Source organism: Pedococcus ginsenosidimutans (assembly GCF_039544395.1).
GTDB classification, from domain to species: Bacteria; Actinomycetota; Actinomycetes; order Actinomycetales; family Dermatophilaceae; genus Pedococcus; species Pedococcus ginsenosidimutans.
The window spans coordinates 625,816-680,551 of record NZ_BAABLO010000011.1; the positions used below are offsets into that span (position 1 = coordinate 625,816).

Consider the following 54,736-nt stretch of genomic DNA (forward strand, 5'->3'; position numbering starts at 1 on the left):
CTGCGGCCCGTCGGACTCGTCGAAGGTGATGAGCAGCAGGCCGTCCTGGGCGAAGGCGGGCGACGCCAGGATCGACGGGACGGTCGCCTTGAGCCAGGCGTCCGCGGACGCGAGGCCCCCCGGCTGGCCGTCCACGCAGGGCGAGTCGTGGCCGTCGTGGCACAGGTTGGGGGTGATGTAGGTCAGGTTGCGCGTCGTGGCGCTCGACGCGAGGTCGGCACCCAGCTGGCTGCTGTCGACCACGTGTGCGGCGCAGTACGCCGGGTCGTCGATGACGGAGTGGAAGTACATGAACGGGTTGTGCCGCGTCGCGTACTGGTCGCCGACCCTCGCCTTCTGCGTGTCGTCCGGCGCGTCGACCGCGGGGTGCCGGCACGGCTGGCCCATGTCCTCCATGTAGGCGCGCCACGTCAGCCCCGCCGTGTCGAGCTGGCCCTGGACGGTGGGCACCGCCGCGGGGTACACGCACCCGTTGCCGACGTACTGTCCCGGCGCGACGGTGCCCGCACCCCGGAAGTCGCTGAACACCTGGCAGTCGCCCTGGGTCTGGACGTTGGGGCCCTGCCCGCTCACCTGCGCGATGTAGTTCGGCAGGCTGTTGTGGGCCGTGCCGTAGTACTGGGTGAGCAGGTTGCCCTGCGCGCGGAGGGTCTGCGACAGGTACGGGGCGGCCGAGCCGGGGCCCCAGGTCTCGTCGTACCCCTTGTTCTCGAGGTTGATGACGAAGACGTGCTTCACCGGGGGCACGTAGACCGACGGCTTCGCCTGCGGTGCTGCCGAGGCTCCGAGGGCGGTCACCGTGGCAGTGACGATGCCGACGATCCCAGCCGCCACCAAGGAGGCGGCGCGGGTACGGGTGTTCAAGGGGTTCTTCATCACAGGCTCCATCCATGGGCGGTGGCGAGGTCGGCGAGGGCGCGCCAGTCCTCGAAGTCGGCGGTTCCCGCCGGCGGGCAGGGGGCGCCCACGAACGGTGGCACGGCGTAGCGCGGCACGTGCAGGTCCGGGGCTGAGGCGAAGTCGAGGACCTCGGCGAGGTTACGGGCTGCGGCGTCCCGGGGGGTCAGTGCGGGGAGCCCCCACCGCCACTCGATCATCTTGAGGACCGAGGTGTGGTCGTAGACGTCCTTGGCGACATGGCCGCGCCTCGCCAGGGGCGAGACGACCAGGCACGGCACGCGGAAGCCGCGCAGGCCCCATTCCGGGTGGGCGTCGGGTGCCGTCGTCGGGGCGACGTGGTCGTAGAAGCCGCCCCACTCGTCGTAGTTGACGACCAGGACGGTCTTGTCCCAGCCCGGACCCGAGGTGACGGCGTCGTAGACCTGGTCGAGGAAGTACTGGCCGGCGCGGATGTCGGCGTGGGGGTGGTCGTCGGCGCTGGACCCGGTGCCCTCGTCGAGGAACTTCGGGTCGACGAAGCTCACGGAGGGCAAGGTCCCGGCCCTGGCGTCGGCGAGGAACTGCGGGTACGGCTTGGAGATGTCCAGGTACCTGCTGCCCCACAGGGCCGTGAACGGCGTGTCGTAGAAGTAGTAGGTCCCCGTGACGCCGGCGTCCTGCAGCCGGTCCCAGATGGTCGGCATCGTCGCGATGTCGGTGGAGTTGTGGATGCGGTCGGTCTGCGCGGCGTGCTGGTAGAAGCGGTTCGGGTAGGTCTCGGCGAGGATGGCTGAGAAGTAGTTGTCGCACACCGTCCAGTCGCGGGCGGCCCGTCCGTAGAAGGCCAGGTCGGCGTCGGTGTAGTAGCCGATGGCGAACTCGTCGTTGTCGCCCGCCTTGAGCCACCCGTCGCACCGGCCCTCGTTGTACTCGACCCGACCGCCTTCGAACGAGTGGTCCGGGTCAGGGTGCGCACAGCCCTGGTAGTCGGTGAGGTGGTGCGTCTGGTGGGCCACGCCGTACCGGTCGACGTACGTCAGTCCCGCCTGCCGGCCCCGGGCCCCGGGCAGCCAGCCGAGGTAGTGGTCGAACGAGCGGTTCTCCATCATGACCACGACGACGTGCTCGATGCCGCTCCTGTCCGGGGCCGGCAGGGCGCTGGCGGCGGCCGCGCGGCTGCTGGTGGGCAGGCCGAGCGCGGCCGTACCCACGGCGGCACCGGCACCCGCGAGAAGGTGTCTGCGTGTGATGCTCATGCCAGGGACAACGGCAGCGCCGCGTCGACGTCACGGCGGGAACGGTCTGTTCACCGGGGGTTCACGCACGCGGTCGCCGGGCCTGTCAACGACGAAGGACCGGACGCCGAGTGCGTCCGGTCCTTCGTCGATCGGTGGAGCTGAGGGGATTCGAACCCCTGGCCTTCTCATTGCGAACGAGACGCGCTACCAACTGCGCCACAGCCCCTTGATGCGGACGAAACGATAACACCAGCAGCGGCCCCCACGGAAAACGGCCACCCGGCGAGCCTCGCCCCGGTCAGCTGACGCGGGCGCGCATCACGGTGTCGCCGGTGTCGACCTGTCGGATCTCGACGGCAGAGATCTGCGCGACGGGCAGCTTCGTGACGCCCGAGGGGTGCATGACCCGCCCCGACCGGGCGACCCAGTCCTTGACCTGGGCGTTGCTGCCGTCGCGCCCGACGACCCAGATCGCGTAGTGGATGCCGGGGAAGGCGTCGTACCGCTGGCTGGGGTCGGGCCCGACAGCGCCGCCCATCGTGCCCGTGGCCGCAGGGGCCGTGGACGTGGCGCCGGCAGCGCCGAGCTGGGCGTACTGGCACTCCACCCGGAGCTCGGTCCCGTCCCCGGTCGGCACGATGTCGACCACGGCCGTCATCGGCGAGGCCTGCACCGGGGAGAACGCCAGCCTGGTGTTGGCGAGGGCGGTGGAGCGCGGGACACCGTCGGGGGACGCGCCCCCGGCCTCGGACACGGCATACCCGCCGACGCCGCCGATGAGCAGGGCCGCAGCCGCGGCCGCCACCGGAGCCAGCCACTGGGGGCGGCGGGCAGGGAGGGGCAGCACGGGCATGAGGGAGGACGGTGGGGGCACGTCGTACTCGTCGCCCGCGGACTCGAGCGGCGCCGGGCCGGACCCCGCCTCCACCGCCATGGCCTCGGCAGGGCTGAGCTGGCCGAGCAGCCCGGGCATGCCGGCGAGCTCGGCGACCGCCCCGCGGCACCGGGCGCACCCGGCGAGGTGCTCCTCGTACTCCGCTCGCTCGGCCGCGGTGAGGGCACCCAGCACGTAGGCGGCGTCCCACTGCGCGTAGACGTCCGGCTGGCTCATGCGCGGGTCACCCCTTTCTCCTGCAGGGCCAGGCGCAGGCTGCGCAGGCCGTAGTGGAGCCTGGACTTCACGGTCCCCTCGGGGATCCTCAGCTCCGCGGCGATCTCGGCCACGGACCTCCCTTCGTAGTAGGCGGCCGCCACGACCCGCCGGTGGTCGGCGGACAGCGAGCCAAGCGCGTCGGCGATGAGCCACCGGTCCAGGACCTCGCCGGTCCGGTCACCGGTGACCGGGTCGACCCAGTCGAGCCCCGCCACCTCGTGGCGGCTGGCGGCGCTGCGCCAGCGGTCGACGACGAGGTTGCGCACCACCGTGAACAGCCATGCCCTCGCCTGGGCGTCGCTGCGGCCACCGAGCTGCGGGTCACGCCAGGCGCGCAGCAGCGACTCCTGGACGAGGTCCTCGGCCAGCTGCGGGTCGCGGGTGAGCCGGACGGCGAACCTCCACAGCTCGGGGGCATGGCGGTCGTGCAGGCCCTGCAGGGCCGCCTGCCGCTGCGCTGCCTCCACCTCGCCACCTCCGTCGACCGGTGCCGACACCTGATCCTCCCCGCCCGGGGCTCTCGGGGTAAAGGACGACACAGGCGCCCCGGTCGTTCAACGCCCGGTGAACTCGGGGCAGCGCCATCTCGTCTGAGCAGCATGGACACCTTCCTCCCCCGGGCCGCCACCACGGCGGCGGCCCTCCTCGCGGTCGCGGCGCTGGCAGGCTGTGGCTCGTCGGGCGGTACGTCCTCTGCCAGCTCGAGCTCCTCCTCCACGTCGCCCTCCTCGAGCTCGTCCAGCTCGTCCTCGTCGTCCGCGGCAGCCGACCTCGGGGTCGCGAAGAGCAGCCTCGGCGACATCGTCGTCAACAGCGCGAAGATGACGACCTACGTCTTCACCAAGGACCAGGCCGGGTCCGGCAGGAGCAGCTGCACCGGTCAGTGCGCGGCGTTGTGGCCCCCCGTCACGACGACCTCGGCCACCCCGAAGGTCGACGGCATCAAGGGCACGGTCGGCACCATCACCCTCCCCGACGGCAGCAAGCAGGTCACCCTCGACGGGCACCCCCTCTACACCTTCGCCAGCGACACCAAGCCCGGCGACGTCGCGGGGCAGGGCATCGGCAAGGTCTGGTACGCCGTGAGCCCGGACGGGTCGATGGTCACCGGCGGCACGCGCGGCGGGTACTGAGGGACGCCGCCGTGCACATCAACGGACTGCCGGCCCACGTCCTCCTGGTGCACCTCGTCGTCGTGGTGCTGCCCCTCACCGCGCTCGCCGCCGTCGCGGTGAGCGTGTGGCCGGCCGCGCAGCGCAAGCTGACCTTCCTCGTGCCCCTCGGGGCTGTGGTGGGGCTGGCCGCCGTGCCGGTGACGACGAAGGCCGGCAACGACCTCGCGGCCCACCTGGGCAACCCGGCGTTCATCAACCACCACCGCTCGCTGGGCCAGATGGTGCTGCCGTGGGCGGCCGCGCTGGCCGTCACCACGGTCGCGCAGTGGCTCCTGCTGCGTGGGGGCCCGAGCCGCGCCCTGCGGGTCACCGTCGCGGTCCTCGTCGTGGGCAGCGCGGTGGGCACCGCGGTGATCGTCGCCCTGACGGGCGACGCCGGCGCGCGGGCGGTGTGGAGCGGTCGCTGAGACCCGTACGCAGGGTCCTCGAGGTGGCGTCGCGAGGTGGCGGTCAGGCGCCGGCGACGCGGCGGGCCGGCTCCTGCTCGTACGCGGCGTACTCGGTGTCGGCGTCGCCCACGAGGTCGGCGGCGGTCGGTGCGGGCCGGGTGGCGCGTGACTTCATGGTGTAGGTCGGTCGCGGCACCGGCACCGGGTCCCAGGTGAGCGGGATGTCGTCCTCGTCGACCAGGGCGCGCGCGGGGGCGGCCACCTCGGTGGCCTGCGGCGACGCGGGCCCGGCGACCCGGGCCGCGGGTGCAGCAGCGGGGGCCGAGAGGCCGCGCTCGACCTCCTGGAAGTCGTAGAGCGCCGGGGCCGACGGCGCATCCTCGCCCGGGTTCAAGTCCCCGGTGGCGACCGCCGACGAGTCCTCGCGCGGCGCGGTCTCCTCACGGTCGACAGGGGGCCGGGGTGCGCTGCGCCGCTCGGCGGGCCGGGCGGCCGGACGGGCAACGACCGGACGCAGGGCGTCGTGGTCACGGGTGCCGCGGGCGGCACGTCGGGCGGCCTGCTCGGCAGCCACGGCCTGGCGGAGCCAGGCGACGCAGGCCGCGACCGCCGCGACCGGCACGAGCACGGCGGCCCAGGGCAGCACCCCCAGCGCGGCCAGGGGCAGGGCGATGATGACGGCCAGCAGGGAGGCGAGCAGCGTCGCACCGCGGACCTTGCGGGCCGGCCGGACGAGGGCCGGTGCGATCTCGTGGTCGCCGCCGCGCTCGGACTTGCCGGGTGCCGGGGCCGGCTCCTCCCAGCCCCAGGCCTCGCCGCGCGGAGCCTCGGCCGGCGCGGACCCGGCGTGGCGGGCCGGACGGGTCGTCGCGCCGGGCGTGGCGGTCATCGTGAAGGTCGTGGTCTCGGCGCGCTTGACCAGCACCTGCGCACGCACCGCGCGGGCCGGGCTCACGGCGTAGGAACGGGGCGCAGGGACGGAGAGGTCGGCTACGGGCAGGGCGGTGCGGCGCTCGAGGACGCGCATCGACTCGGAGAACTGGTCGACGGACCGGGCGGTGGCGAGGTGTTCGCGGCGACGCACCCAGTACTGCACGAAATAGGCAGCCCAGACGGCGATGATGACGAGGAAGACGAGACTGCTGGGCTGCACGGACACGACGTTAGGTGGCCTGCGTCGGCCCCTCGGGGACGTGCGGCGGTGTGTCGCCAATGTGACTGGTGTGGTTGCTGTGCAGTCGCTCGGTGAGGGAGTGCCCACCGAGGTCCTCGGTGGTCAGCGCGAACGTCCGGTGGTCGCGCCACTGGCCGTCGATGTGCAGGTACGCAGCCCGCACCCCTTCGTCGCGGAAGCCGAGCTTGCGCACCACCGCGAGGCTGTTGGCGTTCTCCGGGCGGATGTTCACCTCGAGCCGGTGCAGCCCCAGGGTGCCGAACGCGTGGTCGCCAGCCAGGGCAAGCGCGGTCGGCACGACCCCCCTGCCCGCCACCTCCTGGTCGACCCAGTACCCGGCCGCGGCCGACAGCAGCGATCCCCACGAGATCCCGAAGAGCACCACCTGCCCCACCAGCCGCCCCTCGGTGCGGATCGTGAACGGCACCATGCGGCCCGTCCGCGCCTCCCGGTGGTAGTGCCGGACCAGGCCGGCGAACGACACCGGACGCGGGTCGTGCTCCGGGGCGGTGGCCTCCCACGGCCCCAGCCACTCGCGGTTGAGCGACCGCACCCTGCTCCACTCGTGCCGGTCGCGACGGCGCAGCGGGTCGAGGACCACCTCGTCCCCGCCCGGCGTCGAGCCGTGCAGCTCGACCGGCCACACGACCATCAGTGGTCGCCGCCCCTGATCTGCGACAACGCGTGCCGCAGGACTGGTTCGAGCACGGCCAGGCCGTCCCGGACGCCTCCCGTCGAGCCGGGCAGGTTGACCACCAGGGTCTGTCCGGCGGTGCCGGCGAGCCCCCTGGAGAGCATGGCGGTGGGGACGCCGGCGGCAACCCCGGCCGCCCGGATGGCCTCGGCGATGCCGCTGACCTCACGGTCGAGCAGGGCGCGGGTCGCCTCGGGCGTCCCGTCGGTCGGGGAGAGCCCGGTGCCCCCGGTGGTCACCACAAGGTCCGGCCCGGAGGACAGCGCCGCCTCCAGGGCCTCGCCGACCGCCGGTCCGTCGGGCACGACCGTGGCGTCCTCGACGTCGAACCCCCACGAGCGCAGCGCATCCACGACCAGCGGACCCCCGCGGTCGGGGTACACCCCCGTCGCGGCGCGGGTGGAGCAGGTGACGACGACGGCCCGGGGGCTCTCGGCGCTCACGGCTCCTCCACCCAGTCGCCGGACCGGCCACCGGACTTCGCGGTGACGCGGACGTCGGTGATGCGGGCGTGCTTGTCGACCGCCTTGACCATGTCGATGAGGGCGAGCGCGGCGACCGCGACCGCGGTCAGGGCCTCCATCTCGATGCCGGTGCGGTCGGCGGTCCGGACGGTGGCGACCACGTCGACGCCCGCGTCGACCACCTCGAGGTCGACCTCGACGCCATGGACGGCGACCGGGTGGGCCAGCGGGATGAGCTCGGGCGTGCGCTTGACCGCCTGGATGCCGGCGATGCGGGCCACGGCGAGGGCGTCGCCCTTGGGGACGTTGCCCCCGCGCAGGGCGGCGACGGCGGCCGGGGACAACAGGACCCGTCCGGCAGCACTGGCCTGGCGCGCGGTGACGGCCTTGGCGGACACGTCGACCATGTGGGCCGAGCCGTCCGCCCGCACGTGCGTGAGCCCGGACCCCTGCGTGGCCCGGGTGGGCTCGTCGCTCACTGCCCCTCCCTCCCGAGCAGGGGGAGGCACTCCAGCGCGTCGCCGACCTCGACCCGGGTCACCTCCGGCGGGATGACCGCCAGGGCGTCGGCGGCGGCGAGGGCACCGAGCATGTGGGACCCCTGACCCCCGGCGAGCCGGGCGCGGTCGTCGTCGAGCACCACCCTCAGGAACTCCATCTTCCCGGGTATCGAGCTGAACGCCTCTGCCGCGACCGCCGGCACGTAGCCCGGCGGGAACGCCGGTTCGGGTCGGCCGGCCATGGCCCGCAGGGCCGGGGCGACGAACACGTGGAACGACACGAGGGCGCTCACCGGGTTGCCGGGCAGCGTGAAGACCGGCACCTGCTCGTCACCGAGCACCCCGAACCCCTGCGGCATCCCCGGCCGCATCGCCACCTTGTCGAACTGCACCGTCCCGACGCGGGACAGCACCTCCTTGACGGTGTCGAAGGCACCCATCGAGACACCGCCGGTGGTGATGATGGCGTCGGCGCGCACCAGCTGTCCCTCGAGGGTGTCCAGCAGCGTCCGGGCGTCGTCGGGCACCCCTCCGACGCGGTACGGCGTGGCCCCGACCGACGTGACCGCGGCGGTGAGCATGAGCGAGTTGGAGTCGACGATCTGGCCGAAGCCGGGCGTGCTGCCGACGTCGACGAGCTCGTCACCCGTGGAGAGCACGACCACGCGGGGGCGCGGGACCACCTTGACGCGGGCCACGCCGGCCGCGGCGACCAGGGCGATCTGGCCAGGGCCCAGGAGGGTGCCGCGCCGCAGGATCGTCGTCCCCTGCTCGACGTCCTCACCGACCTCGCGGACGTGCTGGCCCACGACCGAGGGCACCCGGACGGCCACCCTCACCACGCCGCCGTCGGTCACCTCGACCGGCACGACGGCGTCCGCCCCGCGGGGCATCGGGGCGCCGGTCATGATGCGCATGGTCTGCCCCTGGGCGAGGGACAGGGCGTTGGTGTTGCCGGCGGCGATGTCGTTGACGACCGGCAGGACGACCGGGTCGTCCTCGGTGGCGCCGGCGACGTCCAGGGCGCGCACGGCGTACCCGTCCATCGCGGAGTTGGTGAAGCCGGGCAGCGAGCCACGGGCCGTGACGTCCTCGGCGAGGACGCAGCCCTGGGCGTCGAGGACGCCCTGCTCGAAGGGCCGGATGACCCTGACGGTGCGCAGGATCCGGTCGAGGTGCTGCTCGACCGAGATCACTTCGACTGGGCTCCGGCCGCCTCGGCGCCCTGCGCACGGTCGGCGGCGAACTCGTCGAGCCACTCGCCGAAGTCGGCCCCCAGCTCGGCGTGGTCGAGCCCGAGGCGCACGACGGCCTTGAGGTAGTCGAGCCGGTCGCCGGTGTCGTAGCGGCGACCACCGAAGACGACTCCGTGGACGCCGCCGCCGGGCTCGCTCGAGGCGGCGAGGGTCTGCAGCGCGTCGGTCAGCTGGATCTCGCCACCGCGCCCGGGCGGGGTGTGCTCCAGCACGTCGAACACCGACGGGTCGAGCACGTAGCGGCCGATGACGGCGAGGTTGCTGGGCGCCTCGGCCGGGTCGGGCTTCTCCACGAGGCCGGTGATCCGCACGACGTCGCCCTCGCGGGACTCGACCGCGGCGCAGCCGTACAGGTGGACCGACTCGGGCGGGACCTCCATCAGGGCGATGACGCTGCCGCCCTTCTCCGCGCGAACGGCCAGCATCTCCTCGAGCAGGTGGTCGCGGGCGTCGATGAGGTCGTCGCCGAGCAGCACCGCGAACGCGTTGTCACCGACGTGCTCCTTGGCGACGTGGACGGCGTGCCCGAGGCCCTTCGGCTGGCCCTGGCGCACGAAGTGCACCTTCATGGCCGCCGACTCGCGCACCCGCTCGAGGCGGAACTGGTCACCCTTGGCCTCGAGCGCCTGCTCGAGCTCCCACTGGTGGTCGAAGTGGTCCTCCAGGGCCGCCTTGTTGCGGCCGGTGATGATGAGCACGTCGTCGAGCCCGGCGCGCACGGCCTCCTCCACGACGTACTGGATGGCCGGCTTGTCGACCACCGGCAGCATCTCCTTGGGAGTGGCCTTGGTGGCGGGCAGGAAGCGGGTCCCGAGGCCGGCGGCGGGGATCACGGCCTTGGTGACGGGTCGGGCGTTCTCGCTGCTCATGCGCCCACCCTATTCGCGACACCCCGGTCGCGGCTCGGGTTCGGTCCGCTGCACCATGGAGCGGTGACCCTCCCGCCCGTGGCCCCCGACCCCTCGACGCCGGCCGCCGCGGGCAAGACCGACCTGCGCCTGCGGCTGCGAGCGCAACGACGCGAGCGGGTGCCCGCCCGCGACCGGGCCGCCGACGCGGAGTCGATCGCCCTCGCCGGGCTCACCGCGGCGCACGAGGCGGGCGTACGGCGCGGAGGCTGGGTCGCCGCGTACGAGTCGATGCCGACCGAGCCCCCCACCGAGGCCCTGGTCGCGGCCCTGCAGGGCCGTGGCCTGCGGGTGCTGGTGCCGGTGACGCTGCCGGACTGGGACCTGGACTGGCGCGAGGCCGGCACCGAGGAGCTCCTGGGCACCGACGCGATCGGGCGCGCCACGGTGGTGTTCGTCCCCGCGCACGCGGTCGACGGGGCGGGGACGCGGATGGGGCAGGGCAAGGGCTGCTACGACCGGGCGCTCCCCCGCACCCGCGCCCTGCGTGTGGCCGTCGTGCACCCTTGGGAGGTGGTCGAGGACCCGCTGCCCCGCGAGGAGCACGACCTGCCCGTCGACGCGGTCATCGCCGCCGGCGCCGGGCTGCGGCACCTGCGGGCGGCCCGCGCCTAGTTGTTGGAGGAGCTGCCCGGCACGAGGGTGAGCTCGTCGCCGCCGGCCTCCTTGACGGCGCCGGCGCTGAACGGCCAGTCGAACAGCTCGTTCTTCGCCCACGCCTTGGACTGGTCGTTGTAGTGGTCGGCGAACGCGTGGCCGCTGTTGCCGGTCTGGTTGACCCAGCGTGACCTGTCGAAGTCGGACAGGTCGACGACCATCCGCATCGAGGGCGCCCAGTCCACCTTGAAGGCCTGCGAGCGGCTGGCGTCGTCGAGGCCCTTGCTGGCGTCCCAGCCGTTGGCGTCGACGATCGCCGAGCCGCCGGGCATCTCCATGGGGCCGCGGTTGAACAGCTGCCGCACGATGCCGGGGACGTCGTCGCTGCCGAGGACCTGGTGGGTCAGGGTCAGGGTGTGCAGCTGGCCCCACTCCCAGTCGGACGGGTCCTTGCCGAGCTCACGGGTGAGGTCGAGGCGGGCGTCGACGAGGGCCTTGCGCAGGATCTCCGACTGCCCCTCCGTGACCCCGGCGGTGCGCTTGTCGTCCCACCACGCCGAACGCGGCTTGGCCAGCAGCTGGCTCATCGCCTCCATCCACTGGTCGCCGCCGTCGGCGCGCAGGTCCTTGGGCAGCTCGTCGTCGAAGGTCAGGTCGAGCAGGGAGGACCACACGGCGTTGTAGTACGCCGCGGCGGCACCTGCGGGGCTCTTGCCCGTCGGGGTGGTGAAGTCCCAGTGCCGCAACAGGTCCTGGGCCTGCTTGGTGAAGTCGTCGTTGCCGAGGTCGACCTTGAGCAGGGCCTTGACCAGGGTCGGCGCGAACTGGCTGCGGGTGTCGCCCTGGATGTGCGACATCGCCGCCGGCGTGACCTTGGGGTTCTTCTCCAGCAGGTCGCGGATCCGCTGGCTGCGGAAGCCGTAGTCGTACTCGGTGGTGAGGAACGGGGTGCCGCTCTCGGTCACCGCCTGGTTGGCGGCGACGATGAAGCCCTTCGGCGGGTTGTAGGCGAACGGCATCTGGGCGAAGGGCACGTAGCCCTTCCAGTCCCACGCCGACACCCAGCCGGGCCGGATCCAGTAGCCGGGGGCGTTCTGCATGTAGCGGCTGCGGATCGGGATCGCGCCGGGGGCCTGGTAGCCGATGTTGCCGGCGGTGTCGGCGTAGAGCAGGTTCTGCGCCGGGACGGCGAAGTCCTTGGCCGCCTCGCGGAACTCGGCGAAGTTGGTGGCCTTGTTGAGGCCGAAGATCGCGTCGGCGGTCTGGCCGACCTGGATGCCGGTCCACTGCAGGGCGACCTCGAAGTCGCCGGGGCTCGTCTTGCCGTTGACCGGCGGCCCCTCTCCGGCCTGCTTCACGCCGTCGATCGCGTCGGACAGGATCGGGCCGTGGACGGTGGAGCGCACCGTGATGGTCTGCTCGCCGCCCCCGCCGATCTTGATGGTCTCGGTGCGCATGGTCAGCGGGACCTGCTTGCCGTCGCGCAGGTAGGTGCTGCCCCGCACCTGCTCGAGGAAGAAGTCGCTCACGTCCGGGCCGAGGTTGGTGAAGCCCCACGCGATCGACTGGTTGTGCCCGATGACCACACCCGGCAGGCCGGCGAACGAGTAGCCGGCGGTGTCGAACGGGCAGGCAGAGCCGACGGTGCGGCAGTGGAGGCCGACCTGGTACCAGATGCCGGGGATGCTGACGCCGAGGTGGGGGTCGTTGGCCAGCAACGGTTTCCCGGTGCTCGTGCGCGACCCGGAGACGACCCACGAGTTGGAGCCGATGCCGTCGCCGCGGCCCATCGTGACCGGCACGTCCGCGAGCGCCTTGGTCACGGCGGCATACGCACGCTGCGCCCCGGGACCCACCTCGGTGGCGAGGTCCGGGCCGGCCGCCCTGGCCGGCACGTGGGCTGTCGCTGCTGCCTTGCCGGGAACGGAGGCGAAGGGGATGGCGGAGCCGGCGGCGCTGGAGGTCGCGGCGGTGCCCGAGGAGGAGGCGCCGGCGGCGGGCGACCACTCGTCGCTGGACAGGATCGGCTTGTTGGTGGCGAAGGGGTAGCTCGGGAACAGCTCGTTGATCTGGCTGATCGGCATCGAGCCCGCGAGGCGTGCCCGCATGAGCTCGGAGCTGTAGTCGCCGCGGAGGTCCCAGGCCATGGCCTTGAGCCAGGCGAGCGAGTCGGCAGGCGTCCAGTCCTCGACCCGGTAGTCGGGCACCTTCTGGGCCAGGACGACGTACTCGAGCGACATCTTCGACGGGGTGCCCTGCTGGTGGATGTATGCGTTGACGCCGTCGGCGTAGGCCTGCAGGTAGCGCCGCGTCTCGGGCTTGAGCGTCGGCAGCTCCGCCTCGGCGACCCGCCGCCAGCCGAGGGTGCGGATGACGCGGTCGGTCTCGAGGCCACCCTTGCCGACCAGCTCGGAGAGCCGGCCGGAGGTGATGTGGCGGCGCAGGTCCATCTCGAAGAACCGGTCCTGGGCGTGCACGAACCCCTCGGCCCGGAACAGGTCGTCGGCGGTGTCGGCGTAGATCTGCGGGATCCCGTGGTCGCCGCGGACGACCTGCACCTTGCCCTGCAGACCCGGGAGGGTCAGCTCTCCCTCGGTGACGGGGAATGGACGCCGGACCCACGTCACCGCCAGGACCGCGACGATTCCGAGGACGACGACGAGCAGGGCCGCCACCGCGATGGCGATGCGGCGGGCAAGGATGACGCGAGACACCCTGCGAGACTATCCGCACCACCGACGGGGAAAGGACGTGACGGGCCGTGGGCACAGGCTTCACCGAACGGTCCTCCGCCCTCCTGCCCGCGACCGTGTCGGAGGCCGGTTCGTCGGCAGGATTCACCCTCCACGACCTCACGCCGGCGCTGCTGGTGGGCTCGCTCGTCCTGCTCGTCGCGGTCGCCGCGGTGCGCCTGTCGGTGAAGTCGGGGCTGCCCTCGCTGCTCATCTACCTCGGCCTCGGCCTCGCCATCGGCGAGTCCGGCCCCTTCGGCATCGAGTTCGACTCCAACGAGCTCACCCAGGTGCTCGGGTACGCCGCGCTGATCCTCATCCTCGCCGAGGGCGGGCTGGGCACGAAGTGGGAGGGCATCCGTCGCTCGGTGGCCCCGGCGGCCGTGCTGTCGACCGTCGGCGTCATCGTCTCCGTGCTCGTCGTGGCCCTCTCGGCACGCTTCGTGCTCCACCTCGACTGGAACACGGCGCTGCTCGTGGGCGCGATCCTCTCCTCGACCGACGCGGCGGCGGTGTTCTCGGTGCTGCGCCGGGTGCCGCTCCCCCGGCGCATCACCGGCATGCTCGAGGCCGAGTCGGGGTTCAACGACGCCCCCGTCGTCATTCTCGTCACCGCCCTCGCCGCCCGCAGCGCCGACCCGTCGCAGGCGGAGGGCTGGCTCACCCTCGCCCTCAAGGCGGTCGTGGAGCTCGGTGTCGGCGCCGCGGTCGGGCTGGCCGTCGGCTGGCTGGGGGGCCAGTTCATGCGGCGGGCCGCGTCGGGCTCCTCCGGCCTGTTCAGCATCGGGGTCGTGGCCCTCACGGTGCTCGCCTACGCGGTCGCGGCCAGCATCCACACCAGCGGCTTCATCGCCTGCTACCTCGCCGCCCTGGTGCTGGGCAACCTGCGGCTCCCGCACCGCCCCGCCGTGACGGGGCTGTCGACGGCGCTGGGCTGGGTGGCCCAGATCGGCCTGTTCGTCCTGCTGGGCCTGCTCGCCTCCCCGAGCAAGATGCTCGACCAGCTGGTCCCCGCGGTGGTGATCGGCCTGGTGCTCCTGCTCGTCGCGCGCCCGCTGTCGGTCGTGGCCTCGGTGGCCCCGTTCCGCCTCGGCTGGCGTGACCAGGTGTTCCTCTCGTGGGCCGGGCTGCGCGGCGCCGTCCCCGTCGTGCTCGCGACCGTGCCCCTGACGGTCGGCGCCCGCAACGTCGACTGGATCTTCGAGCTCGTCTTCGTGCTCGTCGTCATCTTCACCATCGTCCAGGGCCCGACCCTGCCCTGGGTCGCGCAGCGGCTGGGCATCGTCGAGGACCACCGCACCCTCGACCTCGCGGTGGAGGCGACGCCGCTGGAGGAGCTCGACGCCGAGCTCATCCAGGTCACCGTCGGCCCCGCGTCCAGGCTGCACGGCGTGGAGGTGTTCGAGCTGCGCCTCCCGCAGGGCGCCAACGTCACCCTCGTGGTCCGCGGCGGCCGCGGGTTCGTGCCCGAGCCCAACACCGTGGTCCGCCGCGGGGACCAGCTGCTCATCGTCGCGACCGCCGACGTGCGCGCCAAGGCCGAGAAGCGGGTGCGGGAGGTGAGCCGGTCCGGGCGACTCGCCGGGTGGGCGAACCCGGGGCGCGCCCGTGAGGCCGGGGCAGACCGTGGGGTCGCCCGCCGCGCCGCCGGTCCGGTGGACCGCGGGCAGGGCAGCAGAGCGGGCAGCGGGGTGGGCAGCGGCGTGGAGCGTGCGCTGGCCGGGGTCACCCGCAGGCTCGACCGTGGGCGGGACGGGAAGAAGTAGGGCTCGCTCGGCCTTATAGTTGGCAGTCGAGAGGTGGGAGTGCTAAGCCTCGACCGCGGTCGGCGACCGCACCCTCACCACCACACCGTCCGTCCCCGGCCCGACCGGCCGCCAGACCCTTGGAGGATCCGTGCCGACGTACTCCTACGCCTGCACCGAGTGCCAGCACCGCTTCGACGCGGTCCAGTCGTTCACCGACGACTCGCTCACCGTCTGCCCCGAGTGCGACGGACGCCTGCGCAAGGTGTTCAGCGCCGTGGGCGTCGTGTTCAAGGGTGGCGGCTTCTACCGCACCGACTCGCGCAACGGCTCCTCCGCCTCGGTGACCGCCGGCAAGAGCGACTCCGGTTCGGGCTCGTCCTCGTCCTCCGACGGCGGATCGGGTTCCTCGGAGCCCAAGACCGCCACGGCGTCGAAGTCCACCTCGCCGGCGGGCTCCGGCTCGTCGTCGAGCTCCTCGAGCTCGTCGTCGGGCTCGGCTGCCTGAGGCTCCGTCCACAGGGGCACCGCGTCCGCGGAGCCGTCCACAGCGTCTCCTGTCGCCCGGCCCGGTCCGGGCTTGCTGCGTAGGCTTGGGGCATGAACCCAGGGCACCCGCGCGCAGACCTCGGCCTCATCGGTGGCTCGGGTTTCTACGAGTTCTTCGACCAGGCCGAACGGGTCCGGGTGAGCACGCCGTTCGGCGACCCGAGCGACGACGTCCTCGTCGGTGACGTCGACGGCCGCCGGGTCGCCTTCATCGCCCGCCACGGCCAGGGACACCGGTTCCCACCACACCGCGTCAACTACCGGGCCAACCTCTGGGCGCTGCGCTCGGTGGGTGTCCGCCAGGTGCTGGCCCCGTGCGCGGTGGGGTCGCTGCGTCCCGAGCTCGGACCCGGCTCCGTCGTCGTGCCCGACCAGGTGGTCGACCGCACGTGGGGCCGCGAGCACACCGTGTACGACGTGGAGGGCCCGGTCGTGCACGCCGGGTTCGCCGACCCCTACTGCCCGCGGGGTCGTGAGGTCGCCGTCAAGGCGGTCCGTGACGCCGGCATCGAGGTGGCCGACGCAGGGACGCTGGTCGTCATCAACGGCCCGCGTTTCTCCTCCACGGCGGAGTCCCTCTGGCACCAGCAGGCCGGCTGGTCGGTCGTCGGGATGACCGCTATGCCCGAGGCGGCCATCGCCCGGGAGCTGGCCATGTGCTTCACGACCGTGGCCCTCGTGACTGACCACGACGCAGGCGTGCACGGCGGCGAGGCGGTCACTCACGAGGAGGTCCTCGCGGTCTTCGCCCGCAACGTCGACGCCCTCAAGTCGGTGCTGCGGACGGCCCTGGGCGCGATGCCCGAGCCCGAGCCCGACGACACCGCGGCGTGCCCCTGCCGGCGGGCCCTGGACGGGATCACCCTCCCGTTCGAGCTGCCGGCCTGAGCGGTGGGTGCGCGGTGAACCGGCTCGACCCGGCAGCGGCGTGGCAGTGGCTGCGCGGCCCGGGACGGCGCAAGGCGTGGCGACGGCGGGTCCTCCGACGGAGCCTGGCCGCCCTGTGCGCCGGCGCAGCCGTACTCGGCCTGGTCGGGGTGGCGCGCTCCCCCGAGCGCGGGCGCCGCGTCGCCGTGATCGTCGCCGCCCGCCCGCTCGCGGTGGGCGAGGTCGCCACACCCGACGCCGTGCGCACGGTGCTGTACCCGGCCGACCTGGTCCCCGACGACGCCGCCCACCAACCGGCGCAGGTCCTCGGCAGACCGGTCACCGCCGCCCTCAGCGCCGGCGAGCCCGTCACCACGCGCCGGGTCAGGCCCGACAGCGTGCTCGCCGGCCAGCCCATGGACCTCGTTGCCTTCCACGTGACCATCCCCGACGCACGTGCGGTGTCCATGGTGCGACCCGGTGACCGCATCGACCTGGTGGGACCGGCGGGCGTCGTGGCGCACAGTGCGCCGGTCCTCAGCGTCGACCCGGTGGTGACGACCGACTTCGGCTCGGTGCTGCAGGGGCCCGGGTCCTCGAGCGGGTACGACCTCAAGGACGTCGGGGTGGTCGTCGGAGTCGACCAGCCGACCATCCTCAGCCTCGCCGCCGTCCAGCAGGACGCCCTCGGCCGACCACAGCTCTCCCTGGTCCTGCGCTCTCGCTGAAGCAGCACGCAAGTCGCTAGCGTGGGTGCGGTCAACCTCATTCCAGGAAAGGGCCGGGATTTCCATGAAGGGTTTCAAGGACTTCATCATGCGGGGCAACCTCGTCGAGCTTGCCGTCGCGTTCATCATCGGCTCTGCGTTCGCTGCAGTGGTCACGACATTCACCAAGATCATCATCGAGCTGGTGGGCAAGGCCGGGGGCGCCAAGAACTTCGACGACTTCAAGCCCGGTGGACTGGTGTCGGTCGGGCCGTTCCTCACTGCCCTGTTCGCGTTCCTGCTCATGGCCTTCGTCGTCTACTTCTTCGTCGTCAAGCCGTACGAGCTGGCCAAGGCCCGCTTCGTCCGGGCCCCGGAGGTCGACGAAGCGCCGGACGAGAGCGTCGTCCTGCTCCGCGAGATCCGCGACGCCCTGAACCGGCCGGTCTGACCGACCCCTGCCAGACGAAAGGCGCCGGACCCGAAGGGGTCCGGCGCCTTCGACGTTCGCCCGCGCGGTCCTGCAGGGGGGCGGTCGCCGTCGTCTCAGTCACTGCCCCAGTGCGGCGGGCGCTGCTCGAACAGCCAGCGGTCGTGCGCCGAGAGGTCCTCGCGCTCACCCCAGCCGGCGTCGGTGTCGTCCTTGGTCTGCTCGGGCTTCGACGTCGCCCGGCGGCCGCGGACCCGGCGCTTGCGCGCACCCTGGTCAGGGGTGGGCGCGAAGTCCTCGGGCGCGGGGTCGAGCCCGTCGAGCGTGAGCTGGGCATCCTCCGGTGCGGCCGTGTCCTCGGCCTGGGCAGTCGGCTCCGACGGGATGGCTGAGCCATCAGTGGACGAGTCCTCAAGGGGCCGGTCCTCGATAGGCCGGTCCTCGGACGGTCGGTCCTCCGCGGGCAGGTCCTCCGCGGGTGGGGCCATGGGGGCCGGCGGCAGCGACGTGGCGGCCACGGTGACCCGCCTGGGGCGGGCCGCCTCCTCGACGGCACGGCGGGCAGCAGCGCGCTGCACCGCAGCGTGGACCCGTGACACGTCGCGAGCGGGGTCGCGGAACAGGTCGGTCGTCCAGACGCGGACGTGCTCCCAGCCGAGGCGCTCGAGCTGCTCCCCGCGCAGGCGGTCGCGATCGCGGGTGCTGCGCATGGCGGCGTACTCCGGGCCGTCGGTCTCCACCGCGACGAGCACCTGGCCCGGGCGCTCCGGGTCCTCGACGGCGAGGTCGATCGGGTGCCCCGCACCGCCGAACGCCTCGTGCACGACGAGCCCCGACTGGCGCAGGCGCCGGGCGAACTCGGCGCGGACCGGGCCGCCGGTCACGTCGGGCAGGGCGCCCGAGGCCGACGCCTCGCTAGACGCGGTGGCTTCCTCCGCGTCGGCGACGCCCTCCGGCTCGTGGTCGGCGACGCCCTCCGACTGGTGGTCGGCGACGCCCTGCGGCTCGAGGTCGGTCGCGCCCTCCACCTCGTGGTCGGCGACGGCGCCGGGGAGGGTGCCCTCGGCGGCGTACGCGAGGTAGTCGCGCAGCATCATGGCGCCACGCGCCTTGAGGCGGGTGGGGTCGAGGTCGGAAGCCAGCAGCGAGGAGACGACGGTCATCCGCCGACGGGCGCGGGTGATGGCGACGTTGAGCCGCCGCTCGCCACCTTCGAGGTTGAGCGGCCCGAACCGGTGGAGCACCCTGCCGTGCGGCGTCTTGCCGTAGCCGACGGACAGGATGATGGCGTCGCGCTCGTCGCCCTGGACGCGTTCGAGGTTCTTGACGAAGAAGCGCTCGGGGCGGTCCTCGTCGAAGAAGTCGCCGACGCCGTCGGCCTCGAGCAGCGCCCGGCGCAGGGCGTCGTCGAGGCGGGTGGCGTGCTTGATGCCGAGGGCGATGACCCCGAGTGACTCCTGCGGACGGGTGCGCGCGTGCTCGAGGACGAGCTCGACGACCCTGGCGACCTCGGCCTCGGTCGACTCGATGGCCTCCTCGCCGGGCTGGACGACGCCCGAGCCGTCGACCGGCTCGAGCCGGACGACCGGGTCGGCGCCCGTGCCGGGGAACGTGACGAGCGAGCCGTCGTACATCTCCCGGTTGGCGAACGCGATGAGCCGCTCGTCGAGCGAGCGGTAGTGCCAGGACAGCCGGCGCGTCGGCAGTGCGGCGGTCAGCACGTCGAGGACCGACTCGAACCCCTCGGTCAGGGTGTCGTTGTCGGTCGACAGCTCCTCGTCGACCGCGGAGGTGAAGAAGCTCGTGGGCGGCAGCTGCCGCTCGTCACCGGCGACGACCACCTGGTGGGCCCGGGAGATCGCCGAGACGGCCTGCGCCGGCGGGATCTGGGACGCCTCGTCGAAGATGACCACGTCGAACCAGCGCCCCGGGGGCAGCACCGACGCCACCACGAGCGGGCTCATCGCCCACGCGGGCTTGGCCGCGGTCAGGGTCTCCCCCGCCCGGGGCAGCAGGTCGCGCAGGGGCCGGTGGCGGCGGGACTTGCCCGCCTCGGCCCGCACCAGCGCCTCCTGCTCCGGGTGGTCGGCGAGCACCTCGCGCAACCGGCGACCGGCTCCGGCACGGACCCGTTCGGCGCTGGCCCTGAGGTGGGCGTGGTCGGCGGCGACGTACTCGCGCGCGACGCGCTGCAGCTGGGCGCCGTCGTGGGCGCCGTAGCGGGGGTCGCGCACGACGAGGTCCTCGGACAGCGAGGTCCACCAGACGAAGTCCATCTCGGCGGCGACGTCGTCGGGCTCGACGCCGCGGCGCGCGAGGTCGTCGACGAGGGCGCCGAGGCCCGATGCGCGCAGGTCGTCGAGCACCCCGAGCACGCGCGGCACCACGGTCAGCCGGTCGGGCCGCGCGTCGAGCTCGGCCATGCGGGTCCTGAGCTCGGCCAGCGGGGCGCCCATGAGGTCGCCGCCGGCCGGGGTGCTGGCCAGGCGCTCGCCCAGCCAGGCCAGGTCCTCGGCCACGGAGCGGTAGGCGGTGCGGGCGCGGTCGAGGTCCACGGGGATCTCGGGGCGGCCGCCCGCGCCGGCCATGGCCTGCCAGGACGTGCGCTGCTGCTGGGCGTCGACCAGGGCGGCGTGCAGGTCGGCCGGCGGCGGGCCGGGCCGCAGCAGCGACCGGGCCTGGCGGCGAAGGCGCCAGCGCGCGAAGGTACCGAGCGCGACCCCGTTGGCCTCGCGGTAGGCCTTGGTGCCGGACGCGGCGACGAGGTCACCCAGCGGGATGTCGAAGACCTCGGGCCGGAACACCTCGAGGGTGTCGCGCACCCGACCGACGGACTCCAGCACGGCACCCCAGTCGCTGACGCGTTCGGCCTGCGGCAGGCTCACCTCGGAGAAGACCTCGACCATGGTCTGCTCGACGTCCTGGAGCTCGCCCTGGCTGAGCCGGCTGGTGATGTCGCGAGCCCGGACCGCTTCCTCGGAGGTGGCGATGCGGGCGCCGAACCACGGGTCGGCGTCGGCACCGGTCGACCAGGCGCCCAAGGACGCGGCCTCGGTGAGCTCGCGGCCCAGCGCCTGGACGCGGCGGCGGTCGAGCCCGGCCAGCTGCTCGCCGCGGAGCCGCACCCGGGAGGTGGGCGGGTGCTCGGTGTCGCTGAGCGTGGCGATGGCCTCCTGCGCCTGGTGGGCCGAGACCCCCCAGGGCTGGCGGACCTCGTGCAGCGCGGCGGCGTGCTCGACTAGGGTGGCGCGGCGCTCGACGAGGGTGCGCTCGATGTCGGTGGTGTCAGGTTCGCGAGTGGCGGTGCCGCGCTCGAGCGCCGCGCCGAACTGCTGGGCGAGGCGTCGCTTGTTGCTGGCTCCGTCGTAGGCGTCGAGCACGAGGTCGCCGAGACCCACGCCCTCGAGCCGGCTGAGCACGGCGTCGATGGCTGCGCGCTTCTCCGCGACGAAGAGCACCCGCTTGCCCTCACCGGCGAGGCTGGCGACGAGGTTGGCGATGGTCTGGGACTTGCCGGTGCCGGGCGGGCCCTTGATGACGAGGTGCGCGCCGGAGCGGACCGCGTCGATGGCGGCCTGCTGGGTGGAGTCGGCGTCGAGGATCAGCAGCTCGTGGGCGGGGTCGGCGTCCGCGGGCGACTCCGGCACCTGGGTGCGGACCGCGCGCAGGGCGCCCGGGTCGCCGGCGAGGGCGGCGACCACGTCGTGGTCGGCGAGGGCGTCGCCCTGCGCGGCGAGGTCGGCCACCATCGGCAGCTTGGCGTAGGAGAAGGTGCCGACGACGAGGCGGGGGGTGACGTGGAAGTCGGGCACCGCGTCGCACAGCTTGGTCAGCTGCTCGTAGACCGGGTACGGGTCGAAGCTGGTGCCGGTGGTGGCCAGGTCCTCCAGGGCCCCGCTGTCGAGCTCGATGCCCTGCTCCGAGCGCAGGTAGTGCTCGAGCACGGGGTTGAGCTCGACGTCGTTGCCGAGGTCGAGGTCGAAGTCCTCACGGGCAGCACCGGTGGGCCGCAGCACGCAGGAGCGCAGCAGGACCGGGGCGGCCGGGGGGCGGGAGGCGCCGCGGACGGTCCACGTCGCCATACCGATCGCGATGAACCCGGCGGCGATGCCGCGCTCCTCGGAGAGCTCGAGGGTCTTGGACCGGATGGTGCGGGCGCGTCGGCGCGCCTCGTCGAGGGCGGCAGGCTCCCGGACGAGGTCGGAGAGCCTGGTCGGCCGCCCGGCGAGGAGCATGGCGAGGCCGCCGGGGTGGGCGGTGGTGAGGTCGAGGGTGCCGCTGGGCAGGTCGCGGTACCAGAGAAGGGTGTTGCGACCGCCGAGGTCGACCAGGTGGCGCTGCCAGGTCTTCACTGCCGCGGCGACGCGCTCACCACGGGGGTCGCTGTCGGCAGCCGGGGCGGTGGGGGTCTCGTCGGTCGGCTGGTTCACCTGTGCAGGCTAACGAACGTGGCTGTCGACCGGGTCCAGCGTGGGCGGCGTGTGGGTGGCGGGCGGGGAGCCGTCTCGCGGGCCGGGACCGGCGTCTCGCAGGAACGCGGCGGTGAGGCCGATCGTCGCGGCCACGACCGCTGCACCCAGACCGAGGACGGAGTACCCCGCCGTGCCCACCACGAGGCCCGCGAGGGCACCTCCCCCGCCGGCGGCCAGCCCCATGACGAGGTCGGACGCGCCCTGCGCACCGGCGCGGTCGGCGACGGGTACGGCGCCGGCGATGAGGGTGGAGCCGCTGACAAGCGTGCACGACCAGCCGACACCGAGCAGGAACAGCCCGAGGGCCAGGCCCGGAGACCAGCCCGTGGGCGCCTGGGCCGCGAGCAGGGTGGCCGCGACGAGCACGACCGAGCCGACCCCCACCACCGGACGGCCGCCGAACCGGTCGACCGCGGTTCCCACGACCGGCGACAGGGCGTACATACCGAGGATGTGGATGCTGATGACCAACCCGATCAGCCGCAGCGTGGACCCGCCGTGGTGCATGTGCAGCGGGGTCATGACCATGACGCTGACCATGGTCATGTGCCCGAGGGCGACCGCGACCAGGCCGAGCAGGGCCGCCGGGCGCTCGCGGACGACCCGGAAGCCGCGGACCACCGAGCCGTGGGGCGCCTCGGCGAGGACGTCCGGCGCGGCGGCCCGGGCGCGTTCGCGGGAGAGCAGGAGCGGGTCGGGCCGCAGTCGCAGCGTGATGAGCACGGTCGCGAGCACGAACCCGGCCAGGGAGAAGACGAACGCCCCGGTCAGCGCGGGCAGGTGCAGCGCGTCGGCGACGGTCCCCGCGAGCCCGACGAGGTTGGGCCCGAGGACCGCGCCGATGGTGGTCGCCCAGACCACGACGCTGAGGTCGCGCCCGCGGTGACGGTCCTCGGCGAGGTCGGCCGCGGCGTACCGGGCCTGGCTGTTGGAGGTGGTGGCCCCGCCGAAGAGGACGCTGCCGAGCAGGAGGAGGGGGAAGTTGCGGACCACGCCCGCGGTGACGAGCAGGACGGCTCCGACGATGCCGAGGAGGTACCCCAGCACCAGCCCCGGACGCCGTCCGCGGCGGGACATCAGCCGCGCCATCGGCACTGCGATGAGGGCGCCGCCGAGCACCTGGAACGTGCCGCCGAGGCCCGCCAGGTCGGCCGAGCCGCTGACGTCCTCGGCGAGCAGCGACCCGACGGCCACGCCACTGGCGACACCGACGCCGCCGAGCACCTGGGACCCGACGAGGGTGCCGATGGTGCGGCGCTGGACGGCGGGGTCGGGGACACTGCTCACCCGGCAGAGGCTAGTCCGCCGGGTGGGCCGGTCGTGCCGGGTCGGGGCGCGGCCCCGGGCTGGTCAGGGCCTTGCGTGCGGCGGTCAGCTGAGGTCGGCGAGCGGCATGTACGCGGTGTTGATGCAGCCCGAGGCCTTGCCTGCCTTGTACAGCCCGTAGCGGTCACCGGAGGCGAGGCCGCTGGGAGACCTGCTGGTGAGCGTGGGGTACATCTGCTGGGTCGTCGTCGAGACGTGCTGCAGCCCGAACGCGTGGCCGAGCTCGTGCATCAGCAGGTTGGTGCGCCTGGTGCCGGCACCGAAGCCGCCGGTGGTCTGCGCCAGCATCTGGGGGGTGTCGATGACGACGAAACCGCGCAGGGCCGCGGTCGTGTAGCTCGTGTGGCCGCTCGCGGTGCGGGAGACCCAGGCGCCGTAGAGGCCGCCCTGGCCGAGGATCGCCCCGGACAGGTCGTACTTCGTCCTGGTGGGACTCGTGTAGGCCACGACCAGCTCGGCGGTCTGCTTGGTCATCGAGCCGGGGGTGGGTACCTCGGTCGTGTACCCCTTGTAGGAGAACGTGAACCCGGTGGAGCCGGCCACGCGGGCCACGGCCGTCCTGGTCTCGGAGAGGACGGTCGCGCGCTGCGCGGACGGCACGGCGGCGAGGTTCACCTTCCAGGTGATCGCCTTCTGGCAGCCGTTCCAGCGCAACGGCACCGTGCTGCCGTTCGGCAGCTTCATGGTGGTCAGGGAGTAGGTCGCGGTGGCGCCGACCGCGGCTTGCGGCACCGCGGTGGCGATCGCCGAGGCGAGGCCGAGCGGTGCGAGGGCAGCGGTGAGGAGCGCGAGGGACTTTCGCATTGGGGGACGTCCTTCGTGAGTGAGCAGCGGATGGGGGTTACTGCTCCTGCGTTCGTCACGCTAAGGGCGCCGGAAGGGCACGCCGCGCCTCATACGGCTGATTTGGGCCGTTCGGATGAGCGCGTCTCCACCATGGGAATGAGTTACACCGGTGGCATCCCGCGCGTGGCTTTGCGCCCGCCCCCTGCTCCCGGCCCGGCCACCGCCTCCAGCGCCTAGCGCCTAGCGCCTAGCGCCTAGCGCCTAGCGCCTAGCGGACGACCATCACCGGGCACCCGGCCTCGTGGATCACGGTGTGGCTGACCGAGCCGAGCATGAGGCCGGCGAAGCCACCGCGACCACGACTGCCCACCACGAGCAGCCCCGCGCGCGCCCCGTACGGCGCGAGCACGTGGCCCGGTTCGCCGTACAGGACCTCGGTCTCGATCTCGACCTCCGGGTGGGTCGCCAGGACCCGGTCGCGCGCCCGGGTCAGGATGGTGGTGGCGTGCTCGCGCACGGCGTGCGAGTGCGCGGTGCCGGCGGCGTGGTCCTCGACGTAGGCCCAGCCCTCCGGGGACCGGAGCCGTCCCACGTGGACGATGCGCAGCTGGGCACCGGCCGCGGCGGCCACCTCCGCGGCGCGGGCGACGGCGCGGTGCGAGGCGTCGCTGTCGTCGACGCCGACGACGACCGGGTGGCCGGCGTCGGGGTGGACGACGGTCTCACCGCGCACCACGACGACGGGGCTGAAGGCGTGCGCGGCGACGGCGTACGACACCGAGCCCAGGATCCCGGCGGCGAGGCGGCCGCGCCCGCGCGAGCCGATGACGACGAGGTCGGCGTCCTTGGACGCGAGGACGACCTCGGCGGCCGTGGTGCCGACGACGATGGCGCCCTCGACGCCCGGCGGCTTGGCGAAGGTCTTGGCGCGCTCGACCCCACGGTCGAGGGTCGCCTGGGCGACCTCGCGGATCTCGCGCGGCAGGTCGTCCGGCGAGTACACCGGGGCGAGCGGCACCGCGGCCATGTCGACGCAGTAGAGGACGGTCAGCTGCTTGGCCTGGCGGCGCGCCGCGGCGGCCGCCCAGTCGAGCGCGACCTCCGAACCGGGCGACCCGTCGAAGGCGACCACGATCCCTCGGCCGGTGGTGCCACTGCCTGCGTCCATGACGTCCTCCTGTCCCGAGGAGGCGCTGTCCTCCGCGAGGAGGAGCCGGCGTCTCCGGTCCGAGGAGCCGGTGGGCGACGACGCGCAGGGAGCGCCGCACCCACCGGCCCGCCTCCATCGTCGGACGCCCGGTGGAGGGGGGTCAGGGCCCTAGGTCCCTGTGGTGGTCCCGTGTGGTCGCGGGCGGGACGAACCCCGGTCCCGCTGCCGCGTCAGCTGTAGAACTCGCCGCCGACGCGCGTGCCGCACCTGCACACGGTGTCGTACGCGAGGATGCCGTTGTAGGTGTACTTCGAGTCCTCGTAGGCGGTCGCGAGGGACTTGCAGGTCTTGCCCCCCGCGTGCACGGAGAACGACAGCGTCGGGCCGCGACCGGCCGTCACCGGCGCCGCGGTGATGTCGAGGACGTCGTACGACGAGCTGCTCGGGAGCGAGACGCAGAGCGTGTCGGTGCCGTCGGTGTAGACGACGTGGCCACCGCCGCCCACGGGGTCGTCGAAGCTGTTGGCCATCGCGGCTGGCGCCACGGCGACGGTCAGTGCGAGGGCGGCGGCTGCCGTCGCCATGCTGCGGAACTTCATCGAGGTCTCCCCTGGTTCGTCGGTGCGCCGGCCTCCCCGGGCCGGCGGCGCGCCGACCCTAGCGCAGCAAATGGACGCGATGGGGTGAGAGCAACCACCAACCACGGCAAAGCGACGGTTCCGGTCTCATCGGAGAATTTGGTGCTTGACGCATCTAAATCCGCGGAGGATGGTCGAAAGGAGCAAAAGCCGCATGTCGCCCGCCCGGCGACGTACCGGACCCGACCTCCCGGACCCTCCCCCGAAGGAGCACGATCAATGGCGATCACCCGACGCGCACTGCTGGCCTCCAGCGGCCTCATCTCGCTGGCCACCGCCCTCGAGCTGGCCCACCCGGCCTACGCCGCAGCCCGCTCCACGACGGCGGCGACCACCGCCACCACGTCCCCGACCTTCGGCAGCGGGTCGCTCCCCGCCGCCCCGCTGACGCGCACGAGCCGCAACAGCCCCTGGACCCGCAGCGGTGCAGGGCCGCTGTACTGGAACATCTACGGCTGGTCGTTCCCCCACAACGCCCCGATCCCCGAGGACGAGTGGAAGGCCAACATCGACTGGCTGGCGAGCGACTTCGCGCCCAGCGGGTACGACATGGCCTGCACGGACGGCTGGATCGAGGGCTCGTCCCGCACCACCGAGCACGGCTACATCACGAGCTACAACGACTCGTGGACCCACGACTGGGCGTACTGGGCCGCCTACCTCGCCCAGCGCAAGATGAGCCTCGGCGTCTACTACAACCCGCTGTGGGTTCACCGGGCCGCGGTGGAGGACCCCACCAAGACGGTCGTGGGACGCCCCGACGTCAAGATCGCCGACATCGTCGCGGAGAACGACTTCTTCGCCCGCGACATCGGCGGCAACTCCCTGTACTGGGTGGACGTCACCAAGCCGGGGGCGCGCGAGTACGTCCAGGGCTACGTCGAGTACTTCAAGCAGATCGGGGTGCCCTTCCTGCGCGTGGACTTCCTGTCCTGGTACGAGGACGGGATGGACGCCAACATCGGTCGCGTCAACGCCGCGCACGGGCGGGACAACTACGTCACCGCGCTGCACTGGATGAACGAGGCTGCCGGCGACTCCATGGAGGTGTCGCTGGTCATGCCGCACCTGTTCGACAACGCCTCCGCCGAGCTCGCCAACGGCGACATGGTGCGGATCAACGCCGATGCGGACAAGGGCGGCTGGGAGCGTCTGAGCGGTGGACGCCAGGACTGGCAGAACGCGTGGCCCAACTGGTTCAACCCATTCTGCGGCTTCACCGGCTGGTCGCACCGCAACGGGCGCGGGCAGCTGATCCTCGACGGCGACTTCCTGCGGGCGCACACCTTCGCGTCGGACGAGGAGCGCAAGACCGCGGTCACGCTGATGACGATCGCGGGCTCCCCGATCGCCATCGCCGACCTGTACTCCGACATCGGCTCGAGCGGCTGGGTCTTCACCCAGCCTGAGGTGCTCGCCCTCCACAAGCAGGGTCTCGTCGGAAAACCTCTGTACCACAACGGAACTCCGTACTCCGTCGACCCCTCCTCACGTGACACCGAGCGCTGGGCCGGGCAGCTGCCCGACGGGTCGTGGGTCGTCGCGCTGTTCAACCGCGGCGACTCCGCGACCGTGGACAAGTCGCTGCACCTCAGCCGCGACCTCGGCATCGCAGGGTCGGCGAAGGTCCGCGACGTCTGGGCGCGTCGCGACCTGGGCCTGCGCACAGAGGCCCGGGCGACCCTCGCCCCGCACGCCTGCGCCCTGTTCCACATCACCCCCCAGCGCGGGGTCTCGCGCTTCCACGCCGCGTGGGCCGCCTGGGGTGGTGGCGCCAACTTCAACAACGACCACGCGGGGTACGGCGGCTCCGGCTTCGTCGACAAGCTCGAGGCAGGCGGCGACCCCGGCGACCCGCTGGTCACCTTCGCGGTGCAGGCACCGCGCGCCGGCAGGTACTCGGTGCGCTGGCGCTACGCGAACGGCCTGGCCTCGGCGAGCACCATGACGGTCTCCAGCGAACGGGCTGACGGCAGCGTCGTGGACGGACCGCAGAAGGTCAGCTTCCCGTCGACGACGAGCTGGGACCGCTGGGACGACCTCGCCGGCACGGTGAGGCTGCAGGCCGGCCTGAACCTGGTGACCATCGGGCGGGGCGCCGGCGACGTCGGCGCCATCAACCTCAACTGGCTCGAGCTGCAGCTCGGATGAGGCGCTCGGGGGGACTCCCCGGCGGGCGTGCGGGGCTGTCCTCGCACGGGCCGCCGGCGCAGGGACTGGCGGCGGGGCTCGTGGAGCCGCGGCACGCCGAGCTGTTCTCGCTGGCGCTGAGGTTCGGTCCGGTGACCCGCGGTCAGCTGGCCGCCTGGACCGGGCTCGACACCTCCACCGTCACCAGGTCGCTGCGGCCGCTCATCGACGACGACTACCTGCGCGAGTCCGGGCCTCCCCCGGCCGGTCGGACCACGGCCGGCCGGGGGCGGCCGGTGCAGGCGTTGTCGGTGAACCCCGGGCGCCACGTCGCCATCGGGGTCAAGCTCGGGCCGTCGGCGGTCAGCGCCGTGCTGACCGACCTCAGCGCGACCGTGCTGGCCCGCCACGCCGCGCCCCTGGTCTCGACAGAGCCGGCGACGGCCCTGGCGACCATCTGCGAGGTGGTCGACGAGCTGCTCTCGACGTCGGGGCGGGACCGCACCGACGTGCTCGGGGTCGGCGTCGGCCTGAGCGGACACGTCGAGCCCGAGTCGGGGAGCTGCCGGCTGTCGGCGATCCTCGGATGGCGCGACGTACCGGTCCGCGCCCCGCTCGCGGACCTGCTCGACCTGCCGGTGGTCGTCCAGAACGACGTGAACACCCTTGCCCTGGCCGAGCACTGGTTCGGACGTGGACGCGGCACGAGCACCCTGGCCGTGGTCACCCTCGGGATCGGTATCGGGTGCGGGCTGGTCCTCGGCGACCGCCTCCACACCGGCGAGCGTGGCATTGCGGGCGAGCTGGGGCACCTCCCCCTCGACCCGCAAGGTCGGCTCTGCACGTGCGGGGCCAGGGGCTGCCTCGAGGCGCTGGCCGGTGACGCCGCGATCTGCGAGCTGAGTGGCTGCTCGTCCGTGGCGGACGCGATGACGACGGCCGCGGGCCGTGGCGTCACCGCTGCCCGGGCCCGGAAGGCCTTCCACGACGCCGGCGACGCGCTGGGACGTGGACTCGCCGGGCTCTGCAACCTCATCGACCCCGAGCTGGTCATCATCGCCGGCGAGAGCGCAGTCGCCTTCGACCTCATGGAGCCTGCCGTGCGCGAGTCCCTTGCGGTCCACGGGTTCTCCGGCGTCTCCTCGGAGGTGCGCATCGTGGCGGACCCGGGGCAGGAGGATCTGTGGACCCGCGGCGCGGCCAGCCTCGCCATCCGAGCCGGGGTCGGCCAGCTCTAGGCGAGGTCGTCCTGCGTTAGCCGAGGTGGTCCTGGTCTAGGCGAGGTGGCCCCGGTGCCGGGGCGCTCGTTGCGGGCGTCGGGGTGTTGCACGTCGGGCGTCCGCTGGTCCGTTACCCTTCTCGGGCACGGCCTTCACCGTTCCACGTTTCGTCGCGAGGGGTGTCGGTCAGGCCCCGCCCTCGTAGCTCAGGGGATAGAGCACCGCTCTCCTAAAGCGGGTGTCGGCAGTTCGAATCTGCCCGAGGGCACAACCAACCTGGCGCAGGTCAGAGCAAGTCTCCGTGGCTTGCCGCCGCCGTCGAACCTGCAATCGGGTTCTCATACCCGCGGACGCACGATGCGAAGCCGACAACCTCTGCAAGTGGTCGCCGTCGAAGTAGCGCAACGGGCACAATGTTGGCCGCGAAGCCCCGCGCACACGGCAACTAGACCCACGAGGATGCATGTTCGAGAGCTGGCGAGACGAATGGCGTCAGTTGCCGGACCCTCCGCTGTGGCGGGCGATCCTCTTTGCGGCTGGGGTCATCCTCTTCCTCACCTGGCCCTTGCTTCACGGCGAAACCATCAAGGTCATCCCGGCAGCGCTCGCCGGCATCGCGGCCCTCGCGCTGTTCCACGACGTCGCACGCCTCACGTGGTCGCGGATACGCAGAAACCGATAATTGCTCCGTAGAGGCGTCCGTCGTCTCCGACTTTGGGCCCCCATCTCCGCCAGGCCGCCCTTCGGAGCTTTGCCGGACACAATGAACCATGCCCGGACAGCTCGACGACATCGCCTGGCCCCTGTCCACGCAGCGGTTGACCTTGCGTCGGGCCACCACCGACGACGCGGACGCCGTCCTCTCGTACCGACGCCTCCCTCCCGTGGCCGAGTGGATCGGCCCGCCGCCGGAGGACTTCCACACGAGGTTCGCCGCTCCTGAGCGACTCGACGTCCTCCTGGTCATCGAACGCGCAGGTGTCGTCATCGGCGACCTCATGGTCAAGATCGAGGACGCGTGGGCGCCTGCCACGCTGGCCGAGCAGGCGCAGGGGGTCCAGGCCGAGCTCGGCTGGTCCCTGCGACCCGACGAGACCGGCAAGGGTTACGCGACCGAGGCCGTCGAGGCCGTCCTCCGCATGTGCTTCGAGGGGCTCGGCCTCCGACGGGTGGTGGCGGGGTGCTTCGCCGCCAACACCGCGTCGTACCGGTTGATGGAACGGGTCGGGATGCGACGCGAGGCGCAGACCCTTCAGGACGCGCTGCACCCTTCCGGGCGGTGGATGGACGGCTACACCTACGCCCTGCTGGCCGAGGAGTGGCGCGCCTCTTTCGCCTGACCACACCCAATGGACCTCCCTGAACGCCTAGCCTTCCCCCGTGAGAACCCGCCTCCGGACGCCGCGGACGATCGACGACTCCGCGCGGTGGACGCCCGCCCCGCGGCAGAGCCGGCGGTACCGGAGCGTCATGGCGCTCGTGCTCCTCGTCGCGTACGCCGCCGGCGTGCGCTGGGGAGCACCAGTGGGCCTTGTGGCGATGACCGTCGGTTCCTGGCTGGTGGACCGCTTGGTCCGTCGGGAGCCGGACCTGGATGTGGAGCAGCCCCACCAAGGATGAAGCCGGCGGACGCCGCGAAACCTCCCCGGCCGCCCCGGCACTGCGCCTACCCTCGCGACATGCCCGCCGTCACCGGCCGTTTCCTCCTGGCTCGCTTCGCGTCGATGCTGGTGAGCCTCCTGCTGCTCGTGGGCAGCTTCCTGGTCTTCACGACGTTCGCCCGCAACATCGACAACGACTTCGTCCGCTGGCTCACGGGAGTCGCCAGCCTTGTCGTCGGGCTGTGGTTCGGCTACGTCTTCAACCACACGGTCCTCGCGAAGATCGACCCCCACGGCGCTCAACGCCAAGCGGTGCGCACCCGCCAGTAGTCCGGCCCTCGCGCGACCCACGCGAGGCCCTGCTCCCCGCAACGCCAGGGCCGCTGGCACCGACCCGTGCCGCGGGACTGCCCGAGCGCGGTCCAAGTGATGCAGAACCATTGGAGGACAACGGATACGTCCCTCGGCCGATCCATCCTGAACGCGCGCTGAATACCGTGGCGGAGGAAGCACTTGCCACGGGCGTGGTCTGGAGGGGCTCATGGTTCTCGTCTTCGTCGCTGCCGTCGTCCTCATCGCCTGCGCGACCGCGGTCGCCGCCGTGTGGCGCCGCGGGCTCGGTCACGCAGCGGGGGCACCGCTGCGCCGGGCACTGCTGGCGACCGGCGCGGTGGCTGCCCCCGTGCTGGCCCTGGTGCTCGGCGTGAGCTGGACCCAGGCGCCGTCCGGCGGGGCAGCCGGCAACCTCTCAGGAGCGCACGGGTCCGGCCACCTGCACGACGCCACCCAGCTCGCGGCTGCCCCGGCTCCGGGCGCCAGCGACGACGCGTACTGGGCCCAGGTCGCGGGCGAGCCGTTCCACCCGACGGGCGTCACCCGGACCTACTACCTCGCGGCCGAGGAGGTCGTGTGGGACTACGCCCCCGACGGCCGCAACGACGTGACCGGCAAGCGGTTCGACGACGTCGCGGACACCTGGGTCAAGAAGGACAAGTCGCGCATCGGGTCCGCCTACGTCAAGTGCCTCTACCGCCAGTACACCGACTCCACGTTCACCCAGCCGAAGGAGCGCCCGGCCGGCGACGCCTACCTCGGCTTCACCGGACCGGTCATCCGGGCGGAGGTGGGCGACACCATCAAGGTCCACTTCCTCAACCGCTGCTCGATCGGCGCGAGCGTGCACCCGCACGGCGTCTTCTACCAGAAGGCCTCCGAGGGAGCGCCCTACGCGGACAACACCTCCGGCAAGGACACTCTCGACGACGCCGTGCCCAAGGGTGGCAGGCACACCTACACCTGGCTCGTGCCCGACCGTGCCGGCCCCGGCCCGCACGACGGCTCCTCGGTGATGTGGATGTACCACTCCCACACCGACGAGGTCCGCGACACCTACGCCGGGCTGCAGGGCTTCCTCGTGGTCACCGCTCGCGGCAAGGCTCGCGCCGACGGGAGCCCGGCGGACGTCGACCGTGAGGTGTTCCAGCTCTTCGCCGTCATGAACGAGGGCAGCAGCACCTACCTCGACGAGAACATCAAGCGGTTCACCAAGGTCCCACCCGCACCCGAGGACGAGGGCTTCGAGGAGTCGAACCTCAAGCACTCCATCAACGGCTACCTCTTCGGCAACCAGCCCATGGTCACGCTGCGCCAGGGCGAACGCGTCCGCTGGTACGTCATGTCGATGGGCACGGAGGTCGACCTCCACACCCCGCACTGGCACGGCAACACCGTGGTCGTGATGGGGACACGGATGGACGTCGTCAGCCTGCTCCCCGCGTCGATGCTGGTCGCCGACATGGTGCCGGACAACCCGGGCATCTGGCTCTTCCACTGCCACGTGAACGACCACCTCACCGCCGGCATGATGACGAGGTACCGCGTCACGAGCTGAGAGCCGCCAGCGGCGTCGCCGAGTCAGAGGCAGTTCGCCCCGACCCGCAGCTCGACGACGTCGCTCCCGGCAGCGGGCGCGCGGACACCCGGCGGCAGGGGCAGGCTGCCGGTCGGCTTCCAGACGGAGACGTCGAAGTCTCCCTTGCAGTGGGCCGGCCCGTGCGCGAGGCCTCTCCGCTCCCACCCGTCGCCGTCCAGCCGGGCGTCGACGGCCTCGATGGTCGCCGACGCCGACGGCACCGCGTAGTACCGGACGACGGTGGGGCACCCGTCGCCGAAGCACCAGTCGTTGCCCTCCGCGGTCTCCCCGAGCAGCTCGCCACCGGGTGGACCGCCGAACTCGTCGGCGAACGCCTCGACCCGCCCGAAGCCCGGCGTCGCCTGCGCCGGGACGCCCCAGACCAGGAGCCCGATGACGGCCGCCGCAGCAACGGCGAGCGGTCGGCGGTGCCGAAGCCGCCGCACCAGCCACCAGGTCGGCACCGCCAGGGGGACGTAGGCGAGCGCCGACCACCTCCAGGCGGCGACCTCGCCGGCGGCTCCGGACAGCGCGAGGTATGCGGTCGCCACGAGCAGCCAGGACGTCCAGAGCGCCACCAGCCCCACGACGCGCGCCACGCGGCCACCCGTGGTCAGCGGCGCCGGCTCGTCCATGCGCGGAGTCTGGGTGCCACGGATCCGCAGGGACATCGGGGCGCGTACTCAGCCGCGCCGGCGCTTCCTCGCGGCGTCGGTCAGCCGCGGGCCGCCCGACGCTCCCGCTCGACGCGTGACGCGCGGGCCGCCTGGACCCTGGCCTCGCGCTCGCGCTTGAGCTTCATGTGGGGGTCGTCCTCGGGCGTCAGCTGCGCCGGACCGAACAGGTGCCAGCCGAGGTAGCGGATCCCGTACAGCAGCCGGTAGCCCAGGGAGAGCCCTTCGTTCCTGCCTTGCGCCATGCCTACCGCCTCGTCAGTTCGTGCGCTGATGGTTCGTGCACTAACTGTACGCCACTCCTAGGATGGCCTGGTGACCACTTCCTCCGCCTCCGCCGTCCGGGACGAGCCCGCCGACCGGGCCGAGGACCTGCTCGCGCTCGACCGGCAGGTCTGCTTCGCCCTCGCCGTGGCGTCGCGCAACGTCATCGCCCTCTACCGGCCGCTCCTCGAGCCCATGGGGCTGACCCACCCTCAGTACCTCGTGATGCTGGCCCTGTGGGAGGAGGAGCCGCTGCGGGTCTCCGAGCTCGCCCGTCGGATCAGCCTCGAGCCGGCCACCCTGTCGCCACTGCTCAAGCGCCTCGAGGCCGGTGGCATGATCACCCGCACCCGCGACCCCCTCGACGACCGGGCACTGGCCATCTCGCTCACCGCCAAGGGCCGACGCGCCCGGGCCAGGGCCGAGAAGATCCCGCCGGCGATCATGGAGCGGCTCGGCATGAGCCTCACCGAGCTCGAGGGGCTGCGCGACGGCCTGAACCGGCTCATCGACGCAGCCCGTGGAGGCGACGGCGCTCGTCCTGGCGACGGTGTTCGCGGAGACGACGGAACCACTGAGGCCGACGAGTCGAGCGCCACCGATGACTTCCCGAGCCGGAGGCGGTCTCAACGCCCATGACGACGCACACCCTGCAGACGCCCGACGGAACGCTCACCTATGACGTCCGAGGTCTCCTGCCGACCGCCGACGGCCGTCCCCCGCTGTTCATGGTGGGCTCCCCCATGGGTGCGGACGGCTTCGCCACCCTCGCCTCCCTGATGTCCGACCGCACCGTCGTCACCTACGACGTGCGCGGCCTCGGCCGCAGCGTCCGCACCGACGGCAGCGACCGGCTGTCGCCCGAGCTGAACGCCGCAGACCAGCACAGGATCATCGAGGCCCTCGGTGCCGGTCCGGTGGAGGTGTTCGCGAGCAGCGGTGGTGCCGTCAGCGCCCTCGCCCTCGTCGCCTCCCACCCGGAGGACGTGACGCTGCTAGTCGCCCACGAGCCGCCCTGTCTCGCAGTGCTTCCCGACGCCGAGGCGGCCTTCGCGGCCGAACGCGCGGTGCACGCCACCTACGCCTCCCGCGGTTGGGCGGCCGGGATGGCGCACTTCATCGCCATGACCTCGATCCAGGGAGAGATCAGCGCCGAGTTCGCGTCAGCCCCGGCGCCCGACCCGGCGGTGTTCGGCATGACGATGCCGGACGACGGCTCGCGCGGCGACCCGTTGCTGTCGGGGGTCTCCGACGCCATCACCGCCTTCAGGCCCGACGTGGACGCCCTCCGCGCGGCCCCGACCGAGGTCGTGCTCGCCGCGGGAATCGAGTCGGAGGACACCCTGACGTGGCGCACGACCGGGGCCGTCGCCGCACTGCTCGGCCAGGAGGTCGTGGTCTTCCCGAGCAACCACGGTGGGTTCATCAGCAGCGAGGGCGGGTACGGCGGCCAGCCCGAGGCGTTCGCGGCCAGGCTGCGTGAGGTGCTCGACGTCGGCCGCTGACCGGCGAACCCTCAGCCCTCGGCGTTGAACAGCAGCGTGGCGTTGAACAGGCTGATGAGGAACCCGACGACGAGGATGGCGTCGAGGACCCCGTAGGACATGAGGTGGAAGTTGGCGACCTTCCATCGTAGGGGCGCCTCGGCATACACACGTGGCCTCCAGCGACGCAGGCGCTGGACGAACCACACGACGAGGGCGATGCCGTAGCAGATCGCACTGAACTGCCACGCGCTCCGCATGGAGACAGTGTGCCGCGCGGCAGTAGCGTCGTGACCACGCCCCCCACCCCGGCCACGCGAGGCCGGACCCCTGCGAGGACCCGCCATGACCCAGCTCGGCGCCATGCTCGACGCGCTCGCCACCGTCCCGACGGACGGCACGTGCTACGAGTCGAGCGCGCCGCAGGAGTGGCTCGGCTGGGGGCTGATCGCCGGGACCACCACCGTCGCAGCGGCGATGCTGTCGGCGGCGCTGGTGGCTCGGTCGTCCCCACCGAGGGCGACGGCGAGGCGCGACACCACCTTCCGCCGCTGGTGGGCACGCCTGCCCCAGATCCTCGCGCTCGTGCTCGTGGGGTTGCTGCTCGTGATCGGGGTGGCCACCGTCGCGCCCGGCTTCCGGACCGGGTATGCCGCGGAGTCCGTCGTCCTCGTGCTCGCCCTCGCGCCGCTGGTGGCCGTCGCGAGGTGGCGGTCCCGCACCCTCCGCCGCGGCGAGCCCCTCGCCTACCGGCAGCACGTCGTCGTCGCGTGCGCCCAGGTGGTCGCCCTGACCGCCACCGTCGCCGCCCTCGCCACGACCGTCGCCGTCGTCGTCGCCTACGCCCAGGCGACCGTGCCCGTCGACTGCTCGCTCGTGCGCTGACCTCCTGGTCGCCTACGTGCATAGGACTCCGCCGAAACGCGTGTCGTGATGGCCCGGTCGGGTCATTGCCGCTCGGTTGCGGCGGGAGCATCGTTCGATGGGGGCGCCGTGGAGGCGCAGGGAAGCCCGCGGGACTCCGCACCGTCCACGCAAACCCCTGCTAACCAAGGAGGACCAGATGGTCCCCACGTTCCTCACGCTGCTCCGACCTTGCACAGCGGTGGCCGCCGTGGCAGTCACCGGCGCGGTCGTCGCGACCCTCGTCGCAGCACCCGCCTCGGCCACCACGCCTGGCGCCAACGGACGCATCGCCTACAAGCAGTACCTCGACGCAGACCGGACGACGGGCGCCATCTTCACGATCCGACCCGACGGGACGGCAACCCGGCAGGTCACGCGGCCAACAGCCGGCACGGTCGACGACCAGCCCGACTGGTCACCGGACGGGTCGCTGGTGGCCTTCAGGCGCTGCGCCCCCGACACCGTGTGCGCCATCTACACGGTGCACCCCGACGGCAGCCACCTGACGCGCCTCAGCCCCCCGTGCGCCGCCACGGGACCCGACCTCGAGACCAAGTGCCCGGACGAGTCCGAGGTGGCATTCATGCCCGACGGCCGACACGTCGTCTACACGAGGTCGACCGGGCTCGTGCGCGAGTTCCCCAACGGTGAAGGCTTCATCGAGCACTCCGACGTCGTGGTCCGGGACCTCTCCGGCACCCACTCGCGAGTCATCCTGCGTTCCCGCCCCTTCGCCGGGGACAACAACGAGATGGTCGTTTCCCCGGACGGCAAACAGATCGCCTTCCGGCGGGAGAACTCCCCGCTGACGAAGCCGGCCGGGGGGATCGCGCTCTTCGTGATGCGCAGCGACGGCAGCCACATCCGGCGCATCACGCCGTGGTCGCTGCATGCAGGTGACCACCCCGACTGGTCACCGGACGGGCGGTGGATCCTCTTCCGCTCCAACGAGGACGGCGGCTTCCTCGACTCACAGCTCTACGTCGTTCACCCTGACGGCAGCGGACGCCGCCAGGTCACCCACGTGAGCGCCGACACCATGCTGCTGTCGAGCTCCTTCTCCCCCGAAGGCACCAGCGTGGTCTATGCCCGCAGCGGCGTCGGCGGCCAGCCCGACATCTTCACGGCCCGGCTCGACGGCAGCCACGTCCGACAGGTGACGTCCACCTCACTGTGGGACAGCGCGCCGGACTGGGGTCCCGCCAGGAGCTAGACCGCGCCCGCAGGGGTGTCCGCCACCCGGCCCACGGGCCGGGCGGCGGACAGGTGGCTGACCCCCTTTGCCGCCTCCGGCCGGTGGCAGCAGACTGTCGGCCATGACCGAAGCACCGTGGTTCCGTGAGGCCGTCGTCTACCAGATCTACCCGCGCAGCTTCCAGGACAGCAACGGCGACGGCATCGGTGACGTGCCCGGCATCATCGACCGGCTCGACTACCTCAAGACCCTCGGCGTCGACGTCGTCTGGCTCTCCCCCATCTACACGAGCCCGCAGGACGACAACGGCTACGACATCGCCGACTACGAGGACATCGACCCGACCTTCGGCACGCTCGCTGACGTCGACGAGCTCATCGCCCAGGCGCACGCCCGCGGCATCCGCATCGTCATGGACCTCGTCGTCAACCACACCTCCGACGAGCACCCATGGTTCGTCGAGTCGCGCTCGAGCAAGGACAACCCCAAGCGCGACTGGTACTGGTGGCGCCCCGCCCGCGAGGGCCACGAGGCCGGCACCCCCGGCGCCGAGCCCAACAACTGGGAGTCGTTCTTCAGCGGCCCGACGTGGGAGCTCGACGAGGCGACCGGCGAGTACTACCTGCACCTGTTCAGCCGCAAGCAGCCCGACCTCAACTGGGAGAACCCCGAGGTGCGCGAGGCCGTCTACGCGATGATGCGCTGGTGGCTCGACCGCGGCATCGACGGCTTCCGCATGGACGTCATCAACATGATCTCCAAGGTCACCTCGCTGCCCGACGGCGAGCCGATCCCGGGCAACCCGCACCTCGGTGACGGCACCCCGCACTTCCTCAACGGGCCCCGCATCCACGAGTACCTCCACGAGATGCACGCTGCCGTCTTCGAGGGGCGCAAGGAGAAGCTGCTCACCGTCGGCGAGATGCCCGGCGTGACCGTCGAGGACGCCGTCCTCTACACCGACCCCGAGCGCCGCGAGGTCGACATGGTGTTCCAGTTCGAGCACGTCGGGCTCGACCACGGCGACCACAAGTGGGACCGCCGCACCCTCGACCTGCGCGACCTCAGGCGCTCGATGGGCCGCTGGCAGGAGGCGCTGGCGGAGGTCGGCTGGAACTCCCTCTACTGGAACAACCACGACCAGCCGCGCGCGGTCTCCCGGTTCGGCTCCGACGCCCCCGAGCACCGGGTCGCCTCCGCGAAGCTCCTCGGCACCGTCCTGCACCTGCACCGCGGCACGCCGTACGTCTACCAGGGCGAGGAGCTGGGCATGACCAACGTGCCCTTCGCCGCCCACGACGACTTCCTCGACATCGAGTCCGTCAACTACTACCGGATGGCGGTCGCCTCCGGCTCGGACGCGGAGGAGGTGCTGAGCGCCCTGCGGCTCGGCAGCCGCGACAACGCCCGCTCTCCGATGCAGTGGGACGCGAGCGACAACGCGGGTTTCACCACCGGCACCCCGTGGTCGAAGGTCAACCCCAACCACACCGAGATCAACGCTGAGGACTCCCTCGCCGACGACGACTCGGTCTTCCACCACTACCGCCGGGTCATCGAGCTCCGCCACACCGAGCCGGCCGTCGCCCACGGCGACTTCCACATGCTCGCCGCCGACCACCCGAGCCTCTACGCGTTCACCCGGTCCCACGAGGGCACCGAGCTCCTCGTCCTCGCCAACTTCTCGGGCGACGAGCTCGCACTCGACGGGGTCGACGACCTCGACCTCGACGGCTGGAAGACCGCGACGCTGCTGCTCGGCAACCTGGGTGAGCCGTCGGGGAGCACCGCGCCCCTGCGCGCGTGGGAGTCCCGCGTACTGCGCCGCTGACCTCGCGTCGCATTCGCGGGACAGGTGGCGGGTGCCTCTGCCAGCATCTGCCTGTGCTGATTCGTGGGGGCGTGGGGCTCGGGGTGGTCCTTACGGCGGTGTGGATCTACTGCCTGTTGGACGTGATCATGACCGATGAGCACCGCATCAGGAACCTGTCCAAGGCCACCTGGGTGGTCATCGTGCTCTTCACGTTCGAGGTGGGCGCGGTGGCCTGGCTGGTGGCGGGCCGCCCGCAGGGGCCGGCACGCAGCCTGCCCTACAAGGGCAACGCCGGTTACCCCGAGTACGACCGCCCGGGCCGGTTCGTCGCCACCAACCCCGACGACGACGCCGAGTTCCTGCGCCGGGTGCGCGAGCGGGCCGAGGCCCAGCGCCAGGAGGCGAAGCGGCAACGGCTCGAGCGCGAGGCCGCCGAGCAGCGCGCGATGGAGCAGGAGCGTGAACGCCGGACGGGGCGCGAGCACCCCGACGAGACGACCGACCCCCAGCCCGGCTGAGGCTCAGGCGGTCTCCTCGCGCAGCGCAGCCAGCACCTTGGCGTCGATGCCGTCGGGGGTCATCCGCATCTCGTAGTTCGCCTCGCCGGCCCACCGCTCCAGCGCCTCCGCGACGTCGTCGCCGCCGTGGCCGAGCCGGGCGAGCCGTGCCGAGACCTCCTCGGCCAGCGCCCCGGTGAGCGGCTGCACGTCCTCGGGACGCCCGAAGAGCAGGTCGTTCACCCGCAGGAGCCGGGCGAGCTCGCGCGGGGCGTCCGGGTGGTCGTCGACCCTGACGTCCGCGAGCACCCCGCAGCCGTCGTACCCCGCTCCCGGCGCCACCGCGTACAGCGCCGCGCCCTGGCGGCCCCGTGAGTCGCCCCCGGCCTCGTCCCCGGCGAGCAGCGTGGCGATGAGGCGGTCGGTGAGCGAGGCGCCGGCCGAGCCGAGCCACGCGCTCTCCATCGCCTCGACCACCTCGGGACCGGTGAGGATGTTGCCCTGGATGGCGTAGCCGCCGCTCGACTCGCGGCCGCAGACACCGCCGGCCCAGTCCATGCACTCGGCGCCGGTGAAGGTCGCCTGCGCGTCGACGCCGACGACGCCGAGCTGGCGGTGCTCGCGGGCCTCGTCGGGGGTCGTGCAGGCCTCGACAGCCACCGACGCGTCCAGGCCCTCGGCGAGCGCGGCGAGCGCCGTGCCGCGGTAGGACACGCGTGCCATCGCCTGGGTGGCGACGGCACCGACGCCGAGACGCACCTCGGGCACGACCGCGCCGACGAACGGGAACTTGCTCGCGACGGCGACGCCGAACGCGTCACCGACCTGGGCCGCGATGGAGAACGTCATGACGTCGAACCTAGTTGCCCTCGCCCGATCGCGCTGCTGCACCGGCAAGCCGCCGCAGACCGTGGTTGCGGACGGATTGCGTGGGTTCGCCCCGGGTCTGGGAGACTGCCCCATGGCCGCGCGAACGACCAACCCCCTGCTCACCTGGACCACCCTCGCTCCACCCCTGGCACTCGTCGCCCTGGTCCTGGCCTGGGGCCGGGACCTCGGCGCCCTGCCGGTGGTCGTCGTGGCCGCAGCCCTCGCGGCGGCCGTCCTCGCCGCGGTCCACCACGCCGAGGTCGTGGCGCACCGGGTCGGCGAACCCTTCGGCTCCCTCGTGCTGGCCGTCGCGGTCACGATCATCGAGGTCGCCCTGATCGTCACGCTCATGATCTCCGGCGGCAAGGACTCGACCAGCCTCGCCCGCGACACCGTGTTCGCAGCCGTGATGATCACGTGCAACGGCATCGTCGGCCTGTCGCTGTTCGTCGGCGCCCGCCGCTACAAGCTCATCTCCTTCAACGCCGAGGGCACCGGCGCAGCGCTCGCCACGGTGACGACCCTCGCCGCGATGACGCTCGTCGTCCCCACCTTCACCACCGGCGAGACCGGCCCGGAGTTCACCCCCAGCCAGCTGGCCTTCGCCGCCGTCATCTCGCTGATCCTCTACGGCATGTTCGTTTCGACCCAGACCGTCCGGCACCGCGACTTCTTCCTGCCGGTCGGCAAGCAGGGTGAGCCCCTCGCCGACGAGCACGCCAACCCGCCCAGCGACCGCGCGACGTGGAGCTCACTGGGACTCCTGCTCGTCTCCCTCGTCGCCGTCGTCGGCCTCGCGAAGGTCGAGTCACCCGCGATCGAGTCGGCGGTCGCCGCAGCCGGGTTCCCCCAGTCGTTCGTCGGCGTGGTCATCGCGCTGCTCGTGCTGCTGCCGGAGACCCTCGCCGCCGTGCGCGCGGCCCAGCGCAACCGCATCCAGATCAGCCTCAACCTCGCGCTCGGCTCCGCGATGGCCAGCATCGGCCTGACCATCCCGGCGATCGCCGTCGCCATGGTCTGGCTCGACGGGCCGCTGCTCCTGGGCCTCGGACCGACGCAGATGGTCCTGCTCGGCCTCACCGTGCTCGTCAGCGTGCTCACCGTCGTCCCGGGCCGCGCGACGCGGCTGCAGGGCGGCGTGCACCTGGTGCTGCTCGCGGCGTTCGTGTTCCTCGCCATCAACCCCTGAGGTACACCGGGGCGGCCGTCCGAGCCCGCAGCACCGCTCGGCGCGCCCTGTCACGCGCTCCCCGAGTCGACAGGCTCAGCCGTGGGGCGCCGGCTGGGGTTCCTCGTCGTGGACGGGGTGGTCGGTGGCCGCGCTCTCGATGAGGCGGCCCAGTACCTCGACCGTGTGCACCCCCGACAGCCCCACCTTGCGGTTGCCGACGTAGAACGGCACGCCGGTGATGCCGATGTCGCGGGCGGCCTCCTCGTCGGCGCGGACCTCCGCGGAGTACTCCTCACCGGCGAGCACCGCGGACACCCGGCGACCGTCGAGACCGGCCTCGGCCCCGAGACGCTGCAGCGTCTCGATGTCGTCGATGGGCCGGCCCTCGGTGAAGTGCGCGCTGAACATCCGCTCGAGGACGGCTGCCTGCAGCGCGTGCCCTCCCTGGGCCAGACCCAGCGCCACGAGCCGGTGGGCGTTGAAGGAGTTGGCCCGCAGCTGGAGGTCGACCTCGATGTCGATGCCGTCAGGGCGGCCCATGATCGCGGGGCGCTCGGCCATCTCCCGGGCCCCGTCGAGGTCCACGCCGTACCGCTGCGCGAGCCACGGCAGCACCCGCTCCCCCGTCCCCCGCGGCGCGGACGGGTCGAGCTCGAACGCGTGGTAGGTCACCGTGACCTCCGCCGGGTGGGCGCTCTCGGCGATGGCGAGCTCGAGGCGTCGCTTGCCCAGGTAGCACCACGGGCAGACCACGTCGGCCCAGACGTCGATCTCCACAGCAGTCATGTCCCCCATCCTCACACGACCCGCGGGGGCGCGGTATGCCGCCACCGGGCCGGCACGGCCCGGACCGCCACGGACGGACGAGGCCCCCACCGCAGTGCGGTGGGGGCCTCGTCAGGGCGCCGAAGGTGGGCCGTGGTGGAGCTGCTGGGTCAGGGACGACCGTAGGTCACGTCGCTGGACCAGATGGAGCGCAGGCCGACGGCCTTGCCGGTGCGCGGGCTGTCCCACATCATGCCGTTCCCGGCGTAGATGCCCACGTGGTAGGCGGGCGACCCGAAGAACACGAGGTCACCGGGCTGCGGGTTGGAGACCGGGGTGGTCGCCTGGCGCTGCTCCTCGGCCGTGCGCGGCAGGTTGATGCCGGCCTGGCGGAAGACGTAGGCGGTGTAGCCCGAGCAGTCGAACCCGGCAGGGGTCGTGCCGCCGTAGACGTACATGATGCCGGCGTACTGGGCGGCGATGCCCAGGATGCCGCCCACGGCGGGCTTGGAGACGACCGGCGCGGTGCGCTGGGTCGACCGGCTCGCGGCCTGGGGGGCGCGCTCGGGGACGGCCACCACGACGGGCTTCGGCTTGGGCTTGGGCTTTGGCTTGGCCGTCGCCTTGAAGCCGATGACGCCGAAGGCGTCGGCAGCCTGGGGGGCAGCAGCCTTCGGGGCCTGCACGGCCACGGGGGCCGCAGCGGTCGAGGCGCCCTTGGTCGCGGGCCGGGCTGCCGGGGCAGCGGAGGCCGGGAGGGCGAAGGAGGCCACGAGGCCACCGGATGCCGCGATGACGGCGGTGGTCTTCACGGCCGGCTGGGCGGACTTCGCCGCGATGCCGGCCAGCTCGGAGACGGGGTTGAAACGACCTGGCGCGCGGTGGCGACCAGCAGCGTGAGATGACACGGTCAGAGAACCTCCGACGCCTACGAGGTGAGCTGTCGGGTTCGGGTGGAGGTATGTCACCCGGCCCTCACGGTTGCCTCCCGACCTTGCGGGCGCTCTGGTGAGGACTTCACCCCGAGGACCGTCCGGAGACGGACCAAAAGTGGGTCCCCCGCTCCTGTCAAGCGGTCTTGCTGGTGACCCGGGCGTGGTGACAGGACTAGGCGATCCACATCGGGCCAACCACCTCGGGGGGCGAGGAGGTCTGGGACACCGTACACAAGCGCGGCACCCAATGTCACGTTCGGGTCACGGAGGGTCAACAAAAGTCCATGGAAACGCCCGCAACTGGCAACCAAGCCATCGTTCCGGGCGGCCGTTCGTGCTCAGCGGACCGCCTCCGCTAGCACAGGTCGGTCAGACCAGCGCGCCGAAGACGTGCTGGGCGACGTCGTCCGGCAGCGACACCGCCGTGGACTCCGGCGCACCCTCGCGCAGGGCCACCACGCGGCCGTCGGCCCGGTGCACCCGGACCCGCTCCCCCGGCAGGAGCCGGGCCACGGTCAGCAGGCTGAGGGCCTCGTGGTCGACCTGGACCGGCTCGCCGATACGACGAACCAGCACGGTCTCGGGCGACTCCTTGGCGAGCTCGGTCAGCGTGTGGAGCCCGAAGCGGAAGTCCTCGCTCGGCTCCTCCTCGCCCAGCTCGTCGAGGCCGGGGATCGGGTTGCCGTACGGCGAGTCGTGGTGGTCGCGCAGGAGGGCGAGGATCTTGCGCTCGACCCGCTCGGACATCACGTGCTCCCACCGGCAGGCCTCGTCGTGGACGTACTCCCACTCCAGGCCGATCACGTCCACGAGCAGCCGCTCCGCCAGCCGGTGCTTGCGCATCACGCGCGTGGCCAGGAGGCGTCCCTCGTCGGACAGCTCGAGGTGGCGGTCGCCGCCGAGGCTGAGCAGGCCGTCGCGCTCCATCCGGGCCACGGTCTGGGAGACGGTGGGGCCGGAGTGCCCGAGACGCTCGGCGATCCGGGCGCGGAGGGGGACGATGCCCTCCTCCTCGAGCTCGAAGATCGTCTTGAGGTACATCTCGGTGGTGTCGATCAGGTCCGTCACAGGGCCAAGCCTCTCATCCCGCGGCCTCAGCCAGACGCGGCTCGACGGCGGAGCGGGTCGTACCGGGGCACCCAGTAGCCCAGCCACCCGGTGCCGACCAGCGTGAGGGCGCCCATGCCGACGCAGGCCACGGCCAGGCTCGACCACGCCGTGACCGCGCTGATGAGCAGCGGCGCGCCGCTGCCGCCCACCACGGAGACGAACCGCCAGCCGCCGAGGAACTGCGAGCGCCCCAGCGCGGGGGCGTTGTCGGCGCCCAGGGTCATCACGATCCCGGAGCCGAGGCCGTTGCCCACCGCGGCCAGCGACGAGGCCGCCAGCACCGCCCACGCCGTCGTGGTGAGCGGCAGGACCAGCAGGCCGACCCCGAGCAGCACCACGCACGGTACGGCCACCCAGACCCGACCGAACCGGTCCATGACCGACCCCGCCGGGTAGAACAGGAGCATCTCCACGCCGCCGGTGACGCCGAAGATGACCGCCGTCGAGCTCGCCGACAGCCCGACGTGGGCCGCCCACAGCGGCACGAGCACCAGCCGGGAGGACCGCGCGGCCCCGATCACCATGATCCCCAGGCCGAGGGTGAGGTAGGTGCGCCGGTGGTCCCAGATGACGCGCACCGTCGACGACGAGGCCTGTGCGCGCTCCACCTCCTCGTGGACTGCCGTGAGGTCGGGCGCGCGCCACACGAGCACCGCGGCCGCGATGCCGGAGGCCGCGGCGACGCCGAACCCCGCCTGCGGCCCGAACGCGTGGATGAGCGGCGCCCCCACGAACGGCCCGATGAACAGGCCGATGCGGTTGACCCCGCCCAGCGTCGACAGGGCGCGGGCGCGCAGCGCGAAGGGCACGGCGTCGATGAGGTAGGCCTGCCGCGCCACGAGGAACATCGAGGAGGTGAACCCCATCGCGAAGACGGCCACCATGAGCACGGCCACGGACGGCGCGAGCAGGGCCGCCAGGGAGGCGACGGCGTCGACACCGCTGGCGAACAGCAGGGCTCGGCGCTCCCCGATGCGGTGCACCATCGCCCCCGCGGGCACCGCGAAGAACAGCTCGGCGACCAGGGTCAGTCCGGCGGTCAGGGCCGCCACCGAGGGTGACGCGCCCAGGGCCAGGGCGCTCAGTGCCACCACCGGCAGCATGGCGCCGGCCCCGACCGCTGCGACCACGGTCGGGCCGTAGGCGGACACGGCGATGCTGCGCAGCCGGAAGTCGGCGTCCGGACCGGACGTCGGGACGGTGGGTGGTCGCATCGCTGTCCATTCTGTCCCCTCGCGCGTGGCCACCACCGGCGGGACGGGTACGTTGCCCGTCATGGAGCTCGTCGTCCCCGCCCGGTTCTGCGGGCCGCCCGAGTCCGGCAACGGCGGCTGGACCAGCGGGCACCTCGCCGGCGCCGTGCGGACCACCCCGGCCCTGCCCGCCGTGACCGTGCGGCTGCGGACGCCGCCGCCGCTCGACCGGCCCATGACGGTGCGGGACGTGCCGGGCGACGAGGGTGCCGTCGAGCTCGTGGACGGTGACCACGTCGTCGCGCAGGCACGCCCCGACCGCGGCCCCGGCGGGGAGGGCCTCCCCGGCCCCGTCGCGTACGAGGCCGCGGTGGAGGCGGGCGAGCGCTTCGAGGGGCTCGCCGGGCACCCGTTCCCCACCTGCTTCTCCTGCGGCACCGGGCGCGCCCCCGGCGACGGCCTGGCACTGCGCCCCGGCCGGATCGACAGCGATGCGTACGCGTGCGCCTGGGTGCCCGGCGCGGACGTCGACGTCGAGACCGTCTGGGCCGCGCTCGACTGCCCCGGCGGCTGGGCCTCCGGGATCGCCGGGCGGCCGATGGTGCTGGGGACCATGACCGCCCGCGTCGACGAGCTCCCAACCCCCGGCGCCGCCCACGTCGTCATGGCGTGGCAGCGTGGCGAGCAGGGCCGCAAGCACCTCAGCGGCACCGCGCTGTACACCGCCGACGGCCGCCTGCTCGCGCAGGCGGAGGCCACGTGGATCGCCGTCGACCCCACCACCGTCCGACCCGCAGGAGCCACCCGATGACCACTCCCCCGAACTCCGCCCCCACCGACGAGGGCACCCCGGAGCGCAGCACCCGCCCGCTCGCGGTCGTCACCGGGGCCAGCAGCGGCATCGGTGCCGCCACGGCCCGGCAGCTCGCCGCGGCCGGGTACGAGGTGGTCTGCGCCGCGCGCCGGTCCGACCGCATCAAGGACCTCGCCGCCGAGATCGGCGGCCGCGCGGTCACCTGCGACGTCTCGGACGCGGGCGACGTCGCCCGCCTCGCTCAGGCCGTCGGCGCACGGCTCGACGTGCTCGTCAACAACGCCGGCGGCGCCCTCGGGCTGGCCCCGGCGGCCCAGACCGACGTCGCCGACTGGCGTGGCATGTTCGAGTCCAACGTCGTCGGCACCCTGCAGGTGACCCAGGCCCTGCTGCCCGCCCTGGTCGCCTCCGGCGCAGGCACCATCGTCAACGTCGGCTCCATCGCCGGGCGCACCGTGTACGAGGGCGGTTCGGGCTACACCGCCGCCAAGCACGCGGTCGCAGTCCTCACCGAGACCCTGCGCCTCGAGCTCGTCGACCAGCCGGTGCGGATCACCGAGATCGCGCCGGGGATGGTGCGCACCGAGGAGTTCTCGCTCACCAGGTTCGGCGGCGACCAGGAGCGGGCCGACAAGGTCTACGAGGGCGTCAAGGAGCCGCTGGTCGCCGACGACGTCGCCGAGGCGGTCCTGTGGATGGTGCAGCGCCCCGCCCACGTCAACATCGACCTGCTGGTCATCAAGCCCCGCGCGCAGGCGGCGTCGCACAAGATGCACCGGGAGCCCTGAACGCCGTCGGTCGGGCTCCCAGCGCCGTTCCCGCCCGCTGACCTGCGACGACGTGGTTGGGGAATGCAACCATGAAGTTGACGGTTCAACTTTGTATGACCCAGACGCATGACGACCTGACCGAGCTCGAGGCCCAGTTCACCGAGCACCTCCAGCTCGACGCCGACGCCGCGGACCTGCTGTTCCGCGAGGCCCGTACCGCCAACACCTTCAGCGACGAGCCCGTCACGGACGAGCAGGTGCGCGCCATCTACGAGCTGGTGAAGTGGGCCCCCACCTCCATGAACAACCAGCCCCTGCGCATCGTCCTCGTGCGCTCGCCCGAGGCCCGCGCGCGCCTCGTCGAGCACATGGGCGGCAACAACAAGCCCAAGACCTCGACCGCACCCCTGGTGGCCGTCCTGGCGGCCGACGACGACTTCCACGACGAGCTGCCGAAGGTCTTCCCGGTCTTCCCCGGCGCGCGCGACATGTTCGCCGACGAGGAGATGCGTCGCAGCTCGGCCACGATGAACGCGACCCTGCAGATCGCCTACTTCATCCTCGGCGTCCGGGCCGCCGGCCTGGCTGCCGGCCCGATGACCGGGTTCGACGCCGACGCCGTCACCCGTGAGTTCTTCCCCGACGGGAAGCACCGCGCCCTGGCCGTGGTCAACATCGGCCGCCCCGGCGACGGTGCGTGGTTCGAGCGCCTGCCGCGGCTCGACTACGACGAGGTCGTCACCACCGTCTGACGAGGCCCGACCACGATCCGGACGGCTCCCTTTATCCCGTTGCGGACGGCGCGCGAGCGACTTAGCGTCGGAGTACACGGAAGGGAGGTGGTCCAGGAATTGATTTCATATTGGACGCGTGAGGTGACTGCGCGCTAGGTGCGCAACGTCGACTGCTTCGACGGCGCGGACCCGCGCAATCCCAGCAGTTCACCGCAGCCCGCGGGCCGTGCAGGTCGTCCCCTGCACATGCCGAGCCGCTCGATTCGGCGAGGCGAGGCCCGCGGGCTGTTCCGTGCCCGGACCGCCGACCAACCCGGCGGTCGCCTCGTTCGTCACCAAGGGTGAGGCGAACACCAGGAGGCACGCCATGGGAACCACGGGGCACTCGGCACGACGGCAGGTGGCAGGGCTCGCCCTCGTCGCCACGACCGGGCTGGGCCTGGCCGCCTGCGCGGGGAGCGGCGGCTCCGGCACGACGACCAGCACCTCGGGGTCGTCCTCGACCTCGACGTCATCGTCGTCGTCGACCGCACCGAGCACAGGGTCGACCACCTCGGCGAGCGGCAGCAGCACCTCCCGCACGAGCTCCACCGGCGCGTCCAGCTCGACGAGCAGCGGAGCCACCGCGGTGCACCGGTGCACCGCCGCCGCGACCACGACCAGGGCCGTCACCCAGCCCGGCAGCGGCGCGGCGGGCAGCTTCGTCGTGGAGCTCGTCACGAAGAACACCGGACGGAGCGCCTGCGTCCTCCAGGGCTACCCGGGGGTCTCCCTCACGGCCCCGGACACCGGGGCCCAGCTCGGCGCCGCGGCCTCGCGCGACCCCGGCCAGACCGCGTCCCGCGTCCAGCTCGCACCCGGCGCCTCGGCCACGGCCCTGGTCCGGGTGGCGCAGGCGGGCAACTACGGGCCTCGCTGCCACGAGACCCGGGCTGCAGGCTTCCGCGTCTACCTGCCCGGGGAGACCGCCGCCCAGTTCGCGCCCTACGCCGTGCAGGCGTGCAGCAACACCGCGACCCCCCTGCTGTCGGTGCGCCCCTTCCACGGCTGAGTGCCGCCCGGTAGGGGCAGGCGGCCCTACGGGCGGAGTGCGGCGGCCTCGGCGGCGAGCGCCTCGATGCGCGCCCAGTCACCCTGCGCCACCGCGTCCTTGGGGGTGAGCCAGGAGCCGCCCACGCAGCCGACGTTGGGCAGGGCGAGCCAGTCGGCCGCCGTCTCCCGTGTGATCCCACCGGTCGGGCAGAAGCGCAGCTGCGGGCACGGCCCGGAGACCGCCGACAGGTAGGGGCGGCCGCCGCTGGCCTCTGCGGGGAAGAACTTCATCGCCTCGAGGCCGGCCTCGGCCAGGGTCAGCATCTCGGTGAGGGTGCCGGCGCCCGCGAGCAGCGGCAGACCCGAGGCCAGCGCCGCCTCGAGCAGCCGTGGCGGCGAGCCTGGCGTGACGATGAACTGCGCACCGGCGTCCTGCACCTGGCGCACCTGCTCGGGCGTGACCACGGTGCCTGCACCCACGACCATGCCCTCGACCTCGGACGCCACGGCCTCGATGGCGCCGAGACCCGCGGCGCTGCGCAGGGTCAGCTCGATGACCGGTATGCCGCCGCGCAGCAGGGCCCGCGCCAGCGGCACCGCCTGCTCGACGCTGTCGACGACCACCACCGGGATGACCGGGGCGAGGTCGAGGATGTCTGCCTCGCGCGAGATCACGGGCTTGGCGACGGGAGCGGTCGTGGGGGTCATCGGGTCTCCTCGGCGGTGACGGCGGCGGTGGTGTGGTCGTACTGGCGGCCCAGGCTGGCGAAGACGTGGGCGCCCTCGTCGGCGCGGCCCACGGCGGCGCGCATCGGCGCGAACAGCTCACGCCCGGTACCGATCCCCTCCTCGCTCACGCGCTGGGCGGGCAGTCGGGACGCGAACTCGGTCTCGTCGACGAGGACGTCGAGCCGGCCCGACCGGGCGTCGACGCGGATGACGTCGCCGTCCTGGATCTTGGAGATGGGGCCGGCGTGGACCGACTCCGGGGTCACGTGGATCGCAGCCGGGATGGCCCCGGACGCCCCACTCATGCGGCCGTCGGTGACCAGCGCGACGGCGTGGCCGCGCTTCTGCAGGACGCCGAGGGAGGGGGTGAGCGCGTGCAGCTCGGGCATGCCGTTGGCGCTCGGGCCCTGCTCGCGGATCACGACGACGACGTCGCGGTCGAGCTCGCGGCGGGAGAACGCCTGGAGGAACCCGACCTGGTCGGTGAAGACCCGGGCGGGCGCCTCGACGACCTTGTGCTCGTCCGCGACCGCGGAGACCTTGATGACGGCGTGGCCGAGGGTGCCGCGCAGCACCCGCAGCCCACCGTCGGCGGCGAACGGGTCGGTGGCCGGGCGCAGCACCGTGGGGTCGAGCGACTCGGCCGGGGCGTCCACGAACTCGAGCTGCCCGTCCACGAGCTCCGGCCGCTGGGTGTAGCGGCGCAGGCCCGGACCGGCGAGGGTGAGCACGTCCTCGTGCAGCATCCCGGCGTCGAGCAGGGTGCGCACGAGGAAGGCCGTCCCACCGGCCCGGTGGAAGTGGTTCACGTCGGCGGTGCCGTTGGGGTAGATCCGGGCGACGGAGGGGATCGCCGCCGACAGGTCGTCGAAGTCCTCCCACGTCAGGTCCACACCGGCGGCCGCCGCCATGGAGATCAGGTGCATGGTGTGGTTCGTCGAGCCACCCGTGGCGAGCAGGGCGACGACACCGTTGACGACCGCCTTCTCGTCGACGACCTGGCCGATGCCGTACGGCTGCTCGGACGCTGCGATCTCCGCGACGCGGCGGGTGGTCGCGGCGGTCAGCGCGTCGCGCACCGGGTCGTCGGGGTGGACGAACGCGGCGCCGGGCAGGTGCAGGCCCATGACGTCCATGAGCATCTGGTTGGAGTTGGCGGTGCCGTAGAAGGTGCACGTGCCGGGCGAGTGGTAGGACGCGACCTCACTGGCGAGCAGCTCGTCGCGGCCGACCTCGCCGGCTGCGTACGCCTTGCGCGTCTCGGACTTCTCGGAGTTAGAGCGACCGCTGGCCATCGGGCCGGCGGGCACGAGCGCGGTCGGCAGGTGGCCGAACGACAACGCCCCGGCGACGAGGCCGGGGACGATCTTGTCGCAGACACCGAGCATGAGGACCCCGTCGAACACGTCGTGCGACAGGGCGATCGCCGTCGACATCGCGATGACGTCGCGGCTGAAGAGGCTGAGCTCCATACCCGCCCGCCCCTGGGTGATCCCGTCGCACATCGCGGGCACCCCGCCCGCGACCCGCGCGACGGCGCCGACCTCGCGCGCCGTCTGCTTCATCGCCTGCGGGTAGTGCTCGAACGGCGCGTGCGCCGAGAGCATGTCGTTGTAGGAGGTGACGATCCCGAGGCTGACGCCCGTGTCGGCAGCCATGGTGGTGCGGTCGCTGCCCCCGCACGCGGCCACGGCGTGGGCGAGGTTGGAGCAGCCGAGGTCGGTGCGCGCGGGGCGCAGGCTGAGCTCGGAGGCGGCGCGCGACAGTCGCTGGAGGTATGCCGTGCGGCTGGCTCGGCTGCGCTCGGTCAGGCGAGCGGTGACCTCGGCGACGACGGGGTGCAGGGCGGGGGCCATGGGGCTCCTGGGGTTCGGCGGTCAGGTGTCGGACCGCGCGAACGACGTCCTTGGCGTGCGCGTGTGATCTCCTTCACAAGTGTGGCGGCGGCCAGCCCCCGTCCACCACGGCGTTCCGGTATGCGGACGCCACGGCTCAGGCGCGGCTCAGGTGCCGCTCGGGTGCCGCTCGGGTGCCGCTCGAGGCCACCTCAGGGCTGGCGGCGCGACAGGCTCCAGCTGTCGGCGTCGTCCAGCGTCCCCTCGCCGGTCCGGGTGAACACGAGCCGGTCGTGCAGGCGGTTGCGCCGCCCACCCCAGAACTCCACCTCGTCGCAGAGCACGCGCCACCCGCCCCAGAACTCGGGGACGGGCACGTCGTCGGGGTTGCCGTGGTCGGGGTACTGCGCGGCGTACCGGTCGTAGGCGGCCTCGAGCTCGTCCCTGCCCGCCACCGGCTGGGACTGCTGCGACGCCCAGGCGGAGATGCGGGAGGCCCACGGCCGCGAGAAGAAGTAGCCCTGCACCTCCTCGCGGGTCAGCGCCTGTGCCTGCCCGCGGAAGCGGATCGCACGGAACATCGACGGCCAGGTCAGGGCTGCGGCGATCCCGCCCGTGGCGCCGATCTCCTGCCCCTTGGCGGAGACGGTCGCGGTGACGAACCCCGGCCCGCGGTCGTCGAAGAAGCGCATGAGGACGGTGCGCACGTTGGGCATCCCGGCTGCGTCGACGGTGGCCACGGAGATCGCCGTCGGCTCCGGCACGTCGCCCTGCGCCTCGGACCGAGCGATGGCCTCCTCCACCCACAACCGCGCCTGCTGCCACGGGGTCGGGGCGACCTGCGCCTCGGAGAGCCCCTCGCCGGTGTAGTCCACGCGCCGCGCAGTTGTCATGCCCCGAGATTAGGGTGAGGGAAAGACAGCAGCGACAGGAGTCTCGATGCCAGGCACAGGCAAGGCCGTCGGCAAGGTCGTCCGCTGGGGCGTCAAGTACGGCCCCCACGCCATCGTGCTCGCCCAGCAGGCCAAGGAGCCCGCGATGGCCGCGGCGCAGAAGGCGCTTGACCGGCAGAAGGCCAAGCGGCGGGCCATCGAGCACGCCAGCACGGTCCGCGAGGGGTCGGTGCTGAAGACGTTCGACCCGCGCGCGTCCCACGGCGAGGCCGTCTGGGTGGTGTTCGCGGGCGACGACCCGATCGCGGCGCACCCGCCCACACCGACGCCGATCCCCGAGCTCATCGCCAACAGCGACCTGTCGACCAGGGTCCGTCCCGCCGACCTGCCCACCCCGGCCGAGCGCCTCAAGCAGATCCCGCGGCGACGCGGCGTGCACTGAGGTGTCCGTCCTCGACCCGGTGACCAACGGCGCCCGGCGCCAGCTCGCCCACGCCCTGCGCTCCAAGGTGGCCGGCGACGACGCCCGCACCAAGGCCGAGCGCATCTGGGGGGCCGAGGGGCCGCGGTGGTTCACACCGGCCGACCCGATCTGGCGCGTGCACGCCGACGCCTCGATGTTCCCCGCCGGCATCCGCGCCCTGCTCCTGCAGTCCCTGCACCCGCTGGCGATGGCCGGGGTCGCGGGCCACTCCGGCTACAAGGGCGACGCCTGGGGCCGGCTGCAGCGCACCAGCGAGTTCCTGGCCACGACGACGTTCGGCACGGTCGAGGACGCCGAGGCCCTGATCGCTCGCATCCGCGGTATCCACGAACGCGTGCGTGGCAAGGCCCCCGACGGGCGTCCCTACGCGGCCAGCGACCCGCACCTGCTCAAGTGGGTGCACGTCACCGAGGCCGACAGCTTCCTCACGGCCTACCAGCGCTACGCCGTGACGCCCCTGACCGATGCCGAGGCCGACCAGTACGTCGACCAGAGCTGCGTCGTCGCCGAGGCCCTCGGCGTGGTCGACCCACCGCGCACGGTCGCGGCGCTCCGGCAGGTCATCGAGGACTACCGCCCCGAGCTCGAGTCCACGCCCGCGGCGCGGGAGGCCGCACGGTTCCTGCTCGTGCACCCGCCGCTGCCGCTGGCGGCGCGGGCCGGGTACTCCGCGCTGGCGGCAGGCGCCGTGTCGCTCCTCCCGTGGTGGGCACGGCGACCGCTGCGGCTGCCGTGGCTGCCCGTGACCGAGCGCGTGCTGGGCCGGCCGCTCGGCGGGGTCGCGACCGCGACCGTCCGGTGGGCCATGCACGACCCCGACGACGTGCGTCGCCGGGCCCTGGAGCAGCGCGGCGCCGCGAGCTGACGGCCCGGCGGCCGGTAGCCACCGGCGGACGACCACCTCGGAGCGGGTGCCCCGCATGGCGTGCTGGGAACACCACCGCCGCGCGTGAGCTGGTCGTTCGGCGGCGCCCGGTGGGCGCGGCACTCGCTGCGTCGGGGTGGCTGGCTACGGCGTGGGGTGGCGGACGTCGTACCGCAGGAAGCCCGGCTGCAGTCTCGACAGGACGACGATGGCGCCGACGCACGCGAGCCCGCCGATGACGGCGGTCCACGCCTCCCCCACCCCGGTCGAGAGGAACCCACCGGCGAGCTCGCCGAGCCGCGGGCCACCCGCGACCACGACGATGAACACTCCCTGGAGCCGGCCGCGCAGGTGGTCCGGGGTCGCCGACTGCAGGATCGTGGTCCGGAACACCGCACTCACCGAGTCGGACCCGCCGGCGACCGCCATGGCCACGAGACCCAGCCACAGCGCCGTACCCCGGCTCACCACACCACCGGCGGCGAGCATCGCGGCGCCGAACCCGGCGATCGAGAATCCCCAGCCGACGACGGCGACCATGATGGCCAGGCCCTGGCGGCGGACGTGGCCGAGGCGCCCGGAGAAGAACATCGCGCCGATGCCGCCGACGGCTGCCGCGGCCGAGAGCGCGCCCACGGTCTTCGCGCCGCCACCGAAGATCACCGCGCCCGCCGCCGGGAACAGCACCCGCGGCTGGGCCAGCAGCATGGCGGCGATGTCGGCGACGAAGGTCATGCGGACGTTGGGCCGGGTGCCGAGGAAGGCGAACCCGTCGAGCACCGAACGCAGCCCCGGCCGGGTCCGTGCCGCCCCGTCCTGCGGCGGCTCCGGCGGGAGGGACGGGAGGGACGCCAGCCCCCAGAGGGCGGCGGTGGTGATGACCGCGTCGGTCGTGTACGCCGCCTTGAACCCGCCCCAGTCGACTAGGACGCCCGCGAGGAGCGGGCCGACCGTCATCGAGGCGTTCATCGCGAAAACCGACAGGGCGTTGGCGGCCGGCAGCTGCTCGCG

Annotated in this window: 56 protein-coding genes, 2 tRNA genes, 1 pseudogene and 1 riboswitch (2 of these 60 running past the window's edge); of the genes and pseudogenes, 29 read left to right on the top strand and 30 right to left on the bottom strand. The window is 72.8% G+C overall.

The window, feature by feature from the left end; genetic code table 11:
* The 5 genes from ABEA42_RS13860 to ABEA42_RS13880 form a co-directional block, all read right to left on the bottom strand.
* Window positions 1–876 carry the 5' portion of an alkaline phosphatase family protein gene (locus ABEA42_RS13860; protein WP_345504179.1) on the bottom strand. 252 nt of this gene lie to the left of the window's left edge, so only the first 876 of its 1,128 coding nucleotides appear in the window; it begins with the start codon at window positions 874–876; its stop codon lies beyond the left edge, outside the window.
* Window positions 876–2,135 (bottom strand): alkaline phosphatase family protein, encoded by a 1,260-nt coding sequence (locus ABEA42_RS13865; RefSeq protein WP_345504180.1) that lies wholly within the window; start codon window positions 2,133–2,135, stop codon window positions 876–878. Before ABEA42_RS13865 ends, ABEA42_RS13860 begins: the two co-directional genes overlap by 1 nt.
* 135 nt (window positions 2,136–2,270) lie before the next feature.
* Window positions 2,271–2,343: transfer RNA gene (locus ABEA42_RS13870), tRNA-Ala, on the bottom strand.
* 72 nt (window positions 2,344–2,415) lie between these two features.
* Complete coding sequence (locus tag ABEA42_RS13875) at window positions 2,416–3,228, bottom strand: anti-sigma factor family protein (protein ID WP_345504181.1); 813 nt, start codon at window positions 3,226–3,228, stop codon at window positions 2,416–2,418.
* Window positions 3,225–3,767, bottom strand: a complete 543-nt coding sequence (locus tag ABEA42_RS13880) for a sigma-70 family RNA polymerase sigma factor (RefSeq protein ID WP_345504186.1) — start codon at window positions 3,765–3,767, stop codon at window positions 3,225–3,227. The genes ABEA42_RS13875 and ABEA42_RS13880 overlap by 4 nt, the downstream gene beginning before the upstream one ends.
* Window positions 3,768–3,869: 102 nt before the next feature.
* Here ABEA42_RS13880 and ABEA42_RS13885 point away from each other — a divergent pair, with 102 nt between their 5' ends.
* The gene (locus ABEA42_RS13885; protein WP_345504187.1) at window positions 3,870–4,403 is read left to right on the top strand and encodes a COG4315 family predicted lipoprotein; all 534 of its coding nucleotides are present in this window, start codon (window positions 3,870–3,872) and stop codon (window positions 4,401–4,403) included.
* Window positions 4,404–4,414: 11 nt separating this feature from the next.
* A complete protein-coding gene (locus ABEA42_RS13890) occupies window positions 4,415–4,852 on the top strand; it encodes a DUF2231 domain-containing protein (RefSeq protein ID WP_345504189.1) in 438 nt (145 codons plus the stop codon).
* A gap of 43 nt (window positions 4,853–4,895) precedes the next feature.
* Here the strand turns inward: ABEA42_RS13890 and ABEA42_RS13895 are convergent, their stop codons facing one another.
* The 6 genes from ABEA42_RS13895 to galU form a co-directional block, all read right to left on the bottom strand.
* Window positions 4,896–5,987 (bottom strand): hypothetical protein, encoded by a 1,092-nt coding sequence (locus ABEA42_RS13895; protein ID WP_345504191.1) that lies wholly within the window; start codon window positions 5,985–5,987, stop codon window positions 4,896–4,898.
* A gap of 10 nt (window positions 5,988–5,997) precedes the next feature.
* Entirely contained in the window at window positions 5,998–6,660 is a 663-nt protein-coding gene (locus tag ABEA42_RS13900; protein WP_345504193.1) for a GNAT family N-acetyltransferase, read from the bottom strand.
* Window positions 6,660–7,145 (bottom strand): MogA/MoaB family molybdenum cofactor biosynthesis protein, encoded by a 486-nt coding sequence (locus ABEA42_RS13905; protein WP_345504195.1) that lies wholly within the window; start codon window positions 7,143–7,145, stop codon window positions 6,660–6,662. Before ABEA42_RS13905 ends, ABEA42_RS13900 begins: the two co-directional genes overlap by 1 nt.
* The gene (gene moaC / locus ABEA42_RS13910; RefSeq protein WP_425572085.1) at window positions 7,142–7,573 is read right to left on the bottom strand and encodes a cyclic pyranopterin monophosphate synthase MoaC; all 432 of its coding nucleotides are present in this window, start codon (window positions 7,571–7,573) and stop codon (window positions 7,142–7,144) included. The genes ABEA42_RS13905 and moaC overlap by 4 nt, the downstream gene beginning before the upstream one ends.
* A 68-nt stretch (window positions 7,574–7,641) precedes the next feature.
* A complete protein-coding gene (gene glp / locus ABEA42_RS13915) occupies window positions 7,642–8,862 on the bottom strand; it encodes a molybdotransferase-like divisome protein Glp (RefSeq protein ID WP_345504199.1) in 1,221 nt (406 codons plus the stop codon).
* Entirely contained in the window at window positions 8,859–9,791 is a 933-nt protein-coding gene (gene galU / locus ABEA42_RS13920; protein WP_345504201.1) for a UTP--glucose-1-phosphate uridylyltransferase GalU, read from the bottom strand. Before galU ends, glp begins: the two co-directional genes overlap by 4 nt.
* A gap of 63 nt (window positions 9,792–9,854) precedes the next feature.
* On the opposite strand from galU, the gene ABEA42_RS13925 reads away from it, so the two are divergent.
* Window positions 9,855–10,445: a 5-formyltetrahydrofolate cyclo-ligase gene (locus ABEA42_RS13925; RefSeq protein WP_345504203.1), complete on the top strand. Its 591-nt coding sequence runs from the start codon at window positions 9,855–9,857 to the stop codon at window positions 10,443–10,445.
* Here the strand turns inward: ABEA42_RS13925 and ABEA42_RS13930 are convergent.
* A complete protein-coding gene (locus tag ABEA42_RS13930) occupies window positions 10,442–13,141 on the bottom strand; it encodes a penicillin acylase family protein (protein WP_345504205.1) in 2,700 nt (899 codons plus the stop codon). The genes ABEA42_RS13925 and ABEA42_RS13930 overlap by 4 nt on opposite strands.
* A 47-nt stretch (window positions 13,142–13,188) precedes the next feature.
* On the opposite strand from ABEA42_RS13930, the gene ABEA42_RS13935 reads away from it, so the two are divergent.
* From ABEA42_RS13935 to mscL, 5 genes are all read left to right on the top strand, one after another.
* A complete protein-coding gene (locus ABEA42_RS13935; RefSeq protein WP_345504207.1) occupies window positions 13,189–14,925 on the top strand; it encodes a potassium/proton antiporter in 1,737 nt (578 codons plus the stop codon).
* 130 nt (window positions 14,926–15,055) lie between these two features.
* Window positions 15,056–15,412: an FmdB family zinc ribbon protein gene (locus ABEA42_RS13940; protein ID WP_345504209.1), complete on the top strand. Its 357-nt coding sequence runs from the start codon at window positions 15,056–15,058 to the stop codon at window positions 15,410–15,412.
* Between the two features lie 92 nt (window positions 15,413–15,504).
* Window positions 15,505–16,341 (top strand): S-methyl-5'-thioadenosine phosphorylase, encoded by an 837-nt coding sequence (locus ABEA42_RS13945; RefSeq protein ID WP_345504211.1) that lies wholly within the window; start codon window positions 15,505–15,507, stop codon window positions 16,339–16,341.
* A gap of 14 nt (window positions 16,342–16,355) precedes the next feature.
* A complete protein-coding gene (locus ABEA42_RS13950; RefSeq protein ID WP_345504213.1) occupies window positions 16,356–17,048 on the top strand; it encodes an SAF domain-containing protein in 693 nt (230 codons plus the stop codon).
* Window positions 17,049–17,112: 64 nt separating this feature from the next.
* Window positions 17,113–17,478, top strand: a complete 366-nt coding sequence (gene mscL, locus ABEA42_RS13955) for a large conductance mechanosensitive channel protein MscL (protein ID WP_345504215.1) — start codon at window positions 17,113–17,115, stop codon at window positions 17,476–17,478.
* 95 nt (window positions 17,479–17,573) lie between these two features.
* Here the strand turns inward: mscL and ABEA42_RS13960 are convergent, their stop codons facing one another.
* The 5 genes from ABEA42_RS13960 to ABEA42_RS13980 form a co-directional block, all read right to left on the bottom strand.
* Window positions 17,574–21,887 carry an AAA domain-containing protein gene (locus ABEA42_RS13960; RefSeq protein WP_345504217.1) on the bottom strand — a complete coding sequence of 1,438 codons (4,314 nt, stop codon included), beginning with the start codon at window positions 21,885–21,887 and terminating at the stop codon, window positions 17,574–17,576.
* Between the two features lie 9 nt (window positions 21,888–21,896).
* The gene (locus ABEA42_RS13965) at window positions 21,897–23,216 is read right to left on the bottom strand and encodes an MFS transporter (RefSeq protein WP_345504219.1); all 1,320 of its coding nucleotides are present in this window, start codon (window positions 23,214–23,216) and stop codon (window positions 21,897–21,899) included.
* An 84-nt stretch (window positions 23,217–23,300) separates the two neighbouring features.
* On the bottom strand, window positions 23,301–24,059 hold the full coding sequence (locus ABEA42_RS13970; RefSeq protein ID WP_345504221.1) for a matrixin family metalloprotease: 759 nt from the start codon (window positions 24,057–24,059) through the stop codon (window positions 23,301–23,303).
* Window positions 24,060–24,309: 250 nt separating this feature from the next.
* Entirely contained in the window at window positions 24,310–25,209 is a 900-nt protein-coding gene (locus ABEA42_RS13975; protein WP_345504223.1) for a universal stress protein, read from the bottom strand.
* Window positions 25,210–25,421: 212 nt separating this feature from the next.
* Window positions 25,422–25,790 carry a hypothetical protein gene (locus tag ABEA42_RS13980; protein WP_345504225.1) on the bottom strand — a complete coding sequence of 123 codons (369 nt, stop codon included), beginning with the start codon at window positions 25,788–25,790 and terminating at the stop codon, window positions 25,422–25,424.
* Window positions 25,791–26,048: 258 nt separating this feature from the next.
* Here ABEA42_RS13980 and ABEA42_RS13985 point away from each other — a divergent pair, with 258 nt between their 5' ends.
* The 8 genes from ABEA42_RS13985 (at window position 26,049) to ABEA42_RS14020 (ending at window position 32,671) form a co-directional block, all read left to right on the top strand.
* Complete coding sequence (locus ABEA42_RS13985; RefSeq protein WP_345504227.1) at window positions 26,049–27,980, top strand: CBM35 domain-containing protein; 1,932 nt, start codon at window positions 26,049–26,051, stop codon at window positions 27,978–27,980.
* Window positions 27,977–29,197 carry an ROK family transcriptional regulator gene (locus ABEA42_RS13990; RefSeq protein ID WP_345504229.1) on the top strand — a complete coding sequence of 407 codons (1,221 nt, stop codon included), beginning with the start codon at window positions 27,977–27,979 and terminating at the stop codon, window positions 29,195–29,197. The genes ABEA42_RS13985 and ABEA42_RS13990 overlap by 4 nt, the downstream gene beginning before the upstream one ends.
* Before the next feature lie 177 nt (window positions 29,198–29,374).
* A tRNA-Arg gene (locus ABEA42_RS13995) sits at window positions 29,375–29,447 on the top strand.
* A 195-nt stretch (window positions 29,448–29,642) separates the two neighbouring features.
* Window positions 29,643–29,861 (top strand): hypothetical protein, encoded by a 219-nt coding sequence (locus ABEA42_RS14000; protein WP_345504231.1) that lies wholly within the window; start codon window positions 29,643–29,645, stop codon window positions 29,859–29,861.
* Window positions 29,862–29,949: 88 nt separating this feature from the next.
* Window positions 29,950–30,519, top strand: a complete 570-nt coding sequence (locus ABEA42_RS14005) for a GNAT family N-acetyltransferase (RefSeq protein WP_345504233.1) — start codon at window positions 29,950–29,952, stop codon at window positions 30,517–30,519.
* Window positions 30,520–30,559: 40 nt separating this feature from the next.
* The gene (locus tag ABEA42_RS14010; RefSeq protein ID WP_345504235.1) at window positions 30,560–30,799 is read left to right on the top strand and encodes a hypothetical protein; all 240 of its coding nucleotides are present in this window, start codon (window positions 30,560–30,562) and stop codon (window positions 30,797–30,799) included.
* A gap of 59 nt (window positions 30,800–30,858) precedes the next feature.
* Window positions 30,859–31,110: a hypothetical protein gene (locus ABEA42_RS14015; RefSeq protein WP_345504237.1), complete on the top strand. Its 252-nt coding sequence runs from the start codon at window positions 30,859–30,861 to the stop codon at window positions 31,108–31,110.
* A gap of 211 nt (window positions 31,111–31,321) precedes the next feature.
* On the top strand, window positions 31,322–32,671 hold the full coding sequence (locus ABEA42_RS14020; RefSeq protein WP_345504239.1) for a multicopper oxidase domain-containing protein: 1,350 nt from the start codon (window positions 31,322–31,324) through the stop codon (window positions 32,669–32,671).
* Between the two features lie 23 nt (window positions 32,672–32,694).
* Here ABEA42_RS14020 and ABEA42_RS14025 read toward each other — a convergent pair whose 3' ends face one another.
* Together ABEA42_RS14025 and ABEA42_RS14030 are read right to left on the bottom strand one after the other, a co-directional pair.
* A complete protein-coding gene (locus tag ABEA42_RS14025) occupies window positions 32,695–33,327 on the bottom strand; it encodes a hypothetical protein (protein WP_345504241.1) in 633 nt (210 codons plus the stop codon).
* Between the two features lie 80 nt (window positions 33,328–33,407).
* A complete protein-coding gene (locus tag ABEA42_RS14030; protein ID WP_345504243.1) occupies window positions 33,408–33,611 on the bottom strand; it encodes a hypothetical protein in 204 nt (67 codons plus the stop codon).
* 70 nt (window positions 33,612–33,681) lie between these two features.
* Here ABEA42_RS14030 and ABEA42_RS14035 point away from each other — a divergent pair.
* Window positions 33,682–34,149 (top strand): annotated as a pseudogene (locus ABEA42_RS14035) (MarR family winged helix-turn-helix transcriptional regulator); the annotation flags it as partial.
* A 116-nt stretch (window positions 34,150–34,265) separates the two neighbouring features.
* Window positions 34,266–35,135, top strand: coding sequence for an alpha/beta fold hydrolase (locus tag ABEA42_RS14040; RefSeq protein WP_345504245.1), 870 nt, complete (start codon window positions 34,266–34,268; stop codon window positions 35,133–35,135).
* Between the two features lie 11 nt (window positions 35,136–35,146).
* Here ABEA42_RS14040 and ABEA42_RS14045 read toward each other — a convergent pair whose 3' ends face one another.
* Window positions 35,147–35,374, bottom strand: coding sequence for a hypothetical protein (locus ABEA42_RS14045; protein WP_345504247.1), 228 nt, complete (start codon window positions 35,372–35,374; stop codon window positions 35,147–35,149).
* Window positions 35,375–35,459: 85 nt separating this feature from the next.
* Here ABEA42_RS14045 and ABEA42_RS14050 point away from each other — a divergent pair, with 85 nt between their 5' ends.
* The 4 genes from ABEA42_RS14050 (at window position 35,460) to ABEA42_RS14065 (ending at window position 39,546) form a co-directional block, all read left to right on the top strand.
* Window positions 35,460–35,999, top strand: a complete 540-nt coding sequence (locus tag ABEA42_RS14050; protein ID WP_345504249.1) for a hypothetical protein — start codon at window positions 35,460–35,462, stop codon at window positions 35,997–35,999.
* A 178-nt stretch (window positions 36,000–36,177) separates the two neighbouring features.
* Window positions 36,178–37,233, top strand: a complete 1,056-nt coding sequence (locus ABEA42_RS14055; protein WP_345504251.1) for a TolB family protein — start codon at window positions 36,178–36,180, stop codon at window positions 37,231–37,233.
* Window positions 37,234–37,336: 103 nt separating this feature from the next.
* Entirely contained in the window at window positions 37,337–39,046 is a 1,710-nt protein-coding gene (locus tag ABEA42_RS14060; RefSeq protein WP_345504253.1) for a glycoside hydrolase family 13 protein, read from the top strand.
* Between the two features lie 98 nt (window positions 39,047–39,144).
* Window positions 39,145–39,546 (top strand): PLDc N-terminal domain-containing protein, encoded by a 402-nt coding sequence (locus tag ABEA42_RS14065; RefSeq protein WP_345504473.1) that lies wholly within the window; start codon window positions 39,145–39,147, stop codon window positions 39,544–39,546.
* 3 nt (window positions 39,547–39,549) lie between these two features.
* Here the strand turns inward: ABEA42_RS14065 and ABEA42_RS14070 are convergent, their stop codons facing one another.
* Window positions 39,550–40,374: a DUF1028 domain-containing protein gene (locus tag ABEA42_RS14070; protein ID WP_345504255.1), complete on the bottom strand. Its 825-nt coding sequence runs from the start codon at window positions 40,372–40,374 to the stop codon at window positions 39,550–39,552.
* Between the two features lie 112 nt (window positions 40,375–40,486).
* Here ABEA42_RS14070 and ABEA42_RS14075 point away from each other — a divergent pair, with 112 nt between their 5' ends.
* Window positions 40,487–41,584 (top strand): calcium:cation antiporter, encoded by a 1,098-nt coding sequence (locus tag ABEA42_RS14075; protein ID WP_345504257.1) that lies wholly within the window; start codon window positions 40,487–40,489, stop codon window positions 41,582–41,584.
* Window positions 41,585–41,659: 75 nt separating this feature from the next.
* On the opposite strand, the gene ABEA42_RS14080 is transcribed toward ABEA42_RS14075, so the two are convergent.
* From ABEA42_RS14080 to ABEA42_RS14095, 4 genes are all read right to left on the bottom strand, one after another.
* The gene (locus ABEA42_RS14080; protein ID WP_345504259.1) at window positions 41,660–42,352 is read right to left on the bottom strand and encodes a DsbA family oxidoreductase; all 693 of its coding nucleotides are present in this window, start codon (window positions 42,350–42,352) and stop codon (window positions 41,660–41,662) included.
* Window positions 42,353–42,501: 149 nt separating this feature from the next.
* Window positions 42,502–43,239, bottom strand: coding sequence for a C40 family peptidase (locus ABEA42_RS14085; RefSeq protein WP_345504261.1), 738 nt, complete (start codon window positions 43,237–43,239; stop codon window positions 42,502–42,504).
* Between the two features lie 2 nt (window positions 43,240–43,241).
* A riboswitch (cyclic di-AMP (ydaO/yuaA leader) is annotated at window positions 43,242–43,416 on the bottom strand.
* Window positions 43,417–43,635: 219 nt separating this feature from the next.
* On the bottom strand, window positions 43,636–44,334 hold the full coding sequence (locus tag ABEA42_RS14090) for a metal-dependent transcriptional regulator (protein ID WP_345504263.1): 699 nt from the start codon (window positions 44,332–44,334) through the stop codon (window positions 43,636–43,638).
* Between the two features lie 26 nt (window positions 44,335–44,360).
* The gene (locus ABEA42_RS14095) at window positions 44,361–45,590 is read right to left on the bottom strand and encodes an MFS transporter (RefSeq protein WP_345504265.1); all 1,230 of its coding nucleotides are present in this window, start codon (window positions 45,588–45,590) and stop codon (window positions 44,361–44,363) included.
* Between the two features lie 61 nt (window positions 45,591–45,651).
* Here ABEA42_RS14095 and ABEA42_RS14100 point away from each other — a divergent pair, with 61 nt between their 5' ends.
* The 3 genes from ABEA42_RS14100 to ABEA42_RS14110 all read left to right on the top strand — a co-directional run bounded on the left by ABEA42_RS14100 (window position 45,652) and on the right by ABEA42_RS14110 (window position 47,905).
* On the top strand, window positions 45,652–46,380 hold the full coding sequence (locus ABEA42_RS14100; protein WP_345504267.1) for a hypothetical protein: 729 nt from the start codon (window positions 45,652–45,654) through the stop codon (window positions 46,378–46,380).
* Window positions 46,377–47,171, top strand: a complete 795-nt coding sequence (locus ABEA42_RS14105; protein ID WP_345504269.1) for an SDR family NAD(P)-dependent oxidoreductase — start codon at window positions 46,377–46,379, stop codon at window positions 47,169–47,171. Before ABEA42_RS14100 ends, ABEA42_RS14105 begins: the two co-directional genes overlap by 4 nt.
* 95 nt (window positions 47,172–47,266) lie before the next feature.
* Window positions 47,267–47,905: a malonic semialdehyde reductase gene (locus ABEA42_RS14110; RefSeq protein WP_345504271.1), complete on the top strand. Its 639-nt coding sequence runs from the start codon at window positions 47,267–47,269 to the stop codon at window positions 47,903–47,905.
* Window positions 47,906–48,094: 189 nt separating this feature from the next.
* On the opposite strand, the gene ABEA42_RS14115 is transcribed toward ABEA42_RS14110, so the two are convergent.
* A complete protein-coding gene (locus ABEA42_RS14115) occupies window positions 48,095–48,607 on the bottom strand; it encodes a hypothetical protein (protein WP_345504479.1) in 513 nt (170 codons plus the stop codon).
* Between ABEA42_RS14115 and ABEA42_RS14120 the strand changes: the two genes are divergently transcribed.
* A complete protein-coding gene (locus ABEA42_RS14120) occupies window positions 48,516–48,938 on the top strand; it encodes a DUF4232 domain-containing protein (protein WP_345504474.1) in 423 nt (140 codons plus the stop codon). The genes ABEA42_RS14115 and ABEA42_RS14120 overlap by 92 nt on opposite strands.
* A gap of 26 nt (window positions 48,939–48,964) precedes the next feature.
* On the opposite strand, the gene eda is transcribed toward ABEA42_RS14120, so the two are convergent.
* From eda to pdxH, 3 genes are all read right to left on the bottom strand, one after another.
* Window positions 48,965–49,627, bottom strand: a complete 663-nt coding sequence (eda, locus tag ABEA42_RS14125) for a bifunctional 4-hydroxy-2-oxoglutarate aldolase/2-dehydro-3-deoxy-phosphogluconate aldolase (RefSeq protein WP_345504273.1) — start codon at window positions 49,625–49,627, stop codon at window positions 48,965–48,967.
* Window positions 49,624–51,504 (bottom strand): phosphogluconate dehydratase, encoded by a 1,881-nt coding sequence (gene edd / locus ABEA42_RS14130; RefSeq protein ID WP_425572078.1) that lies wholly within the window; start codon window positions 51,502–51,504, stop codon window positions 49,624–49,626. Before edd ends, eda begins: the two co-directional genes overlap by 4 nt.
* Before the next feature lie 191 nt (window positions 51,505–51,695).
* Entirely contained in the window at window positions 51,696–52,376 is a 681-nt protein-coding gene (gene pdxH / locus ABEA42_RS14135) for a pyridoxamine 5'-phosphate oxidase (protein WP_345504275.1), read from the bottom strand.
* A gap of 46 nt (window positions 52,377–52,422) precedes the next feature.
* Between pdxH and ABEA42_RS14140 the strand changes: the two genes are divergently transcribed.
* Entirely contained in the window at window positions 52,423–52,818 is a 396-nt protein-coding gene (locus ABEA42_RS14140; RefSeq protein WP_345504277.1) for a hypothetical protein, read from the top strand.
* Window position 52,819: 1 nt separating this feature from the next.
* Window positions 52,820–53,725 (top strand): oxygenase MpaB family protein, encoded by a 906-nt coding sequence (locus ABEA42_RS14145; RefSeq protein ID WP_345504280.1) that lies wholly within the window; start codon window positions 52,820–52,822, stop codon window positions 53,723–53,725.
* A gap of 144 nt (window positions 53,726–53,869) precedes the next feature.
* Here the strand turns inward: ABEA42_RS14145 and ABEA42_RS14150 are convergent, their stop codons facing one another.
* Window positions 53,870–54,736 carry the 3' portion of an MFS transporter gene (locus ABEA42_RS14150; protein WP_425572086.1) on the bottom strand. 456 nt of this gene lie beyond the right edge of the window, so the window shows 867 of its 1,323 coding nt (coding positions 457–1,323); the start codon falls outside the window, past its right edge; its stop codon occupies window positions 53,870–53,872.

Excerpts from the sequence above, each read along its gene's own strand:
- ABEA42_RS13865 (WP_345504180.1), bottom strand. The coding sequence starts at position 2,135 with ATGAGCATCACACGCAGACACCTTCTCGCGGGTGCCGGTGCCGCCGTG.
- ABEA42_RS13875 (WP_345504181.1), bottom strand. The coding sequence starts at position 3,228 with ATGAGCCAGCCGGACGTCTACGCGCAGTGGGACGCCGCCTACGTGCTG.
- ABEA42_RS13885 (WP_345504187.1), top strand. The coding sequence starts at position 3,870 with ATGGACACCTTCCTCCCCCGGGCCGCCACCACGGCGGCGGCCCTCCTC.
- ABEA42_RS13900 (WP_345504193.1), bottom strand. The coding sequence starts at position 6,660 with ATGGTCGTGTGGCCGGTCGAGCTGCACGGCTCGACGCCGGGCGGGGAC.
- moaC (WP_425572085.1), bottom strand. The coding sequence starts at position 7,573 with ATGGTCGACGTGTCCGCCAAGGCCGTCACCGCGCGCCAGGCCAGTGCT.
- galU (WP_345504201.1), bottom strand. The coding sequence starts at position 9,791 with ATGAGCAGCGAGAACGCCCGACCCGTCACCAAGGCCGTGATCCCCGCC.
- ABEA42_RS13945 (WP_345504211.1), top strand. The coding sequence starts at position 15,505 with ATGAACCCAGGGCACCCGCGCGCAGACCTCGGCCTCATCGGTGGCTCG.
- mscL (WP_345504215.1), top strand. The coding sequence starts at position 17,113 with ATGAAGGGTTTCAAGGACTTCATCATGCGGGGCAACCTCGTCGAGCTT.
- ABEA42_RS13970 (WP_345504221.1), bottom strand. The coding sequence starts at position 24,059 with ATGCGAAAGTCCCTCGCGCTCCTCACCGCTGCCCTCGCACCGCTCGGC.
- ABEA42_RS13975 (WP_345504223.1), bottom strand. The coding sequence starts at position 25,209 with ATGGACGCAGGCAGTGGCACCACCGGCCGAGGGATCGTGGTCGCCTTC.
- ABEA42_RS13980 (WP_345504225.1), bottom strand. The coding sequence starts at position 25,790 with ATGAAGTTCCGCAGCATGGCGACGGCAGCCGCCGCCCTCGCACTGACC.
- ABEA42_RS13985 (WP_345504227.1), top strand. The coding sequence starts at position 26,049 with ATGGCGATCACCCGACGCGCACTGCTGGCCTCCAGCGGCCTCATCTCG.
- ABEA42_RS13990 (WP_345504229.1), top strand. The coding sequence starts at position 27,977 with ATGAGGCGCTCGGGGGGACTCCCCGGCGGGCGTGCGGGGCTGTCCTCG.
- ABEA42_RS14000 (WP_345504231.1), top strand. The coding sequence starts at position 29,643 with ATGTTCGAGAGCTGGCGAGACGAATGGCGTCAGTTGCCGGACCCTCCG.
- ABEA42_RS14005 (WP_345504233.1), top strand. The coding sequence starts at position 29,950 with ATGCCCGGACAGCTCGACGACATCGCCTGGCCCCTGTCCACGCAGCGG.
- ABEA42_RS14015 (WP_345504237.1), top strand. The coding sequence starts at position 30,859 with ATGCCCGCCGTCACCGGCCGTTTCCTCCTGGCTCGCTTCGCGTCGATG.
- ABEA42_RS14020 (WP_345504239.1), top strand. The coding sequence starts at position 31,322 with ATGGTTCTCGTCTTCGTCGCTGCCGTCGTCCTCATCGCCTGCGCGACC.
- ABEA42_RS14025 (WP_345504241.1), bottom strand. The coding sequence starts at position 33,327 with ATGGACGAGCCGGCGCCGCTGACCACGGGTGGCCGCGTGGCGCGCGTC.
- ABEA42_RS14030 (WP_345504243.1), bottom strand. The coding sequence starts at position 33,611 with ATGGCGCAAGGCAGGAACGAAGGGCTCTCCCTGGGCTACCGGCTGCTG.
- ABEA42_RS14040 (WP_345504245.1), top strand. The coding sequence starts at position 34,266 with ATGACGACGCACACCCTGCAGACGCCCGACGGAACGCTCACCTATGAC.
- ABEA42_RS14045 (WP_345504247.1), bottom strand. The coding sequence starts at position 35,374 with ATGCGGAGCGCGTGGCAGTTCAGTGCGATCTGCTACGGCATCGCCCTC.
- ABEA42_RS14050 (WP_345504249.1), top strand. The coding sequence starts at position 35,460 with ATGACCCAGCTCGGCGCCATGCTCGACGCGCTCGCCACCGTCCCGACG.
- ABEA42_RS14055 (WP_345504251.1), top strand. The coding sequence starts at position 36,178 with ATGGTCCCCACGTTCCTCACGCTGCTCCGACCTTGCACAGCGGTGGCC.
- ABEA42_RS14060 (WP_345504253.1), top strand. The coding sequence starts at position 37,337 with ATGACCGAAGCACCGTGGTTCCGTGAGGCCGTCGTCTACCAGATCTAC.
- ABEA42_RS14070 (WP_345504255.1), bottom strand. The coding sequence starts at position 40,374 with ATGACGTTCTCCATCGCGGCCCAGGTCGGTGACGCGTTCGGCGTCGCC.
- ABEA42_RS14075 (WP_345504257.1), top strand. The coding sequence starts at position 40,487 with ATGGCCGCGCGAACGACCAACCCCCTGCTCACCTGGACCACCCTCGCT.
- ABEA42_RS14080 (WP_345504259.1), bottom strand. The coding sequence starts at position 42,352 with ATGACTGCTGTGGAGATCGACGTCTGGGCCGACGTGGTCTGCCCGTGG.
- ABEA42_RS14095 (WP_345504265.1), bottom strand. The coding sequence starts at position 45,590 with ATGCGACCACCCACCGTCCCGACGTCCGGTCCGGACGCCGACTTCCGG.
- ABEA42_RS14100 (WP_345504267.1), top strand. The coding sequence starts at position 45,652 with ATGGAGCTCGTCGTCCCCGCCCGGTTCTGCGGGCCGCCCGAGTCCGGC.
- ABEA42_RS14105 (WP_345504269.1), top strand. The coding sequence starts at position 46,377 with ATGACCACTCCCCCGAACTCCGCCCCCACCGACGAGGGCACCCCGGAG.
- ABEA42_RS14110 (WP_345504271.1), top strand. The coding sequence starts at position 47,267 with ATGACCCAGACGCATGACGACCTGACCGAGCTCGAGGCCCAGTTCACC.
- eda (WP_345504273.1), bottom strand. The coding sequence starts at position 49,627 with ATGACCCCCACGACCGCTCCCGTCGCCAAGCCCGTGATCTCGCGCGAG.
- edd (WP_425572078.1), bottom strand. The coding sequence starts at position 51,504 with ATGGCCCCCGCCCTGCACCCCGTCGTCGCCGAGGTCACCGCTCGCCTG.
- pdxH (WP_345504275.1), bottom strand. The coding sequence starts at position 52,376 with ATGACAACTGCGCGGCGCGTGGACTACACCGGCGAGGGGCTCTCCGAG.
- ABEA42_RS14140 (WP_345504277.1), top strand. The coding sequence starts at position 52,423 with ATGCCAGGCACAGGCAAGGCCGTCGGCAAGGTCGTCCGCTGGGGCGTC.